Source organism: Frigoribacterium sp. AC512, assembly GCF_979258295.1.
This window is the reverse complement of record NZ_OZ409850.1, coordinates 1-57671: the sequence shown is the minus strand read 5'-3', so window position 1 is coordinate 57671 and position 57671 is coordinate 1. Positions and strand designations below refer to the sequence as shown.

The window sequence follows — 57671 nt, the reverse complement described above, 5'->3', positions numbered from 1 at the left end:
CGTGAGGGCGAGCCCGCCGACGAGGCCGGCGACGGCGAAGGTGCCGGCGGCGCCGCGCAGGCGGCGGAGGCGGCGCTCACGCCGGTGGGCGAGGCGGAGGCTGCGACGCGAGGCCGGGTCGACCGCAGCGACGGAGGCGAGGACGAGCCCCGGGGAGACGGTCACCGTGGAGGTGCCCGAGACCGAGGCGCCGGAGGTGCCGGTCGCGGAGGAGGTGCCGGTCACGTCCTCGGGAGCGCCGGCGGCGCCTCCTTCGCCCCGGCCCTCGCCCTTCAGCTCGCGGCGCAGCGAGCGGTCGGCCTGCGCGCCGAGCACGAGGAGCATCAGCGCGCTGCCCGTGACGAGCAGGTGGCCCCACTGGTGGCCGGCGGCCCAGACGAAGGGGGTGCCGATGTACGGCACGCGGAGGTAGCCGACGCCGACGACGGCGCTGCGGTCGATCGGGGTCGAGTCCGCGGTGGGGTTCGCGTCGCCCTTGGTGACGATCTGCGTGCCCTGGCCGTTGTCGTCGTAGCGGTGCAGACGGAGGTGGTCGGCGCGGTCGGGGTCCTGGAACAGGAGCACCTGGCCGCGGTGGATGGACGACTCCGCGACCGGGCGGCCGACGACGACGTCGCCGGGGTGGATGCGCGGCTCCATCGAGCCGGTCATGACGGTGGTGGGGGTCCAGCCGATCACGGCGGGGACGGCGGCCCAGAGCAGCAGGCCGACCAGGGTGCCGAGCACGGTGCGCGAGAGGATGCCGACGACGATGCGGAGCCAGCCGAGGCGGGCGCTGGCGGTGCCGCTGGTGCTGGTCTCGTGGCCGCGGGCGCCGACGGCCGCGACGGAGGCGGTGGCCGGGTGACGGGGGACGTCGTACGTGGTCATGGCGTCCTCCTGTCTGGTCGGTGCGGGTGCCGGCGCTGGTGGGGCGCTGGTGCGGTGCTGGCGGGGCTGGGCTGGGCTGGTGCTGGCGGGGCTGGTGGTGCGCTGCGCCCCAGGGGGCCGCGGGTCATCGGGCGACCCACGGACCCCTGCGTCGACGGTCCGGGCCGTCGTGGTGCGCGCCCGGCTGGTGACCGGGCAGGTGGCCCGCCGGCGGGTTCGGGAAGCCGGCGGAGCTGGCCCGTCGCCGCCCACGGGGGAGGAAGGCGGCGACGGGGTCGTGCCCCGTCGCCGCCCGGGGGGAGGGAGGCGACGGGAGTCGAGGCGGCTCTAGCTGTTCTGGGCTTCCCAGGTGAGGCCGAGCGAGGCGGTGCCGGACTGCGTCGTGTTGGGCGCAGCGTTCGAGACCGTGTACGAGACCTGGTAGACGCGGGTCTCCGAGGTCGTGGTCTGGGTGCCGGTGGTGCCCGTGGGGGCCCAGTTGCCGACGCCGTTGCTGAAGTTCGTGTAGCTCGTGCCGAAGCCGGCGAGCGTGCCGTTGTACAGCGACGAGCCGGCGGCGAGGGGGGTGAAGCCCGAGCAGGAGCCGAAGCCGCCGCCGGTGCCCTGCACGACGCTGAGCGTGATGTTCGAGGCGAGGTTGTTCGTCGTCGCGGCGGCGGTGCCGTAGAGCTTGACGGTCGAGGCGAGCGTGCCGGTCGAGGTGACGGCGATGCAGTTGGTGCCGGTCGAGCCGGGCTTGAGGTTGGTGGCCGTGAACAGCGCGGTGTTCGAGTCGTCGTCGGTGAGGGCGACGGAGCCGGCGGTCCAGTTGCTGGTCGGGTTGACCGTGGTCGACGAGAAGGCCGAGTACGAGGCCTGCGAGACGACGACGCCGCTGGCGACGAGGGCGGCGGGGATGGCGATCCAGGCGGCGAGGCGGGCGGCGCGGGGGGTGGGACGGGACATCGTGGGCTCCAGGGGGTGAGAAGTGGTGGTGAGGCAGTTCGGGTGGGGCGGCAGTTCTCGAGACAGTTCGTGGGGGCTGAGCATCTCGACTCCCGTGTCTCCCGGTGATCGAGAGGTTCGGTGTCCGTGTGGCTCGGTGCCCAAGTGGTACGACAATCAAGTTATTCGGGTGTCGAGTAGCTTGCAAGCCGAGGGATGCCCCCAGTGGTGGGGGGTACCTTTTCTGTCGTGTTGCTCGATGGCCGAGCTATAGTGGGGCACGACCTCCCCGCGCGGACTCACCACCCGCACGCGATCCCCCTCTCTTCCGCCGCACCTCCTCCCCCTCTGGAGCGCACGCATGACCGACATCTCTCCCCAGCCGGCCGCCGGCACCGCTCCTCCCCTCGGCGACGACGGCCTCGTCGACGTCGACGACGTCCTCGGCGCCTTCTCGACGCTCCTCGCGCAGAACGCCCGTGTCGAGCGGCTCGTCGCGACCCACTTCGGCATCGGGACGACCGACCTCACCTGCCTCGTCTTCGTCGCGAACAACCCCGAGAGCACCCCGAAGCTCGCCGCCGAGGCGCTCGAGCTGTCGACCGGGGCGACCACCAGCCTCATCGACCGGCTCGAGAAGGCCGGCTTCGTCTCCCGTCGTGCGCACCCCACCGACCGCCGCAGCGTCGTGCTCGAGCTGGCCCCCGAGGGCCAGGCCGCCGTCGCCGAGACGGGTGAGTTCTACCGCAGCGCCTTCCGCGACGCGATCGACCCGCGCCAGCTCGACTTCCTCGCGTCGGTGATGCGTGCGATCGGCGACTCCCTCACGCGCCGGGCAGTCGACGACGGCACGACGGGCGCGCAGGCCTCGAGCTGACGGGCAGGCCGTACGCGGCCCTCATCTGGGTCGCCTGCGCGTGCCCGGTCGTAGGGTGGCGCGATGACTCCCTCCGACGTGCTCATCGAGGCGTTCGACCGCCTCCCCGCCATCGCCTCCGCCGCCGTGGACGGCCTCTCGGTCGACGACCTGGCCTGGCGCCCGGACTCCGAGGCGAACACCATCGCCTGGCTGGTCTGGCACACCGCCCGCGGGCAGGACGTGCAGATCGCCGACCTCGCCGCCTCCGACCAGGTGTGGACCGCCGACGGCTGGGCCGACCGCTTCGCGCTCCCCTTCGACGACGCCGAGATGGGCTACGGCCAGTCGCCCTCGGAGGTGGGCGAGGTGCGTGCCGAGCCGCACCTCCTCGTCGCCTACCTCGAGGCCGTCACGCTGCGCACCCGCGGCTACCTCGAGGGGCTGGACGCTGCCTCCTACACGGACGTCGTCGACGACGCGTGGGACCCGCCCGTCACCGCCGGCTCGCGCCTCGTGAGCATCCTCGGCGACTGCACGCAGCACCTCGGCCAGGCGTCGTACGTGCGCGGGCTGCTCGACCGCCGCTAGCGCCAGGGGCGCGGGCTGGCCGCCGGCAGCCCTGCCGTACCTACGCGAAAGCGACGAACCTCCGTGGTGCACCACGGAGGTTCGTCGCTTTCACGGTGCCCAGCGCCCGTCAGGGCCCCGAAGGAGGTGCGGTGCGGCCTAGACGCCGGCCAGCTGGTCGACGAGGGCGTCGCCCGAGCGGGCGTCGATCATCTCGGCCTCGATCTCGGCGCGGTCGAGCAGCTCCTCCATGCGGCGGCGACGGGGACGCGTGATCAGCGTGACGACGGTGCCCTCCTTGCCGGCACGGCCGGTGCGGCCCGAGCGGTGCAGGTACGTCTTGTACTCGTCGGGCATGTCGGCCTGGACGACGAGCTCGATGTCGTCGACGTGGATGCCCCGCGCGGCGACGTCGGTCGCGACGAGCACGTTGACCTTGCCGCTGGTGAGCAGGCCGAGGTTGCGCGTGCGGCGGGCCTGGTTCAGGTCGCCGTGCAGGCTGGTGGCGCGGATGCCCGCGTCCTCGAGCTGGTCGGTGAGCTGCTCGGCGAACGCACGGGTGCGCGCGAAGACGAGCGTCTTGCCGGGGCCCGACGCGAGCTGCTCGATGACGGCCGTCTTGTCGCGCTGCTCGATGACGAGCACGCGGTGGTCGATCGTCGAGCTGGCCTGGTCCTCGCCGGCGACCTCGTGCACGGCGGGCTTCACGAGGAACTCGTCGACGAGCTTCGCCACGCCCTTGTCGAGGGTCGCGCTGAAGAGCAGCTTCTGGGCACGGTCGCCGTTGGGCTTGACCTGGGCGGTCTCGCGGATGATGCGCTGCACCGGCTCGAGGAACCCGAGGTCGCACATGTGGTCGGCCTCGTCGAGCACCGTGATGACGACCTCGCTGAGGTCGAGTCGGCCCTGGTCGATCAGGTCCTCGATGCGGCCGGGGGTGCCGATCACGATGTCGACGCCGCGGTTCAGCGCGCCGACCTGGCGGGCCTGGGGCACGCCTCCGTAGACCTGCGTGGTGAACAGGCCGACCGAGCGGGCGATGGGCTGCACGGTGCGGTCGATCTGCATCGCGAGCTCGCGCGTCGGGGCGAGGATGAGCGCGCGGGGCCGACGGCCCATCTTGCGGTTCTTCGCGCCGTTGTTCTCCATCAGCTTCTCGACGAGCGGCGCGCCGAAGGCGATGGTCTTGCCGGAGCCGGTGCGACCGCGGCCGAGGACGTCACGACCCGCGAGCACGTCGGGGATCGTCGCGGCCTGGATCGCGAACGGGGCGGCGGCGCCCATCGAGGCCAGCTGGCGCTCGATGTTGTCGCCGAGGCCCAGGTCGCCGAAGCTGACGCCCTCGACGTCCTGCGCCGTGAGCACCTCCGCCTGGAGCTTCTCGAGCTTGACGTCGTCCTCGGGCGAGTAGTGCGCGCCCTGGTCGCGCTTCGGGTAGAAGTCGCTGCGATCGTTGCGCTCGGCTGCGCCGGGGCCCCGGTCGCCGCGGTCGAAGCTGCGGGGCGCGCGATCGTCGCGGCCGCCACGGCTGTCGCGGCTGTCGCGGTCGAAGCTGCGGGGCGCGCGCTCGTCGCGGCCGCCACGGGCGTCGCGGTCGTACGAGCCGCCGGAGGCGCGTCCACCGCGCTCAGGACGGTCACCCCACGAACGGGCCGGCTGGTCCTCGCGGGGCGGGCGTCCGGCGGGCGTGTAGTTCTTGGGCGCACGGTCGTCGCGGCGAGCGGGACGCTCGGGACGGTCGTCGCGGCGGGGGGCTCGCTCGTCGCGGTCGTACGAGCGGGGCGCGCTGGGCCCCTGCTCGCCGGTTCCGGGGCGCCGCGAAGCGGCGTCACGGCCGTGCGAGTAGGGAGCGTCGCGTGCGGGACGATCGTTGCGGTCCCAGCTGCGCGGGGCGCGGTCATCGCGTGCGGGACGCGCGTCGCGGTCGTACGAACGACCGCCGCGCTCGTCGCGGCCGCCGCCGTCACGGGCCGGACGAGCGTCGCGCTCCCAGCTGCGGGCGGGGCGTCCGTCGCGTCCGGCGCGGGCCGCCTCCTTGCCGCCGTCACGGCCGAAACGGGGGGCACCTCCGTCGCGGCCTCGCTCGGCGTTGCGAGCGTCGTGGTCACGGGGGGCGAAGCGGCTGTTCGAGGTCTTCTCGCGCGGCTCCCAGTTGGGGCGGCTGCTGCCGCTGCGGGGGGCCTCGCCGCGGCGCTCGGCGCGGGCGTCGGAGTTCCATCGGTTCTTGCGCTCGGGGACGCCGGCCTCGTCGGGGCGGTGGCCGCGGTGCGAGGAGCTCTTGGAGCCCGGCTTGCGGTGCGGGTCGGTGCCTCGCGAGCGTGAAGGAGTCTTGTCGTAGGGGGGCATGGTGTTCTTTCCGGGCTTGTGCGATGACGCGAAGAAATACCCGGGCAGCCATTGACCAGGACCGTTCACATACGTGAATTCATCCCGACGAGATCCGTCGTGAATCCGGCCCACAAGACGTACAAACCCTCATGTGTCCCGCTCGTCGCCTCCGGTGGTTGTCCGGGGAGCGACGCCGCAGGACGTGCGCGCCACAGGCGCGCGGTCTTGAGCCGACCCACCAACGATACCCGACCCTCCCCCGGAACAGAACCCCCGCCTCGCAGCCCGCAACTGGAGAGCGATCCGCCCCGGCCGGGTCGGCGATCCCCACTGGCCCGTAATTTGAGAGTGATCAAGGGAGACAAGACCCGAGATCCCCGCGGGCAGGCCGCCGCCGACCCGATCTGTCTCGCTTTCAGCTGGCGAGGCACACCGCCCGGCTAGACGGGAGTACCCCGCGGCTGGATCCCGACGCGGAGACGACGAACCTCCGCGGTGTTCCGCCGAGGTTCGTCGCTCTCGAGTCGCTACGCCGAGGTGTCGGCCGACGCGTCGACCGGGCCTCCGGCCGAGCCCTCAGCCGAGGAGGCGTCCGAGACGCCTGCACGCCGGTCAGCCCGCCGCTCGCGCCACCCCTCGTAGATCGAGTACAGCACCGGCAGCACGACCAGCGTCAGCACGGTCGACGACACGAGCCCGCCGATGACGACGACGGCCAGCGGCTGCGAGATGAACCCGCCGTGGCCGGTGATGCCGAGCGCCATCGGGGTCAGGGCGAAGATCGTCGCGGTCGCCGTCATCAGGATGGGCCGCAGCCTGCGCGACGCTCCCTCCAGCAGCGCCTCGCGCACCCGCAGACCACGGGTCCGGTACTGGTTCACGAGGTCGATCAGCACGATCGCGTTGGTGACCACGATGCCGACGAGCATCAGCACGCCGATCAGCGACGCGACGCCGAGCGGGATGCCGGAGGCGAGCTGCAGCAGGATCGCGCCGGTCGCCGCGAACGGGATCGACACCAGCAGGAGGAGCGGCTGGGCCAGGCTGCGGAACGTCGCCACCATGACGATGTACACGATCAGGATCGCGATGAGCACCGCGAGGAACAGCTGCGAGAACGCGTTCGACTGGTCGGCGACGGCGCCGCCGACGACGGCGTCCGCCCCGGCGGGCAGGTCGAGCCCGGCGATCGCGTCGTCGACCTCGGTGCCGGCGCTCGACAGGTCGTCGCTCGAGGGGGTCACGGTGACGGTCGCGCTCCGGACGGCGTCGGTCGTGGTGACCGAGGTGGGGCCGTTCGTCTGCTCGACCGTGGCGATCGAGTCGAGGCGCACCGGCCCGGTCGCGCTCGGCAGCTCGAGGGCGCGGAGCTCGTCGAGGGTCGCGGGCGGCGTCGGGTCGACGGTGTAGATGTCGACCGAGCTGTTCTCGATCTCGAGCGAGCCCACGCGGAACGGCTGCACGGCCTGCGAGACGATGCCGCCGACGGCGACCTCGCTGAGGCCGATGTCGGCCGCCGCGTCGCGGTCGACGACGATGCCGATGACGGGCTGGGCGGCCTGCAGGTTCGACCCGGCCTCGGCCGTGCCCGGCAGGTCGCCGACGGCGGTGAGCACGGTCTCGGTCGCGGTCTGCAGGGTGTCGGGGTCGGGCGCGGTCACGTCGACGGTGATGTCGTTGCTCGTGCCGAAGCCGCTCGACGCGGTCAGCTCGATGTCGCCTGCGTCGGCGACGTCGTCGAGGCGCGAGCGCACCTCGGCCTGGAGGGCGTCCTGGTCGGCGTCCTCGTTCGTGGTGATCGAGTAGGTGACCGTGCTGTCGCCGGTGCCGCCGAAGAAACTGGCGATGGAGGTGCCGCTCGATCCGATCGTGAGCTGCACCGTCTCGATGCCGTCGACGCCGTCGAGCTCCGTCTCGACCTTCGAGGCGGCGTCCGAGAGCACCTGCAGGCTGGAGGCGGGCGCCAGGGTCTGCGTGACGGTGAACGTGTTCTGCCCGCTCGCCCCGAGGAAGTTCGTCTTCATCAGCGGGATGGCCGCAGCCGTGCCGCCGAGCACCAGCACGGCGACCAGCAGGGTCACGACGGGGTGGCGGAGCGTGCCGCGCAGCACCGGCACGTAGACGCGGCGCAGCCGGTCGAGCGGCGCCGGGTCGGTCGGGTCGGAGGCGGCCGTCGTCAGGCGCTCCTGCGCCTGCTCGCCCGCCGCCCCCGGCGCGTGCTTGTGCTTGTGCACCTTCGGTGCCCTGAGGAACCAGTACGCGAGCACCGGCACGATCGTCAACGAGACGAACAGCGACGCGAGCAGGGCGATGGTCACCGTCAGCGCGAAGGGCCGGAACAGCTCGCCGGTGATGTTGCCGACGAAGGCGAGCGGCAGGAACACGACGACGGTCGTGACGGTCGACGCCGTGACGGCGCCCGAGACCTCGCGGACGGCGGTGGTGATCGACGCGACGCGGCCGTCGCCTCCTGCGAGGTGCCTCTTGATGTTCTCGATGACGACGATCGAGTCGTCGACCACGCGCCCGATGGCGATGGTGAGCGCGCCCAGCGTGAGGATGTTGAGCGTGTAGCCCGCGGCCTGCAGGCCGATGAAGGTGATGAGCACGCTCGTCGGGATGCTGATCGCGGTGACGATCGTCGAGCGCACCGACAGCAGGAACACGAGGATGACGATCACGGCGAAGACGAGCCCCAGCAGCCCCTCCTCTGCCAGCGCGTCGATCGACTGCTGGATGAACGGCGCCTGGTCGAAGACGATCGACAGGTCGACGTCCGAGCCGAGGTCGGCGGCCAGCGACGGCAGGGCATCCTGCACCGTGGTCGACACGTCGACCGTGTTGGCGTCGAGCGTCTTGGTGACCGCGATCGTGAGGGCGTCCTGGCCGTCGACACGGCTGATCGAGGTGACGGGCGCGCCGCTGAGCGCCACGTCGGCGACGTCGTCGATCGTGACCGCCGAGGTGCCACCGAGCAGCGGGAGGGCCGCGACCTCGTCGGTGCTCGTGAGCCGCTGGCCGGCCTGGATCGAGAGCGTCTGGCCGTTCTCGGTCAGCGTGCCGCCGGGGATGAGGGTGCCGTTCGCGTCGAGCGCGTCCTGGAACGCCTGCGCGGTGAGGCCTGCCGCGGCGAGCGCCGTGCTGTCGGGCGTGATGACGACGCGCTGGCCGGCGTCGCCGTAGATCGAGGCCTCGCGCACGCCGTCGAGCTTCTGCAGGTCGGGCACGGTCGTGTTCGTGAGCCGGTCCACGAGCGCCTGGGTGTCGTCGGTCGAGTAGCCGGTGACCGCGATCTGGACGATGGGCAGGTCGTCGAGGCTGCCGGTGACCACCTGGGTGTCGACGCTGTCGGGCAGCGTCAGCCGGTTGATCGCCGACTGGATCTTCTGCTCGGCCGCGCCGAGGTCGGTGCCGTAGGTGAACTCGGCCGAGACGGTGCTCTGCGACGTGCTGGACGTCGCGGTGGTGCCCTCGAGCCCGGGGATGATCTGCACCGCCTGCTCGATCGGCGTCGAGACGTCGTCGTTGACCACCTCGGGCGTCGCGCCGGGGTACGAGCTGACGATCGCGATCTGCGGGAACTGCACGTTGGGCGCGAGCTCTTGCTTGAGCGACGTCAGCGCGATGCCGCCGAAGACGGCGACGACGATGGTGACGAGGGCGATCAGCGCGCGGTTGCGCAGGCTGAAGACGGACAGAAGATGCACGAGGCTCCGGTGGTGAGAGGGAGGAAGAACGGAGGAGGCGACGGTGACGACGTGCACCGCGCCTCCATTGTCACCAGCCTCTCTGGGAACTGGCGGCGCTTTCTTGCCCGCTGTGCAGAGGTGGTGCGGTCGACACGACCGTGGAGGAGCCGATAACCTGTTCGGCTGCCCACTCCGCGGTGGCACCCCGACAGAGAGACCTCCCATGGGCTACATCGACGTCAACCGCGTCTCCTACGCACTCGCCGACGGCAGGCCGCTGCTCGACGAGGTGTCGTTCCGCGTCGGCGAGGGCCAGAACGCGGTGCTGATCGGGCCGAACGGGGTCGGCAAGTCCACCCTGCTGCGGATGGTCCGGGGTGAGCTCAGGGCCGACGAGGGCGCGATCAGCATCGACGGCGGCCTGGGGGTGATGGACCAGTTCGTCGGGCACGTCCGCGACGACAGCACCGTCCACGACCTCCTCGTCGGCATCGCGCCCGCTGCTGTCCGCGACGCCGCGCGCGCCCTCGACGCGGCTGAGCTCGCCCTGGTCGAGGACGACGTCACCGAGACCCAGATGGCGTATGCCACGGCGCTCTCCGACTACGCGGACGCCGGGGGCTACGAGGCCGAGACCCTCTGGGACACCTGCACCACCGCCTCCCTCGGCGTGCCCTGGGAGCGCGCTCGCTGGCGGCAGGTGTCCACGCTCAGCGGCGGCGAGCAGAAGCGGCTCGTGCTCGAGGCGCTGCTTCGCGGGCCCGAGCAGGTGCTGCTGCTCGACGAGCCGGACAACTACCTCGACGTCCCCGGCAAGCGCTGGCTCGAGGAGGCGCTGGTCGCGACCCCCAAGACGGTCCTGCTGGTCAGCCACGACCGCGAGCTGCTCGGCCGGGTCGCCGACCGCGTCGTGACGATCGAGACCGGGGCGGCCGGCAACACCGCCTGGACCCACGGCGGCTCGTTCCGCACCTACCACCAGGCCCGGGCCGACCGGATGGACCGCCTCGACGAGCTCCGCCGCCGGTGGGACGAGCAGCACGAGAAGCTCCTGACCCTGGTGCGGAACCTCAAGGTCAAGGCGACCGCGATGGACAGCATGGCGTCGCGCTACCAGGCGGCCCTGACGCGTCTGCACAAGTTCGAGCTCGCCGGTCCTCCCCAGGAACGCCCGCCCGAGCAGGACCTGAAGATGCGCCTGACCGGATCGCGCACCGGCAAGCGGGTCGTGGTCTGCGAGCAGCTCGAGCTGACCGGGCTGATGGCGCCGTTCGACGCCGAGCTGTGGTTCGGCGAGCGCATCGCGGTGCTCGGCTCGAACGGGTCGGGCAAGTCGCACTTCCTGCGGCTGCTGGCGCGCGGCGGCACCGACCCCGACCCGCGCGACGGCCACGTGACGACCGTGGGCGGCACGCTCGCCCCCGTGCCGCACACCGGCCGGGCCGTCCTCGGCGCCCGCGTGGTGCCCGGCTGGTTCGCGCAGGCGCACGAGCACCCGGCGATGATCGGGCGCACCCTGCTCGAGATCGTGCACGAGGGCGACGACGAGCGACGGGGCCTCGGTCGCGAGGCCGCCAGCCGCGCCTTCGACCGCTACGGGCTGGTGGGGTCGGCCGAGCAGGTCTTCGAGTCGCTGAGCGGCGGGCAGCAGGCCCGACTGCAGATCCTGCTGCTCGAGCTGAGCGGTGCGACCCTGCTGCTGCTCGACGAGCCGACCGACAACCTCGACATCGTCTCGGCCGAGGCACTCGAGGAGGCGCTCGACCGGTTCGAGGGAACGGTCATGGCCGTCACCCACGACCGCTGGTTCGCCCGCTCGTTCGACCGGTTCCTCGTGTTCGGCAGCGACGGCGACGTCTACGAGGCGCCCGGCCCGGTCTGGGACGAGAAGCGGGTGCAGCGGGCCCGCTGAGCGCGCCGACTGGCCGAGCTGCACCCCTGAGACCGCACGACACCCGCTGATCCGGGGGTGCAGTGCGGGATCGGGGGTGTGACGCGCCGCCGCGCAGCCGTCGCGGCCGCCGCGCAGCCGCACCGCGACGGGCTAGACGACCTCGGCCATCAGCGCTCCGCGCGGCGCCTGCACCCCGTCGATCCCGTCCCAGGCCGCGGCGAGCGCCGCGAGCGCGCGGTCGGTCTCGTCGTCCGGGTACGAGAACGGCACCCGCAGGAACCGCTCGAACGCCCCGTCGACGCCGAACATCGGCCCGGCCGCGAGCAGCAGCCCGTGCCGGCGGGCGGCGAGCACGAGCTGCGAGCTGACCGGCGCGCCGAGGCCAACCCACGTGGTGAGGCCGCCGGCCGGCGACGGCACGCTCCAGCCGGGGAACGTGCTGCGGAGCCCGGCGACGAGCCGGTCGCGACCGTGCCTCAGCTGCCGGGAGCGCGCCTCCAGCACGCCGTCCATGTCGCCGAGCAGGTCGGCGACGATCAGCTGCTCGAGCACGGGGGTGCCGAGGTCGCCGGCCGAGCGCGCGCGCACGAGGCGCTCGACGAGGGGCCGCTCGGCCCGGATCCAGCCGATCCGCAGCCCGCCCCAGAGCGACTTGCCGACCGAGCCGATCGTGACGGCGGGCCCGAAGGCCGCCATCGGCAGCGGCCGAGCGGCAGCACCGGCACCAGCACCGGCGCCAGCACCGGCACCGGCAACGGCACCAGCGAAGGAGGCGCCCCGCGGCCCCCCGACGACGAGCTCGGCCATCGTCTCGTCGGCGATCACGATCGTCCCCTCGTCCGCGGCGGCCTCGAGCACGCGCACCCGCTGTGCCTCGGGCATCGTCGCCCCGGTCGGGTTGTGGAAGTCGGGCATCAGGTAGGCGACGGGCGGGCTCGTGCGCCGCAGCGTCTGCAGCAGCGCCGACTCGTCCCACCCGTCGTCGACGGTCACGCTGACGGGCGCGAGCCGGGCGCCCGCCGCCCGCAGCGCCTCGAACGCGTGCGGGTAGCCGGGGGTCTCGACCACGGCGCGGTCCCCCCGCCCGACGAGCACCCGTGCCAGCAGGGCGATGGCGTGCTGGGCGCCGAGGGTGACGACGATCTGGTCGGCGCTCGTCTCGAGGCCCCTGGCGCGGTAACGGGCGGCGATCGCCTCGCGCAGCACCGGACGGCCGACGGTGTCGTAGCCGGGCTCGGAGAGGTACGCGCCGAGGCGTCCCGCAGCCCGCTGCGCCGCCTCCGCGATGCCGTCGACGGCGGGCATGGCCGCCTTGGTGAAGTCGAGCACGTCGTCCTCGCCGGCGGAGCGGGCCACCCTCGCCGCCCTGGCCTGGTCGGGCAGCCGCACGACGCTGCCGCTCCCCCGCAGGCTCGTGACGTGGCCGGCGTCGCGCAGTGCGGCGTAGGCCGCGGCGACGGTCGTGCGGCTGACCCCGAGGTGCGTCGCGAGGTCGCGCTCGCTCGGCAGGCGCGTGCCCACGGAGAGCCGGCCGTCGAGCACGAGAAGGCGGATGCGGTCGGCGAGCGCGGCGTAGCCGGGCGACGAGGAGGCGCGCCACGAGTCGAGCAGCACCCCCAGCGCCCGTGACGACACGGCCGGTCCGCTCGTGACGATGCTCATGTGACGACAGCTCTCATGCGGCCACACTAGGCCGATTGGACTCTTGCTACCAGGCCGCTCGCCCGATTGGATCGGTCCATGCTCCTCACCCGCCGCCTCCTGCAGCTGTTCGTCGGCCTCTTCCTCTACGGCGTCGCCATCGCGTTGATGGTGCGCGCCGGCATCGGGGTCGCCCCGTGGGACGTGCTGACGCAGGGCATCGTGACGCAGACGGGCCTCGGCTTCGGCCTCGTCGTGTTCCTCACGAGCGTGCTCGTGCTGCTGCTCTGGATCCCCCTGCGCCAGAGGCCGCGCTTCGGCACGATCGCCAACGCACTGCTCGTCGGGCCCTTCGCCGACCTCGGCCTGCACGTGCTGCCGCAGCAGACCGTGTGGTGGGCGCAGGGCCTGACCTTCGCGCTCGGCCTGCTGCTGCTCGCCGCCGCGAGCGGCCTCTACATCGGCGCGGCGTTCGGGCCCGGTCCGCGCGACGGCCTGATGCTCGGCCTGCACCGCCGGTTCGGGGTCCGGGTCGGAGTGGCCCGCACCGCGATCGAGGTGACGGTGCTCGCGATCGGCTGGCTGCTGGGCGGCCAGGTCGGCGTCGGCACGGCGCTCGAGGCCGTCCTGATCGGGCCGATGGTGGCCTTCGCCCTGCCCCTCTTCGCGCCTCGTGCGACACGTGTCGCCGACCCCTCCCACCCGGCGACGGGTCCGGTCCCCACGGCCGCCTGACGAATCGGGAATGCCCGGTCCCCGCCGCGAGTTGACAGGCCCTCGGCGCGGAGTAGAGTCGCCGCTCGTGACTGACGACACCAGGTCGCCGAAGCGGTGGCTGATCGGTGAACCCCTCCCCTCGGAGAAGCTCGAGGGCCAGCTGCTCCCGAAGCACCTCGCCCTCCCGATCTTCGCCAGCGACCCGCTGAGCTCGGTGGCGTACGCGCCGCAGGAGCTCCTGATGATCCTGCTGATCGGCGGGCTCGGGTTCCTCACGCTCGCGCCGTGGGTCGCGGTCGCGGTCGTCGTGCTGCTGCTCGTCGTCGTGGCCTCGTACCGCCAGCTGATCAAGGCCTACCCCTCGGGTGGCGGCGACTACGAGGTCGCCCACCGCAACCTCGGCGAGAAGGCCGGCCTCGTCGTGGCCTCGGCCCTGCTGGTCGACTACGTGATGACGGTCGCCGTCTCGGTCGCCTCGGGCGTGGACAACATCATCTCGGCCGTGCCGGAGCTGGCCCCTGTGCGGGTCGAGCTGGCGATCTTCTTCGTCATCGCGCTGGCCGCGGTCAACCTGCGCGGCGTGCGCGAGTCGAGCAAGGCCTTCGCCGTGCCGACCTACCTCTTCGTGTCGAGCGTCTTCGTCATGATCGTCATCGCGCTCGTCCGTACCGCCCTCGGCGACCCGCCGGTGGCCGAGAGCGCCGGGTACACGGTCCAGGCGGACCAGCTGACGCAGGCCGCCTTCATCCTGTTGCTGCTGCGCGCCTTCTCGAGCGGCTGCTCGGCCCTGACGGGCGTCGAGGCCATCGCCAACGGCGTGCCCGCGTTCCGCCGGCCCAAGGTGCAGAACGCCCAGAAGACCCTCGTGCTGATGGGCAGCATCGCCATCGTGCTCTTCGCCGGCCTGGTCGCCGTGGCCCTGATCGCGAAGGTGCACTACGCCGAGGACGCCTGCGACCTCCAGGGCTTCGTCGACTGCGAGGGCACGCCTCAGCGCAGCCTGATCGCCCAGATCGCCAGCGCCGTGTTCGGCGGCTCGCTGTTCGGCATCCCCTTCTACCTGATCCAGGCGTGCACGGCGGCGGTGCTGCTGCTGGCCGCCAACACGGCGTTCAACGGGTTCCCGCTGCTCGGCTCGATCCTGGCCCGCGACCAGTACGCCCCGAAGGCGCTCAACACCCGCGGCGACCGCCTCATCTACTCGAACGGCGTCATCGTCCTGGCGCTCGTCGCCTGCGCGATCCTGCTCGTCTACCAGGCCAGCGTCACCGGGCTGATCCAGCTCTACATCATCGGCGTCTTCGTGTCGTTCACGCTGGGGCAGACCGGCATGGTCGTGCACTGGACCCGCATGCTGCGCGAGGGCTGCGCCGACCGCGGCGCCGTCTACCGCGCCCGGGGCATCAACGCCTTCGGGGCCCTGCTCACCGCCTCCGTGCTCATCGTCGTGACCGTGACCAAGTTCACGCACGGCGCGTGGCTCGTGTTCGTGATCATGCCGATCCTGTTCACGCTGATGCTCGGCGTGAACCGCTACTACCGCGACGTCCGGGTCGAGATCGAGCCCGACGCGACGACGCAGTTCGGCTCGCACGGCGACCACGCGATCGTGCTCGTCGGCACCATGCAGAAGCCGGTGCTCAAGGCGCTCGACTACGCCATCGCGGCACGGCACGAGTCGCTCGAGGCGATCCACGTCAGCATCGACGACGAGGCCACCGCGCTGCTGCGGCGGCAGTGGGCCGAGCAGGAGATCGAGGTGCCGCTGCGCATCGTCGCGTCGCCGTACCGCGACATCAGCATGCCGCTGATCAAGTACATCAAGGCGCACCGGGCCGAGCACGGCTCCGAGGTCGTGACGATCTACACGCCGATCTACATCGTCGGCCACTGGTGGGAGGCGGCCCTGCACAACCACAAGAGCCGCCGGATCCGCCAGAAGCTGATGCTCGTGCACGGCGTGACGATCTCGCTCGTGCCGTGGTTGCTCGACTCGTCCGAGATGCTCTACGGCCGCCGGTCGCGGCCGATCCCCGGCCAGGACCGTCGCGGGGAGCCCATCCGCCCCCTGCCCCGCCGCCCGCTCGAGCCGGCCGGGCCGGCCGGGTCGGCCGGGTCGGCCGGGTCGGTGCCCGCAGGAGGCGCGGGTCCGGCCGGCAGGTCCGGCGCGGCCGTCGAGGGCGGTGCCGTCCACCGCGGCCTCGTGGTCGACGCGGAGCGCGACGCCCCCGGTCCCGACTCGACCGCCGCCCCCTCGGGCGAGGCCCACGCCCCTGGTCCGAAGCAGACTCCGCGCGCCCCCGGCAAGGGCCAGAACGTGGGGAACGCCCGCCGTGGCGACGCGGCCCGGCGTGCCCGCTCGGCGGCCCGCAACGGTACGGGCCCCCGCCGCAAGAAGTAGCGCGCGGGGGCGCCGGCCCGTCGGCCCGGCCCGGCGGCGCCCGGCCCAGCCCGCCGGAGTGCAGCGAGAAGGGACGCCGTAGGCGTGGGCCCGCGCTCACGGCGTCCCTTCTCGCCTGACTGCTCGCCCACGACCAGGCCGCGGCCGCGGCTGCCGCTGGGGCCGAGCCTGGGCATCGCCTCGACATCGTCGACACGTCCTGGACTGATGTATCACCCGTGAGATATCGTCTGGTCGGCCCTCGGGAGACGAGGGCGAGCCCGCCCGCCCGGGCGGGCACCCGCCGACGCATCCCGGAGCACCACCATGGACGACCTCTCTGCCCTCGGACTGGGCCACGACGACGACGCGACCACCGCCTCCTCGTCCGGCGACGAGCGCGACGAACGCAACGAGCGTGACGAGCGCGACGATCGCCACGGCCGGCGAGGCCGCCGCAGGCCCCGCTCGCGTGCCGCCCTCGCCCTGATCGGGGTCGCCGTCGCACTCGTCGCCCTCCTCGTCGTCGCGGGCGTCGCGGCCGGCGGGTACGCGCTGCACCTGGCCTCGTCGTGGGACGACGAGACCACGACCCTCGACGACGCGTTCCCCGCCGACGACGGCCGCCCGGCGCCCGCGGACGACGGGTCGCTGAACGTGCTGCTGATGGGCTCCGACTCCCGGGGCGACGAGACGACGCTCGACGACGATTCGCCCTCCGACCAGCGCACCGACACGATGATGCTGCTGCACGTCGACGCCGACCGGCAGCACGCCTCGGTGATGTCGGTCATGCGCGACCTGTGGGTGCCGGTCCCCGGCCGCGGCGAGGGCAAGGTCAACTCCGCCTTCGCGCACGGCGGCAGCCCGCTCGCGGTGCAGACCGTCGAGCAGCTGCTCGGCGCGCGCGTCGACCACGTGGCGATCGTCGACTTCGAGGGGTTCGCCGACATGACGACCGCGCTGGGCGGAGTCGACGTGGTGAGCGAGAAGGCGTTCCGCAGCTCGTCGTCCGCCCCCAGGTCCGCCCACGAGTACGTGCAGGGCGTCAACCACCTCGAGGGCGACTCCGCGCTCGCCTTCGTCCGGGAGCGCTACGCGTTCTCCGACGCCGACTTCCAGAGGGTCAAGAACCAGCAGGCGTTCCTCGAGGGCGTCCTGCGCACCCTCGTCAGCCGGGCGACCCTCACCGACCCGACGCGCGTCACCGGCTTCCTCACCGCGACCGCGCCGCACGTCACGGTCGACGCCGACCTCGACGCCGGCACCCTCGTCGCGCTCGGCGCCGGCCTCCGTGGCCTGCGCCCCGACGACGTCGACTTCTTCACCGTCCCGACCGCCGGCACCGGAACCTCGGCCGACGGCCAGTCGATCGTCCTCCCCGACGACGTGGCGATCTCGGAGCTCCGCGAGGCCCTCCGCGACGACCAGGTGCGAGGGTTCCTCGACGCCCGTGGGGGCCGCCCGTGACAGGCCGTCGGGGCTGGGGGCACATGCTAAGATCGATGCAGTTTTGCAACGTCACCTGTCGGTAGTTCCCGGTTCGTCCGACACCGTTTCCGGGCCGAATTCACGAGGGGGTCACGCATGGGGCGCGGCCGTCAAAAAGCCAAGCACACCAAGGTCGCCAGAGAGCTGAAGTACTTCAGCCCTGACACCAACTACGGTGCGCTCGAAAAAGAGCTTGCGACCAAGAGCGATTCCGACGAGTACGTCGACCGGTGGGCCGACGACTTCGACGACGACTCCGACGTGGACACCGACCTCGACGAGGGCGCGGATGACCACCAGAGCAAGAGCGCCTAGGCGCGAGCATGACGCTCGAGTGGGAACAGGTCGTCGTCGACGCGCTCGACCCTGACTCGCTCGCCGCCTGGTGGCGCGAGGCACTCGGCTGGGTCGACATCAGCGAGCCGGGCGACGAGCCCGAGCTGCGGCCGACCCCCGATTCGCTCCCCGGGCTGCTGTTCGTGCGCGTGCCCGAGCCCAAGGTCGTCAAAGATCGGCTGCACCTCGACTTCCGTCCCGACGACCAGGCGGCCGAGGTCGCGCGGCTCGAGGCCCTCGGTGCCGTGCGCGTCGACGTCGGCCAGGCCGACGCCTCCTGGGTGGTGCTCGCCGACCCCGAGGGCAACGAGTTCTGCGTGCTCGGCTCGCGCCGCACCTCCTAGCGCCCGCCCCACGCGCCGTCCCTGCGCGGCGTGCCCGAGCCGGACGAGACGACACGAGCAGCGCGACGCGACGCGACGCGAGCAGCGCGACCAGCGCGACCAGCGCGACGCGACGCGAGCAGCGCGACGCGACGCGAGCAGCGCGACGCGACCGCGGCAGCGGCAGCGGCAGCGACGAACTACCGCGATCCGTCACGTCGGCTCGTCGCCGTCGCGTCGCCTGGTGAACTGCCGCGCAGCGCCGAGGAGGCGCCGGCCCGGTCCCCTAGCCGACGAGCTGCCCCAGCACGGGCATGAGGCCCATCGCGACGACGAGCACGAGCCCGCCCGCGGTGAGGAACGCCACGCGCTTGCCGCCGGTCACGGGCGAGACGCCTCGCCGGGGAGCCGGGGTGAGGGGCACGCGGGTGACGCGCGCGACCGGGAGGCCTGTGGGGGTGTGAGTGGTCATCTGGTCGACTCCTTCGTCGTCCGTGCCGACATCGTCGTCGGCTCCGCCCCGGAGGGCGTCTGCCGAGGATACGCCTCACGGGCCGACCGTCGCCTCCCCGTCCCCGGATCCGGGCAGGTCGAACGTGAAGTCGGGCACCTCGATGGTCGGCACCGCCGTCGGTGCGCGCGGGGGCTCCGAGCCGAAGTCGGGCAGCCTCCCCGGCCCCCGCTGCTCCTCGAGCCGCTCGCGCTCCTCCTGTTCCTGCCGCTCCCGGCGCAGGGCGTCGCGCGCCTCCGGCCCGCCCGGGGCCCCCACCCAGGTGAGCCCGCCCGGCCGCTCGGCCGCGCCTCCGGAGACCACCTCGACGACGGGCCCGCCGAGGCCCAGCAGCAGGGCGAGCACGACGGCCCCCGCCGAGAGGCGCCGGAGGCCCACCGGGCCCGCGTCGTGACGCACCGCGACCAGCAGCGCGCCGGCCAGCGGGGCCGCGAGCGACAGGCACACGGCGGCCGCGACGAGCGGGTTCGCGACGAGCCCCGCCGCCCACAGCACGCCGACGACGAGGACGAGCCCTGCCCTCACGGCCACCACCGCGACGTCTGCCGCCCCCGGGCGCTGGTCGACGTCGTCGGCGCCCTCGACCGACGACCGCCCGGCCGTCACCAGGCGCGCGGTCACCACGGCGCCGCCGACGGCCGAGGCGACGGACGCGAGGAGGACCAGGGCCACGCCCGGCAGCCCCTCGCCGTCACCCGTGCCGAGCGCCAGGATCCCGGCGGCCGCGGCCGGAGGCGCCACGACGTCGGCGACCGTCTGCAGCCGACCTCCGCGGTCGGACCAGAGCACCCGCCTCACGAACGACCGCGGCACCTCGGCCAGCACCGTGCGCAGCACGCGCAGGGCACCCCACACCAGGAAGACCAGCGGCGCGAGCAAGCCCACGATGCCGGGGGTGACGGGCAGCCACACGGCTCCCAGCAGGGCCACGGTCGACACCGTCGGCGCGACGACGGCCGGCCGGTGGACGGCCCGGCGCACCGCCGCCTCCAGCCGCAGGCGCGTGTCGTCGTCGAGCGGGCTCAGCGCGGCGGCGGACCGCAACAGCCCGACGGCGGCGCCCTCCTCCGTGGTCGAGAGGCCGGCGAGCAGGATGAGGGCGTCCGGCTCGTGCGGGTCGAGGGCGAGGGCCCGACGCAGGTGGGTCTCCGCGTTCGCCGGGTCGTCGACCCTGTCGAGCACGCCGGCGACCACGTGCGCGAGGGGCAGGTCGGGCGCGAGCCGGAGCGCCTCCTCCGCCGACGGCCGCGCCCGGTCGCGGTCCGCTCGTGTGGCCGTCGCGTCGTACCCGGCCGCCAGCCCCACGATGAGGTGCGCCCGGGTGGAGTCCGGATCGAGGCGCAGGGCCGCCCGGGCCGTCTCGGCCGCCCGCCGGATGCCGTCCCCGGGCATCTTCAGCTGCACGCGGGCGAGGGCCAGCAGCGGCTCCGCCGACTCCGGCAGCACGGCCAGTGCCTCACGGGCCGTCGCCTGCGCCTCCTCGAGCGACCCGTCCGCCGCGAGCGCGTCGGTCAGGGCCAGCAGGAGGCGCGGGTCGCCGGGCGCCCCGGCGAGCGCCGCACGCAGCAGGCCCACCGCGCGCCCCGGTCCGCTCGTCACCGTCGCGACCTGCGCCTCGCGCACGGCCTTCTCGACGGGGTCGACGCCCTCGGGGCCGCTCACCGTGCGGCCTCCTGCCCGTCGGAGCTGCCGGACGGCCCCGCGGCAGGCTCGAGCGTCGGCAACTCGAGCGTGGGCAGCGGGCGAGGCACGAACTCACCGGGGCGAGGGCTGTCGCCGTCGTCGACGGAGTACTCGGGCAGCAGCGCCGTGAGCGTCTCACCGCCCGGCACCGAAGCGAGCCACGGCGGCGCGAAGCCCCGTTCCGAGATCTCGGCTGCCGACGACCCGAACGGCACCAGCAGGCTCGCGACCACCACGGCGACGGAGGCCGCGAGGGCCAGCCGGGGAGCGACGGCGGCGCGGCGCGGTCCACGCGGGCCCGCGGTGAAGGGAGCCCGGCGGAGCTGACGGAGGCGCGCCACGGGGAACGGCAGGAAGGCCAGCGCCGAGAGCAGGGCCGTATATCCGAGGGCGTTGCCGCTGACGAGCCCGCTCCCTGTCCAGGCGAGCACCAGCCCGACGAGCCAGAGCGCGGCGGACCCGAGGGCGACCGGCAGCGCGCGCCGCCAGGGGCCCGCCCACTGGGTCTCCTCCAGCCGCACCTTCAACGCGCGCGGGACGGGGCCGGCCTCGTCGCGCTCGACTGTCCCCCGGCGTGCGGCACCGCTGAGGAGCACCGCCACCGCGAGCACGAAGACGCCGGGGCTCAGCACGCCCTCCGCCGCGACGACCAGGACGAGGCCGAGCGCGGCGACGACCGGTGCGGCGAGGTTCAGCAGCGTGATGCGGCGCTGCAGGCCGGGGGCGAGGACCACCCGACGCGTGAAGCTCGACGGCACGTCCTTGCCGGCCTCGCGGGCGAGCAGCGCCAGCCGGAGCACCGCCGCGGCCAGGGCGACGAGCCCGAGCACGGCGACGAGGCTCATCGGGAGCACGACGCCGACGGCCGTCGCCGACACGCTCGCGACGACGGCGAGCAGGCCCAGGCGGTGCACGCCGTCGTGCACGACCGAGGTGAGCACCTTGGTCGCCTTCGGGTGGCCGGGGTCGGCGGCCAGCACCGACCGCGCGAGCGACACACGGCGGGCCGGGGACGTCGTGCGGAGCGACGCGAGGAACAACACCGCCGTGGGGTCGTCGGGCCTCACGGCCAGGGCGCGCCGCAGCCAGCGCTCGGCGGCCGCGGGGTCGGCCTCCATCTCGATCCACCCCGACGAGTGCAGGGCGGCGAACGACAGGGGGTCGAGCTCGACCGCCCGTCGGACGTGCTCCCTGGCCTGCTCGAGCCCTCCACCGGGCTCCTCGGCCCCCAGCACCGAGGCCTCCGCGGCGACGACGTGGGCGTCGATGGCCGCGGGGCCGGTGGGGTCGTCCGCGAGGACACGGTCGGCCGCCCGGGCGACCTCGTCCCACCGCCGGAGGACGAACAGCACCCGCGCCAGCTCGATCAGGGAGGCGGCCGAGTCGTCGAGCGCCAGGGCCCGTCGGGCGACGCCCTCGGCGGCCGCCGACCGCCCGCTCAGGCGGAGCACGACGGACAACGTCCTCAGCATCCCCGGGTCGTCGGGGGCCGAGCGCAGGCCGTCGCGGACGGCGCGCTCGGCGTCCGCCCAGCGCCGGGTCGCGACGAGCCGGGCCGCCTCGGCGAGCACGAGCTCGCGCGGCGCGGCCTGGGTCACAGCATCTTCCGCGAGCGGAGGTACTCCTTCAGGTCGTCGTAGCGACCGCTCTCGTTGGCGAACTCGACCACGTTGCGCGACGACTCGAGCCACGGCGTGGTCGACGACTTGACGCCCCTCATCGCCTCCACCACGTGGGGCATGCCGATCGGCGCGACCTGGCCGCTGCGGATCGACTCGTTCATGGCGATCTCGGCGGCGGTGTCGCAGATGAAGGCGAGGTCCGCCCCGCTGAAGCCCTCTGTCCGGTCGACCACCCAGCCGAGGTCGATCCCGGCGATCGGCCGCTTCGAGAGGTGGTGCCGCAGGATCGCGTCCCGGGCCGGCTCGTCCGGGGGCAGCACGAGCAGCGTGCGGTCGAACCGGCCGGGCCGGAGGAACGCCTCGTCGACGTCCCAGGGGTGGTTGGTCGCGGCGAGCACGAAGAGGCCCTCGTTCTGCGTCGAGACCCCGTCGAACTCGAGCAGCAGCTGGTTCACGACCGACTTGAGCCAGGCGGCGCCGCCCAGGTTCGACCGCTTGCCGGCGACGGCGTCGAGCTCGTCGATGAAGAGCACCGTCGGCGAGAGCTCGCGGGCCTTCGTGAAGACGGCCCGGACGTTCTTCTCGCTCTCGCCCATGAACGACGAGAGGATGTCGGCCATGCTCACGGTGAGGAACCGCGCGCCGAGCTCGCCCGCGACGGCGCGGGCGATGAAGGTCTTGCCGCAGCCGGGAGGGCCGTAGAGCAGCAGTCCCCCTCGCAGGCTCTTGCCGAACGCGGCGGCGATCTCCGGGTGCTTCATCGGCTCGAGGAAGCTGTCGTTCAGCCGCTTCTTGACCTCGTCGAGGCCGCCCACGTCGGCGAGGGTCACCCGCGTGCCGCCCGGGTTGAGGATGGCGACGTCCTCCTCGGCCGTCGTGTAGACGACGCCGTCCTCGGTCGTGACGAAGGGCGCGGGCACGACGCCGCCGATCTGCTCCTCGAAGAGCGACCAGTCGACGCCGTCGTCGTCCTCGTCGTCGTCACCGTCGGCACCGTCGACGTCGGGCCCGAGAGCGCCGGTGGCGCCCTGCGGGTCGGCCGCGTGCCGCGGAGCGGCCGGTGCCCCCGACGACGACGCGGACGGGACCTGCCCGGCGGTCGTGGCGGGCGCCTCCGTGACGGGGGCCGCCCCGAGGGACGAGGTCGCCTGCGTGATCAGGGCGAGCGCGGCCGGGTGGCCGGGCACCTGCTCGAGCACCTTGCCCAGGTGGCCGAACGACTCGGCTCCCCTGCCGGTGGCGATGAGCGCGCCGGCCAGCGCCAGGCGCGGCCCCACTGCCCCCGGATCGGCCTGCACCTCGGCCTCGTACTGCGCGATGACGTCGTCAGCCACGGTGTCCCCCCTCGTCGTGTGACCCCAGCGTAGGGCGCGGGTCAGCGGCGGGCCACTACGCCCGGAAGCTGCCGACCAGGCGGACGGCCCCGCCGTCGACGCCCTTCGCGCCCTGCTCGAACCCGGTCAGGTCGCGGGCCGCGGTCGAGACCGTGCCGACCTGCCACGTGGCGATGCCGTCGGCGACGAGGGCCGCCGTCACGGCGCCGGCCGAGGCGGCGTCGACGACGGCGATCATGCCGATGCCGAGGTTCCAGGTGCCCTCGCTCGACTCGAGCGTCGAGCCCGCGAGGTCGCTCAGCACCCGGAAGACGGGGTCGGGCGACCAGGTGCCCCGGTCGACCTCGGTCGACGAGCCGAGCGGGAGGACGCGGGCGAGGTTCGCCGCGATGCCGCCGCCGGTGACGTGGCTGAGCGAGTGGACGGCCCCGGCGAGCGCCGGGTCGTCGAGCACGCGCAGCAGCGGCGACGTGTAGAGACGGGTCGGCTCGAGCAGGGCCTCGCCGATCGTGCCCGACAGCTCGGGGAGAGTGTCGTCGTAGCCGAGGTCGGCCGACCGCAGGACGTGGCGGACGAGCGAGAAGCCGTTCGAGTGGAGCCCGGACGACGCCAGGGCGAGCACGACGTCGCCGTCGCGCACGAGGTGCGAGCCGAGCTGCTGGCCGGCCTCGACCGCGCCGACCGCGGCGCCGGCGACGTCGTAGTCGTCCGGGCCGAGCAGGCCGGGGTGCTCCGCCGTCTCGCCGCCGACCAGGGCCGTGCCGGTGGCGCTGCAGGCGCGGGCGATGCCCTCGACGATGGAGGCGATGCGTGCCGGGACGACCCGGCCGCACGCGATGTAGTCGGTCATCATCAGCGGACGCGCCCCGACGACGACGATGTCGTCGACGACCATGCCGACCAGGTCCTGCCCGATGGTGTCGTGCTTGTCGAGGGCCTGCGCGATGGCGACCTTGGTGCCGACCCCGTCGGTCGAGGTGGCCAGCAGCGGGCGCTCGAACGACTTGAGGAACGACACGTCGAACATGCCCGCGAAGCCGCCGAAGCCGCCGACCACACCGGGCCCGTGGGTGGCGCTGACCGCCGCCTTCATCAGCTCGACCGCGCGGTCGCCCGCAGCGGTGTCGACCCCCGCCGCGGCGTAGGAGGCGCTGGTCGAGGGGGCAGCGGGAGTCGCCATTCGTTCATCCGTTCGGTGTCGCTCTAGACTGACGCGGTAACCCCAACTCTACGGTCTGGAGCCAGATCCGCATGTGCGGCATCGTCGGTCTCGTCGCGCACGAGCCAGCTAATCAACTCGTCTACGACTCCCTCCTCCTGCTGCAGCACCGCGGCCAGGACTCGACCGGCATCGCGACCGCCGAGCGCGGCATCTTCCACGTGCACAAGACCAAGGGCCAGGTCCGCGAGGGCTTCCGCACCCGCGACATGCGCGGCCTCCTCGGCACGATGGGCCTCGGCCACGTGCGCTACGCCACCAAGGGCGCGGCGACCAACGAGCAAGAGGCCCAGCCGTTCTACGTGAACGCGCCCTACGGCATCGTGCTCGTGCACAACGGCAACCTGACGAACACGCGCGAGCTCACGAGCGAGCTGTTCCACGTCGACCGTCGTCACCTCAACACGAACAGCGACACCGAGCTGCTCGTCAACGTGCTGGCGCACGAGCTGCAAGAACAGGTGAACGGCACTGACCTCGACCCCGAGCAGATCTTCGCCGCCGTCGCCCGCGTGCACGAGCGCGTCGAGGGCTCGTACGCGGCCATCGCGATGATCGCCGGCCACGGCCTGCTCGCGTTCCGCGACCCGTTCGGCATCCGTCCGCTCGTGCTCGGCCGCCGCAAGGCCGCCGACGGGCAGCGCGACGAGTGGATCGTCGCGAGCGAGTCGCTCGTGCTCGAGTCCGGCGGCTACGAGATCGTCCGCGACGTCGCGCCCGGCGAGGCCGTCTTCGTCTCGCTCGACGGCGAGATGGTGTCGAAGCAGTGCCACGCACGGCCGCGGCTGATCCCCTGCTCGTTCGAGTACGTCTACCTCGCGCGCCCCGACTCGGTCATGAACGGCATCTCGGTCTACGACGCGCGCCTCCGCCTCGGCGACCGCCTGGCCGACACCATCGCGCGGTACGCGCCGACCGGCGACATCGACGTCGTCATGCCGATCCCCGACTCGTCGCGCCCCGCGGCCATGCAGGTGGCGCAGAAGCTCGGCATCGAGTACCGCGAGGGCTTCTACAAGAACCGCTACGTCGGCCGCACCTTCATCATGCCGGGCCAGGCCGAGCGCAAGAGGTCGGTGCGCCAGAAGCTCAACGCCATGTCGAGCGAGTTCAAGGGCAAGAACATCCTGATCGTCGACGACTCGATCGTCCGCGGCACCACCTCGCGCGAGATCGTCGAGATGGCGCGCGCCGCCGGGGCGAACGAGGTCACGTTCACCTCCGCCGCGCCTCCGGTGCGCTACCCGCACGTGTACGGCATCAACATGCCGTCGCGGCACGAGCTGGTCGCCCACGACCGCAAGATCCCCGAGATCGCCCGCGAGCTCGGCGCCGACCACCTGATCTACCAGGAGGTGGCGGACATGCAGGCCGCCATCATCGAGGGCAGCGACGTCACCGACCTCGAGATGAGCTGCTTCACGGGCGACTACGTGACGGGCACGGTCAGCCCCGAGTACCTCGCCTGGGTCGAGGCCAACCAGCTCAGCTGACCCGGTCGGCCTCCTCCCCTCACCCACCGGTCATCCGAGCGGCGGTGGTCGCCGTCGGCGGGGGTCAATAGGCTCGTGGGCATGAGCGACGACAGCTCCCCCGCCGACCACCCGGCCGCCTCCGCCCCGCAGCAGCCCGCCGCGCCGATCCCCGACGTGCTCGCGCCCGCCGACCCCGCGCCGTCGGGGCCGGGCGCGGTCCCCGCCCTCCGCATCACGGGCCTGCGCAAGCGCTTCGGCCAGAAGGTCGCCGTCGACGGCGTCGACCTCGAGGTGCCGGCCGGCTCCTTCTACGGGCTGGTCGGGCCGAACGGCGCCGGCAAGACGACGACCCTGTCGATGGCGACGGGCCTGCTGCGACCAGACGCGGGCAGCATCGAGGTGCTCGGGCACGACGTCTGGCGCGACCCGACGCACGCGAAGTCGCTGGTCGGGGTGCTGAGCGACGGCATCGCCCTCTTCGACCGGCTCACCGGCGAGCAGCTGATCACGTACCACGGCCTCCTCAACGGCATCGACCGCGAGACCGTCGCCTCCCGAGTGGCAGACCTGCTCGACCTGCTCGACCTCCGCGAGGCCGGCGGCACGCTCGTCGTCGACTACAGCGCGGGCATGACCAAGAAGGCGGCTCTCGCCTGCGCCCTGGTGCACGCGCCGCGCCTCCTCGTGCTCGACGAGCCGTTCGAGTCGGTCGACCCGATCTCGGCGGCGAACATCCGCGACATCCTGCAGGGCTACGTGCGGGGCGGCGGCACGGTGATCGTGTCGAGCCACTCGATGGACCTGGTGCAGCGCATGTGCGACCACGTCGCCGTCGTCGCGGCCGGCCGGGTGCTCGCCGCCGGCACCACCGACGACGTGCGTGCAGGCTCCACCCTCGAAGACCGGTTCGTCGAGCTCGTCGGCGGCCGCCAGCACAACGAGGGGCCGTCGTGGTTGCGCACCTCCTGAGCCTCCGCTGGCGGGTGATGGGCAACGGCCTCAAGCGCAGCGTCTGGCAGGTCGTCGCGCTCGTGATCGGCGGGCTGTACGGGGTCGGCATCCTCGCCGCGCTGGTCGCCGGGCTCGTCGCCCTGTCGTTCGCCCCCGAGCGCTGGGCGTGGACCGCCGCCGTGCTCGTCGGCTCGGTCGCGGTGCTGGGCTGGGCGGTCGTCCCGCTGCTGGCCCGCGGGGTCGACCAGACCCTCAGCGTCGAGAAGCTGAGATCGTTCCCGATCCCGGCCGACCGCCTCCTCGTGGCCCTGCTGGTGTGCGGGGTGCTCGGCATCCCCGGCATCGTCACCACGATCGCCGCCCTCGCGACGTCCCTGAGCTGGCTGCAGCACCCGCTCTCGGCGGTGATCGCCCCGATCAGCGGGCTCGTGGGGGTGCTCACCTGCGTCGCCGCGTCACGAGTGCTCGAGTCGCTGACGAGCGCCCTGGCCTCGCGTCGGCGCTACCGCGAGGTGATGGGCGTCGTCGTGTTCGTGCCGGTCATCCTCGCCGGCCCGATCATCGGCTTCGCCGGCCAGGGCATCGGCTCGGCCGTCGACCAGCTGCCGCGCATCGCGGCCGTCGCCGCGTGGACTCCGCTCGGCGCCGCCTGGGCCGTGCCCGGCGAGCTCGCGCTCGGACGACCGCTGGAGGCGCTGGCCAAGGCCGCGATCGCACTCGCGACGCTCGCCCTGTTGCTGCTCGCGTGGCGTCGGGCCCTCGCGTCCGCCCTGATCGCGCCTCCCGTCGAGGAGCGTGCGGCGACCTCGAAGGGGCTCGGGCCGTTCCGCTGGTTCCCCGGCACGCCCACGGGTGCTGTCGCGGCCCGCGCCGCCGTCTACTGGCTGCGCGACCCGCGCTACGGCGGCTCGCTCGTCGTCGTCCCGCTGCTGCCCGTGCTCGCCGTGTTCCTCGCGTGGAGCGGAGGCAACACGTGGCTGCTCTACGCGATCGGGCCGGGCATCGCGGCCCTGCTCGCCGTGACCCTGTGCGCCGACGTCTCGTACGACGGCACCGCGTTCGCGGCGCACCTGTCGACGGGGGTCTCCGGCCGGGCCGACCGAGCGGGACGCGTGCTCACGCTGTCGCTCTTCGCCGTGCCGATCGTGCTGCTCGCGACCATCCTGCCGCTCGCGGTGCTCGACGCCTGGCAGGTGCTGCCCGCCCTGCTCGGCATGGGGCTCGGCGTGATGCTGACGGGCTTCGGCGCGTCGAGCGTGGCGTCCGCGAAGTTCCTCATGCCCGTGCCGGCGGCCGGCGAGAGCCCGTTCAAGTCGCCTCCCGGGGCGTCGGTCACGTCGACGCTCGGCATGTACGCGACGTGGCTCGTCTCGTTCGGCCTGGCGGTGCCCGAGCTCGCGCTCGGCATCGCGTCGCTCGTCACGGGGAGCCTGCTGCTCGGGGTGCTCGCCCTCGTCGTCGGCGTCGTGCTCGGGACGGTGCTGCTCGTGGTCGGCGTCGACCGGGGCGGCAAGCTGCTCGACGCCCGCGGGCCGGAGCTGCTCACGAGGCTGCGCGCGGCACGCGGGGCCTAGCGCGGGGCTCGGGCTGGGCGCGGATCGTGCCGCACCACGCGCGCCGCGCCCGACGCTCTACTCGAGCTCGCCCTCGACCGCAGGGGGCTCGGGGGCGTCCACGCGACGGCGCTCGGCCCGCAGGGTCTTCGCGCGGCGGAGCGACACGCGGTCGACCACGATGGCGACGACGGCCCCCACGGCGGCGCCGAACGTGAGCCCCCAGAGCGAGAAGTAGCCGTAGGTCGAGGCCGGGCTGGTGCCCGGGTCGAACGGGAACAGCGACGTGAGGATCAGCGAGGCGAGCACGCCCAGCGCCCCGCCCATCAGGAGGAACGCGAACACCTTGGGGGCCCGGCGCACGGTGACCTCGTCGTCCGACGCGATCTCCTCGGGCTCGACCGTGCCCGCCGCGGCGGCGTGCTCGGACCGCTCGGGCTCGACGACCGGCTGCTCCGGGGCCTCCGGGGAGACGGCCTCGTCGGGCTGCTGCGGTTCGTCGGGTGCGTGGGTCACGCCCCCATTGTCCCAGAGTGCGTCCCCGAGCTCCGCCGCATGCCTCGACGTCGGAGCACCCGCCGTGCCGCTCAGGCCCGCGGCAGCCGCACGGGCACGTACCCGCGCAGGTCGGCGCGGCTGCCCGACGCCGACACGACGGCACCGGCGACGGCCTCGTCCCAGCTCAGGGCGCCCGTCGCGAGCCGGATGAACGTGGCCGGGTCGGTCTCGACGACGTTGGGCGGGGTGCCGCGCGTGTGGCTCAGCCCCTCACGGAACTGGACCGCGCCGAACGGCGGCACCCGCACCTCCACGGTGGCCCCCGGCTCGCCGTCGGCGAGCACCTGGAGCAGCCAGCGCACCGCGGTGGCGGTGACCGTCCGCGGTGCCGAGCCGCCCTCGGCGAGCGCGACCACCGCCTCCTGCACGGCCGCCGCGCCCGCCGCGTCGTCGATCCTCGCCCTGGCCATGCCGTCACGCTACCCGCGCACGGACCGTCCCCGCCGACTGCCGGGAGGCGCGGCTCGGTAGGATCCATCGGGTGCGCATACTCGTCCTCGGTTCCGGTGCTCGCGAGCACGCCATCATCACCGCGCTGCTGCGCGAAGACGCGGGGCACGAGATCGTCGCCGCCCCCGGCAACGCCGGCATCGCGGCGCAGGTCGAGGTCGTGCACCTCGACCCGTCGAACGGCTCCGTGGTGGCCGAGTACGCGCTCGAGAACGACGTCGAGCTGGTCGTGATCGGGCCCGAGGCCCCCCTCGTGGCCGGAGTCGCCGACGCACTGCGCACCCGCGGCGTGCCCGTCTTCGGCCCCGGCCGCAAGGCCGCGGCGCTCGAGGGCAGCAAGACCTTCGCGAAGCGGATCATGGAGGAGGCGGGCGTCCCGACGGGACGCGCCACCCGCGTCGGGACCCTCGACGAGGCCGTCGCCGTGCTCGACGAGTTCGGTGCGCCCTACGTCATCAAGGCCGACGGCCTCGCCGCGGGCAAGGGCGTGCTCGTCACCGAGAGCCGCGACGCCGCCGTCGAGCACACCACCTACTGGCTGCAGCACGGGCCGGTGCTCGTCGAGGAGTTCCTCGACGGGCCCGAGGTCTCCCTGTTCTTCCTCAGCGACGGGCACACGGTCGTGCCGCTGTCGCCCGCCCAGGACTACAAGCGCCTCCTCGACGGCGACGCCGGCCCGAACACCGGCGGCATGGGCGCCTACTCGCCGCTGCCGTGGCTCGCCGACCGCTTCGGCAGCGAGAAGGACTTCGTCGACGAGGTGCTCGACACGATCGCGACCCCGACGGTGCGCCAGCTCGAGTCGGAGGGCACGCCGTTCATCGGGCTGCTCTACGCCGGGCTGATCCTCACCGCGCAGGGCGTCCGCGTGATCGAGTTCAACGCCCGCTTCGGCGACCCCGAGACGCAGGTCGTGCTGCCGCGCCTCATCACTCCGCTGAGCGGCCTGCTGCTCGCCGCCGCGACCGGCTCGCTCGGCAACCACGAGGCGCCGCGCTTCGTGCCGACGCCCGCGGTCACGGTCGTGCTCGCGAGCGAGGGCTACCCCGAGGGCGCCGTCAGCGGCCGCCCCCTGACCGGCCTCGACGAGGCCACCGCCGTCGCCGGCGTGCACGTCGCCCACGCCGCGACCGCCCGGCTCGACGACCGCCTCATCGCCACCGGCGGCCGCGTGCTGAGCGTCGTCGCCGAGGGCGCCGACTTCGCCGAGGCCCGGGGACGCGCCTACGACGCGATGCTCCGCATCCGGCTCGAGGGCGGCCAGTACCGCCGCGACATCGCCGAGCGGGTCGTCCGATGACCGCCGAGGCGCCCGAGCTCGCCGGCTGGGTGCACGCCTACTCGGGCAAGGTCCGCGACCTGTACGTGCCGTCCCCCGGCGCGGGCTCGGTCGACGACGACGCCACGCTCTCCGCTGAGCCCGTCCTGGACACCGCCGAGCACCTGCTCGTCGTCGCCAGCGACCGCGTCAGCGCCTACGACGTCGTGCTCGAGCCCGGCATCCCGGGCAAGGGCGCCCTGCTCACGCAGCTCAGCACGTGGTGGTTCGACCAGCTCGACGGGGTGCCGAACCACCTCGTCGACCCGACCACCGCCTCCGTGTCGGTGCCTTCCGCCGTGCGCGACCGCGCGATGCTCGTGAAGCCGCTCGACATGTACCCGGTCGAGTGCGTCGTGCGCGGCTACCTCGTGGGCAGCGGCTGGGCCGAGTATCGCGAGAACGGCCGGGTGTGCGGCATCGAGCTGCCGGCCGGCCTGCACGACGGCGACCGCCTGCCCGAGCCGATCTACACCCCCGCCTACAAGGCGCCGCTCGGCGAGCACGATGAGAACATCTCGTTCGAGCGCACCGTCGAGCTCGTCGGCGCCGACGTCGCGGCGGCGCTGCGCGACACGTCGCTCGAGATCTACCGCCGGGCCTCCGGCGTCGCGGAGGCGCGGGGCGTCGTCCTCGCCGACACCAAGTTCGAGTTCGGGGCCGACCGCTCCACCGGCGAGCTGACCCTCGGGGACGAGGTGCTCACCAGCGACAGCAGCCGCTTCTGGGACGCGGAGGCCGCCGGGGCCGCGGGGGCCGGCTCGGGCTCGGGCAGCCGCACGGACAGCTTCGACAAGCAGATCGTGCGCAACTGGCTCAGCGACAACTGGGACAGGACGGGCACCCCGCCCTCCCTGCCGCCCGAGATCGTCGAGCGCACGGCGGCGCGCTACCGCGAGCTGATCGAGCGCCTCACCGCTCACTGACCTGCGGCCAGCGGCCAGCGGCTCGCGTGCAGCCCACGTGCCCGCGCCACGATGAACCGCGTTCCGAACCATGAACCCCGTTTTATCGCGGTTCATGGTTCGGAACGCGGTTCATGCTGATCGAGACAGGGCGGCGCCTGCGGAATGCTCGGGCACCCGAGCCGGTTCGAGTCGGTGACACGTCATCGATCGGCGTGACACGAGACGCACGACGAACCGAGGGACCGGATGACCGACAGCAGCAGCACCGACGCGACCAGCTCCTCCTCGGCTGACGGCAACCCGGCGGGCCGACCCTCGGCTGACCTGAACGCGGCTGACCGGAACGCCGCAGACCGGAACGCCGCTGGCCGACTCGCGACTGACCTGCTCGCCGCCGACACGGGCATGGGCGCGGTCACGCTCCGCGTCGCCGACCTCGACGCGATGACCGCGTACTACCGCGACGCCGTCACGCTCGCCGTGCTGAGCCACGACGCGGAGGCGGGCCGCAGCGTCCTCGGCCGCGGGGCGACGCCGATCGTGGTGCTCGAGCACGCGCCGGAGCTGCGGCACGCCGGCCCCCGCGAGGCAGGCCTGTTCCACACCGCGATCCTGTTCGAGACCGAGGCCGACCTCGCCGCGTCCGTGTACGGCGTCGCGAGCCGCCACCCCGGCAGCTTCACCGGCAGCGCCGACCACCTCGTCAGCAAGGCCTTCTACTTCACCGACCCCGAGGGCAACGGCGTCGAGCTCTACTGGGACCGCGACCGCACCGCCTGGTCGTGGACCCACGGCCACGTCGACATGGCCACCCTCGCCCTCGACCCGAACGCGTTCCTGCAGGAGAACGTCACCGAGGAGGCGCTGGTCGCCACCGCCTCCCGCCCCGCCTCGGTCGGCCACGTGCACCTCAGCGTGGGAGACGTCGACAGCGCCCACCGGTTCTACGTCGAGCAGCTCGGCTTCGAGACGACGACGCGCTTCGGGCCGCAGGCGCTCTTCGTCAGCGCCGGCGGCTACCACCACCACATGGCGATGAACACGTGGCAGAGCGCCGGAGCAGGGAGGCGGCAGGTGGCCCTCGGCCTCGGACTCGTGCGCATCGAGGTGCCGGGCCTCGACGACCTGGGCGCCCTCGGCGAGCGCCTCGCGCACCACGGCGTCGCCACCCGTGACGACGGCCGCGTGCTCGCCTTCGACGACCCGTGGCTGAACCAGATCGAGGTCACGGCACGCGCCGTGGTCGCTTGACCCGCGCGCACGCGCGACTGCGCGACTGCGCGACTGCGCGACTGCGCATCTGACACTCCGCGCACCGCGCCTCTGGCGCCTCGAGTTGCCGCTCCGTGGTGCCTCGCGTCGCGCAGAGCCGCGCGGATCGGCAACTCGCTGCCCGCGGAGCGTTCACGCCTGACACGCTCTCCCCGATTCAGGAACGGCGCGACCCGTTCGCCTGAGCCGTGCACGACTCAGGACCAGCAGTCCTGCGCAACGCAGACTCAGGACTCACGTTCCTGAACGGGGAGACGAGAGGCGATAGCGTCGCAGGCATGTCCGACGCCGCACAGCACGCCTCCCCCCAACCCGACGCAGCACCCGTCTGGAGCACCGTCGCCGAGGGCGACCTCACGCTCGACGACCACGAGGCCCTCGCGGCGATGCTGGCCCGCACCTTCGACGCCTACGACCACTGGTACGCCGGGGCGCGCAGCTGGGCCGGCATGCAGCCCGAGCTCCGCGTCGTCGCCCGCGACGGGGACGTCGTCGTCGCGCACGCCGGGCTCCGCCGCCAGTTCGTCACGGTCGGCGAGACCGACCTGCTGGTCACCGCGGTCGGCATGGTGGCCGTCAGCCCGACCGCGCAGGGCACCGGCCTCGGCGGCGCGCTGCTGCGCCACGTCGACGCCGCGCTCGAGCGCCTCGGCAGCCGCTTCGGCCTGCTCGAGACCGGCGAGGCCGTGCAGGGCTTCTACCGAGGTGCGGGCTGGCTGCCGCTCGGCGACACGAGCGGGAACGCGGTGACCGGTCATTACACCGCCTTCTCGGCCGACGGGGCGGGCGTGCTCGTCAGCCAGGACGAGGGCTGGCTGATCCGCGAGGTCAGCGCGACCGCCGCCGAGTGGCCAGACGGCGACATCCGCTGGAACGGCCAGATGGTCTGACCGGGCCCGGCGCACTCAAAGCGAGAGTGATCCGCCTGTCAGGACCCGCGCCTCCTGGGCTCACCGACCCCTGATGTCCCGATCACTCTCAAATTACGGGCACGCAGACCGGGCACGCGCAGACCGAGCGCAGGGCACAGGGCACAGGGCACAGGGCGCCACCGCACCAACGCAGGAGGCGCGGTGCCCGACGAACGGGCACCGCGCCTCCTGCGATGCGGAGCCGACCAGCAATGCTGGTCAGCGGATCCCGACGACTACGCGGGCACGCCCACGGTCGCCGGGTCCTCGTTCGAGCCGGGCGCCTCGGGCGAGACGCCGGCACGCACGCGCGAGCCGAGGATCGGGTCGACCGAGTTCCAGTACTGGAACACGCGCTCGAGCAGGTCGGGACGGGTGACCTTCGACACGTGGCCGACGATGTTGGCGACGAGGCGGTCGCGCTGCTCGTCGTCCATCACGTCGCGGACGAGCGCGCCGGCCTGGCCGAAGTCGTCGTCCTCCGGGTGCAGCGTCGCGGCCGAGCGGACGAGCTCGCCGTCGCTCTCCCAGCCGGGGGTCTCGCCCGCGGCCTGCGGGGAGCCCGCGGGGCCGCCGACCGAGTTCGGCGCGTAGACCGGCACGGTGGCGTCGCTGAAGCTGTAGCGCGCGGCGCCGTCCTTCGAGTACGAGTGCACCTCGTTCCTCGGCGCGTTGACGGGCAGCTGCTGGTGGTTGACGCCCACGCGGTAGCGGTGCGCGTCGGCGTAGCTGAAGATGCGCGCGAGCAGCATCTTGTCGGGGCTGGTCGCGATGCCGGGCACGAAGTTCGAGGGCGCGAACGCGGCCTGCTCGATCTGCGCGAAGTAGTTCTCCGGGTTGCGGTTCAGCGTCATCTTGCCGACCTCGATGAGCGGGTAGTCGCTGTGCGGCCAGACCTTCGTCAGGTCGAAGGGGTTGAAGCGGTAGCTCGCGGCGTCGGCGTAGGGCATGACCTGCACGGACATCGTCCAGGTCGGGAACTCCTCGCGCTCGATCGCGGCGGACAGGTCGCGGATGTGGAAGTCCGCGTCCTCGCCGGCGATGCGGTCGGCGTCGGCCTGCGTGAGGATCTCGTTGCCCTGGTCGGACTTGAAGTGGTACTTGACCCACGAGCGCTCGCCCGCCGCGTTGATCCACTGGTAGGTGTGCGAGCCGAAGCCGTCCATCATGCGCCACGACGCGGGCAGGCCGCGGTCGCCCATCAGCCAGGTCACCTGGTGGGCCGACTCGGGCGAGAGGGTCCAGAAGTCCCACTGCATGTCGTGGTCGCGCAGGTGCGAGCCGGGCAGGCGCTTCTGCGAGTGGATGAAGTCGGGGAACTTGATGCCGTCGCGGATGAAGAAGACGGGCGTGTTGTTGCCGACGAGGTCGTAGTTGCCCTCGCTCGTGTAGAACTTCAGCGCGAAGCCGCGGGGGTCGCGCCAGGTGTCGGGGCTGCCCTGCTCGCCGGCGACGGTCGAGAAGCGGGCGAGCATCTCGGTCTCGACGCCGGGCTGGAACAGCGCGGCGCGGGTGTACTGCGAGACGTCGCCGGTGGTGACGAACGTGCCGAAGGCGCCGCCGCCCTTGGCGTGCACGATGCGCTCCGGCACCTTCTCGCGGTTGAAGTTGGCGAGCTTCTCGACCAGTGCGTGGTCGTGCAGCACGATGGGGCCGTCGGCCCCGACGGTCTGCGAGTGCTCGTCGCTGGCGATCGGTGCGCCGTTGTCGGTGGTCGTGATCGGTGTCGTGTCGGTCATGACTCCTCTTTCCGTTCGGTGTTCAGTCGCGGGTTGCGTGAGACCCGGCGCGCGGCCGGGAAGGAGGGGAGGGCTGTGCCCTGCGCAGGAGGTGCGGTGCAGCTCAGGAGGCGCGCCCCGCGCCGGCGAGGCCGGTCGCGTCGAGGCCGGTCGCGTCCAGGCCGGTCGCGTCCAGCACCGGCACGCCTGCACCGGCCGTGCCGGTGACGACCTCGCCGTCGAGCGGCGCGTCCTCCGCGGCACGGCAGGCCGGGCAGAGTCCCCAGAAGGTCACCTCGGCGGTCTGCACGGTGAAGCCGGAGTCGTTCGAGGGGGTCAGGCACGGCGCGTGGCCGACGACGCAGTCGACGTCGGCGATGCTGCCGCAGACGCTGCAGACCACGTGGTGGTGGTTGTCGCCGGTGCGCAGCTCGTAGAGCGCGGCAGAGCCGGCTGGCTCGATGCGACGGACCAGCCCGGCGCCCGTGAGGGCCGCGAGCACGCCGTAGACCGCCTGCAGGGAGGTGCCCGGCAGCCCCAGCGCGACGCGGGCGAAGACGACGTCGGCCGGGGCGTGCGGCAGCCCGTCGAGGGCGTCGAGCACGGCGAGGCGCGGCGCGGTCACCCGCAGGCCGGCAGCCCGGAGGCGCTCGGTGCTCTCGCTCGTCGTCGTCATGTCCCCATCTAAGCACGCTTCCCTTGAGTTGTTCAAAACAGGCCGGGAACGGGCGTGTCCGCCCCGAGCGGGCCGCCGCAGCAGCCCGGTGGCGACGGACCCGCCCGCCGCGACGGCCGCACCGCGCACCGGCCCGTTCTGGGGGATGTCGCACCGGGGTCGCCCCGCCTAGCGTGGGGCGCGGGATGGCACCCAGACGACACCCGAGGAGCACCACGTGACCAGGACGGTCGACCACGACAGCACCGGCACGCCCGGCGCCCGCCCGAGCACGGGCAGCGCCGTCGCCGGCGTGCACCAGCACGGCTACGAGCGGCTCCGCCCCGTGATGAAGCTCTGGTACCTCTGGTGGCTCTCCCGGTCGCGCCACGTCCTCTCGCCCCGCGACGAGCCCACCTCGCGCACCTCGGCCCGCGACGCCGACACGGTCCTCATCGTCGGCAACGGCCCCGCGCACGGCTGGGGAGTCTCCACCCACGACCAGGCGCTCGTCGGCCAGCTGTCCCGCGCCTCCTCGGAGGCCACCGGCCGCCCCTGCTCCGTCGACTACGTCGGCGACGAGATGATGAGCATCGAGTCGACCCGCGCCTGGATCCGCGACACCGACCTCGGCCTCTACGACACCGTCGTGGTGCTGGTCGGGCTGAACGACGCCGTGCGCCTGACGCCCCTCGACGTCTGGGAGCGCGAGCTGCGCCTCCTCGTCTCGACCATCGCCCGCCGCAGCCACCCGACCGCGCGCACCGTGCTCGTCGGAGTGCCGCCGGTCCGCTCGGCGAAGGCCTTCGACAACCTGCTGGGCTCGGTCGCCGAGCAGCACGGCGAGCGCATGAACGCCCTCACCGAGCTGGTCGCCTCCGAGGCGGGCCTCGAGTACTTCCGCCTGCCGGCCGGCCTCCGGCGCCCCGACTCCCCGCACGGCTGCGCCGAGGGCTACCGCCGCTGGGCGCAGACCATCGCGCACCGAATCGCGCCGACCCTCGACCGCGTGCACCAGGGACAGCTCGACGAGCGCCTGCCGCGGCACCTGCCGCAGCGCAGCTTCGAGTGGAGCGGCGGCGAGCGCCTGGTCCAGCAAGCCGCGACCGGCGGCTCCGACGCGCTCAAGGACCTGGCGAAGGAGGCGGAGGCCGAGTTCGGCGTCGACGTCGCGGTCGTCAGCATGCTCGACGGCAGCAAGCTCTGGTACGCCATGAACACCGAGCTGCTGCCGGTGTCGATCCCCCGCGAGCTGACCTTCTGCGACGTCACCGTCGCCGCAGACGACGTGGTCGTCGTCGAGGACGCTCGCAAGGACGAGCGCTTCGCCGACAACCCGTACCTCGATCTCAACCACGGGTACTTCTACGCGGGGCACCCGATCCACTCGTCGACCGGCGAGACGATCGGCACGTTCTGCCTGCACAACACGCGGCCCCGCAAGGCGTCGTCGGTCTCGCCGGAGAAGCTGCGCGAGTTCGCGCTGCGCGCCGAGGCGGAGCTGCAGAGCTACGAGCCGGCGCCCGCCGCGCCTCAGCCGCTGACGCGCCGCGCCCGCCGCGAGGCCGAGGAGCGTGCCGCGGCCGCGGCTGGCACCCCGGCCGCCACCTTCGGCTTCCCCGTCTAGCGCGCGGCCGCCGTCGAGCCGACCTCCCGGCGCTCAGTCGCCGCGCCGCACCTGCTTCACATAGCGGTAGACCGTGGGCTCGGACACGTGCAGCGCGTCGGCCACCTGCGCCACCGCGCCCTTGAGCAGGAACACCCCCGCCCGCTCGAGCTCGCGCACGGCGGCGACCTTCTCGTCGGGCGTCATGCGGTGCGGCTCGACGCCCTGCGCCGCGACGATCCGGGCCACGCCGTCGAGCGCGAGCTCGTCCACGTTCGTGCTGAGCCGCTCGACGACGCCGGCCGACGAGGCAGAACGGGCACCGTCGCCGGTGCCGCCCGCGCCGCCCGCACCCTCCAGCCCTGCACCGGCGCCCCCCGCGCCTGCCGCCTGCGCGCCCTTGACGAGGCCGGTCGTCGCGGTGATCGCCGCGAGCAGGTCGCGGGCCCGGGTCAGCGGCTCGTCGTCGATGTTGAGGCAGAGCATCCCCACGACGTCGCCGCCCCCGTCGCGGATGAAGAAGGTCGACGAGCGGAACGTGCCGCCGGTGCGCGACTCCGCCAGGTAGTTCGCGAGGTAGTCGCGGTCGTCGTGCTCGTGGTTCTGCAGCACCTTGAGCACGAGGTCGGTCGCGGGGCCGCCGACGCTGCGGCCGCTGACGTGCCCGTTCGTGAGGGCGACGATCGAGCGGCTGAGGTCGCTCGTGTCGTGCAGCACGATCTCGGTGCGCGGGCCGAGCAGCTCGGCGAGGAAGTCCATCAGCGGCAGGTACGGCCCGAACTCGGTCCGGAGCACGCGGCTGCGGTCGACCACGGTGGCGCTGCTGGCTGTCGTCATGGGCCCCAGGTTACCGGTGTGTAACAGATTCGTCGCATTGTGATAATTTTCTCTCATCGTGCCGAGAGATCGGCTAGCTTCCGATGACCGACGACGCTCACGAAAGGCTCGACCATGACCCGATCGACCACCACCAGGCCCCGCCTCCGCCCTGCCCTCTGGGGCTCCGTCGCGACGGGCGCCGTCCTGGCCCTCACGCTCACCGCGTGCGGCGGCCCGAGCGCCCCGCAGCCCGGCGGCGCGACGGGCGACGCCTCGTCGTCGGCGTCCTCGACGATCCCCGACACGAGCGCGCTGCTCGACGCCGTCGAGGTCGACGACGCGCTCGCCTCGCAGCTCCCCTCCGACATCGCCGACGCCGGCACCCTCTCGGTCGGATCGAACGTGCAGTCCGCGCCGAACAACTTCTACGCGGCCGACGGCTCGACCGTCATCGGCTCCGACCACGACCTGATCACGGCGATCGGCAAGAAGCTCGGCCTCGAGGTCGAGTACCAGAACCAGGACTTCGGCTCGCTGATCACGAGCCTCCAGTCCGGCCGCGTCGACGTCACCATCGCCGCGATGAACGACACCGCCGAGCGCCAGCAGGCCATCGACTTCGTCGACTACCTCACCTCGGGCATCACCCTGATGGTGCAGAAGGGCAACCCGGCCGACATCACCGGCCCCGACACCCTCTGCGGCAAGACCATCGCTGTCGTCACGGGCACCAGCCAGCAGGAGTTCGCCGAGGCGACGAGCACCCAGTGCGAGTCGGACGGCGAGGAGCCGCTCGAGATCACCGTCACCGACAGCGACGCCCAGAACCAGACCCAGCTGCGCACCGGCCGCATCGACGCCATCGTCAACGACCTGCCGAGCGCCGTCTACATCTCGAAGACCGCCCAGGACGGCCAGGCCTTCGAGGTCGTGCCCGGCGACGTCATCGACGGCGCGCCCTACGGCATCGGCGTCAACAAGGACGACCCTGAGCTGCGCGACGCCATCGCCGCGGCGCTCGACTCGCTGATCGAGGACGGCACCTACGGCGAGGTCCTCGACGCCTGGGGCATCACCTCCGGCAGCGTCACCGAGGCGACCGTCAACGGGGGCAAGTAGCCGTGACGGAGCCCGCATCGCGGGCCGGGGCCGACACGGTCGACCCGGCCCGCGCCTCCTCGGCGGGGCGCGAGCTGCTGCCGCAGGTGCGCCTCAAGCACTGGGGCCGCTGGGTGAGCGCGGCGGTCATCGTCGTGGTGCTCGTCGCGCTCGCCTACGGGGCGTCGCAGGGCGACATCGCGTACGGCGACATCCCGTACTACCTGATCTCGCCGATCATCCTGCAGGGCCTCGTCGGCACCCTCGTGCTCGCGGTCGTCGCGCAGGTCAGCGCCGTCGTGATCGGCGTCGTGATCGCCCTGATGCGCATCTCGAAGAACCCCGTGGCGCAGGCCTTCGCGGCCGGCTACACCTGGCTGTTCCGCGGCCTGCCCGTGCTGCTGCAGATCCTGCTCTGGTACAACCTGGCGCTGATCTTCCCGCGGCTGACCGTCGGGGTCCCGTTCACCGACGTGGTGTTCCTCGACGTCAGCACGAACGACGTCATGACGACCTTCGTCGCCGCGTTCCTCGGGCTGGCCCTCAACGAGAGCGCCTACATGGCCGAGATCGTGCGGGCGGGGCTGAAGAGCGTCGACCGCGGCCAGATCGAGGCGGCGCAGTCGATCGGGCAGACCCCGATGCAGCGCATGGCCCGCATCGTGCTGCCCCAGGCGATGCGCATCATCATCCCGCCGACCGGCAACGACTTCATCAACATGCTCAAGGGGACGGCGATGGCGTCGGTCATCGGCTACCTCGAGCTCATCAAGGCCGCGAACAACATCTCGTCGTTCAACCTCCAGGTGATGGAGACGCTGATCGCCGCCGCGATCTGGTACATGGTCATCGTCAGCGTCGCGAGCGTCGGCCAGTTCTACCTCGAGCGCAGCTTCGACCGGCAGGACCGCCGCCCCGGCGGCCCGCCGAACGCCCGCGCGCTGCGCCGCAAGGTCGCTGCCGACCTCGGCCGCGCCCCCCTCGTGAGGAGCACCCCGTGACCGCGACGCCCACCCCGACCGCAGGAGGCGCGGCGCCCGCCGCCGACGCCGCTCCCGTCCTCGAGGCCCTCGGCATCGGCAAGTCGTACGGCAGCCACGAGGTGCTGCGCGACGTCTCGATGACGGTGCGCAGCGGCGAGGTCGTCTGCATCATCGGCCCGTCCGGCGCGGGCAAGTCGACGTTCCTCCGCACGCTCAACCGCCTCGAGGAGCCCGACGCCGGCGAGGTCTGGGTCGGCGGCGAGCCGATGGGCTTCGAGCTGCGCGACGGCGTGCTGCACGAGCTGAGCGAGCGCAGGCTGTCCGCGCAGCGGGCACGCACCGCGATGGTGTTCCAGCACTTCAACCTGTTCCCGCACCTGACCGTGCTCGGCAACGTGCTCGAGGGACCGGTGCGCGTGCAGCGTCGATCCGCGAAGGAGGCGCGGGCCGAGGCCGTCGCGATCCTCGAGCGGGTGGGCCTCGGCGACAAGGTCGACGCCTACCCCGGCCAGCTCTCGGGCGGGCAGCGGCAGCGGGTCGCGATCGCGCGGGCCGTCGCGATGAAGCCGCTGTTCCTGCTCTTCGACGAGCCGACGTCGGCGCTGGACCCCGAGCTCGTCGGCGAGGTGCTCAAGGTGATGGGCGACCTGGCCCGCGACGGCATGACCATGCTCGTCGTGACGCACGAGATCCAGTTCGCCCGCGAGGTCGCCGACCGCGTCGTCTTCATGGCCGACGGCGGCATCGTCGAGCAGGGGCCGGTCGAGCAGGTGCTCGGCGCCCCGCGCGAGGCGCGCACGCGGCAGTTCCTCCAGCGGGTGCTGAAGTGACCTCGGACCTTCCTGGGACCCCGGGTGCCCTCGACACCTACCTGTCGTCGTTCGCGGAGCCGGTCGGCTACCTCAACTTCGGCAGCTACGGACCGCCCTCCCGCGACGTCGTCGAGACGATCGGGCGGCTCGCGGCCGCGGCGAGCGCCGGGGTCCCGTCGTCCGGCCTGCACGCCGAGGACGAGCGTGCCCTCGCCGCGGTCTCGCGCCTCACGGGCGTCGACCGAGCCGGCGTCGCCCTCGCGGGGAGCACCTCCCTCGGGCTGATGCAGGTCGCGTTCGGCCTGCCGCGCGGCGAGGTCGTCGTGAGCCAGGCCGAGTTCCCGTCGAACCTGTACGCCTGGTGGCGCTCGGAGGAGGCGGGACTCACCACGGTGCGGCACCTGCCCCCGGTGCCGGGGCAGCCGCTCGCGCCCGTGACGCCCGAGCGCGTCGCCGAGGCCGTCGGCTCGTACACGGTCGCCGTCGCGGTGAGCGCGGTCGACTTCCGCACCGGCACGGTCGCCGACCTCGCGGGCCTCCGGGAGGCCGCCGGCGACCGCCTCCTCGTGGTCGACGGCATCCAGGGCTTCGGCGTCCTCGACGCCGACTGGTCGCTCGCCGACGCCCTCGTCGTCGGCGGCCAGAAGTGGCTCCGGGCGGGCTGGGGCACGGGCTTCGTCGCCCTGTCCCCGCGGGCGCTCGACCGCCTCCGGCCGGTGCTCGGCGGCTGGACCGGCGTCGAGGGGCCGTCGCGCTACGACGGCGTGCCGCACGCCGCCCTCTCCGGGGCCCAGCGCTTCTCGGTCACGAACGGCTCGCCGTTCGCCTCGGGCGCTCTCGCCACCGCCCTCGAGCAGCTCGAGCGGGTCGGCGTCGACGTCGTCGCGTCCCGGGTCGCCGACACGGCGGGCGACCTGGTCGCGCGCCTCGACGCCGCCGGGGTGCCCGTGCTCTCCCCCGTCGAGCGACAGCGCCGGGCCGGCATCGTCGTCGCCGGCGTGCCTGCGGGCGAGGCCGCGCCCGTCGGCGCCCGGCTCGACGCAGCCGGGGTCACGGCGACCGTGCACGGCGACGACCGCGTGCGCCTCAGCGTGCACGCCACCACCACCCCGGCCGCGCTCGACGCGGCCCTGACCGTCCTGGGAGGACGCACATGACCACTGCAGACGACACCCGCACCGACGCCCGCACCGACGTCCGCACCGACGCCCGGCCCGGCTCCCCGCTCCGCGCCGTGCACACCGACGCCGCCCCCGCCGCCGTGGGCGCCTACTCGCAGGCCGTCGTCGTCGGCGACCTCGTCTTCGTCTCCGGCCAGCTGCCGATCGACCCGGCGACGGGCGAGTTCGCGGGACCGGGGGTGCGCGAGGAGGCGGCCCAGTCGCTCCGCAACGGCGCCGCCGTGCTCGAGGCGGCCGGCTCGGGCATCGCGCACGTCGTCAAGACGACGGTGCTGCTCGCCGACATCGGCGACTTCGCCGTCGTGAACGAGGTCTACGCCGAGGTCTTCTCCGCGGGCGGCGGCGTGCTGCCGGCGCGTGCCGCGTACCAGGTCGGCGCGCTGCCGAAGGGCGCGCGGGTCGAGATCGAGTTCGTGGGGGCCGTCGTCCGCTGACCGGCGGCCGCGGCGGCCGCGGCTACGGCAGGGGAAAAGGGGCGGCGGCGTGGGCCGACCCCTGCGACGTCCCTTCTCCCCCACATCCGTGTCGACCACCGAGCCCCCGACCCGGCCGCGCCGGCGAGTCACCGGGTCCTCCCCGAGGAGGAATTCACCGACCGGTCTCCCCACCCGGTCCCGGTCCTCGCTACGGTGCGGAGATGAGCACGTCGACGGAGCGCCACCTGCACGGCCAGGTCCGCACCTCGGGTGCCGCACCGAGCAGCACCGACGCGTCGGGCGCCTCCCCGGCTCCGCCCGCCGACGCCCTGGCGGGCCGCGACCTCGTCGTCGACCTCGCCCGCGTCGTCTGCGTGCTGCTCGTGGTCGTCATCCACGTGCTGATGGTCGGCGTCGGCCGCGACCCCGACGGCGCGGTCGTCGCGTCGCAGCCCCTGCAGCAGCAGCCGTGGTTCGCGTTCTCGACCTGGGTCGGCCAGATCATGCCGCTCTTCTTCGTCGTCGGCGGCTTCGCGAGCGCGACCGCCTGGGCGAGCACGCAGCGACGAGGAGGCGACGGTGCGGACTTCGTGCGCGGTCGCCTCCTGCGCCTCGCCCGTCCCGCCGCCGCGCTCTTCGTGGTGCTCGCCGTCGCCCTGGCGGTCGCCACGCTGCTCGGGGTCGACCCGGCCCTGCTCGACACGGCCGTCACCGGCATCGGCACCCCGCTCTGGTTCCTCGCCGCGTACGGCATCACGCAGGTGGCCGTGCCCGTGATGGCCCGGCTGCACGCCACGCGACCCGCGGCGACCTTCGTCGGGCTCGCGACGGCGGCCCTGCTCGTCGACTCGGTCCGGTACACGACGCTCGTGACCGACGTCGGCCTGCTCAACCTCGTGTTCGTGTGGCTGTTCGTGCAGCAGCTGGGGTTCGCGTACGCGAGCGGGTGGTTCGGGCGTGCCCCGCGCCTCCTGCTGGCGGGCATCGCGCTCGCCTGCGCCGCGTCGTTGCCGGTGCTGACGACCGTGGGCCCGTGGTCCGACGACATGCTGACGAACCTGAACCCGCCGGCCGTGCCGCTGATGGTGCTCGGCGTCGGGCAGATCTGCGTGCTGACGCTGCTGCACCCCGCACTCGCACGGCTGATGACGACCCGAGCCGCGCGCACCGTCGTCTTCGCGGTCGGCAGCCGGGGCATGACGATCTACCTCTGGCACCTGCCGCTGCTGATCGCCGTCACCGGCCTGGTCCTGGCGACGGGCGGGCCGTTGCCCGAGCCGGCGTCGGCGTCCTGGTGGTGGACGCGGATCCCCGTCGTGCTGCTCGTGCTCGGCCTCGCGTGCGCGCTGTCGCTCGTCGTCGGACGCCTCGAGGGGGCACCGCGGCCCGTGCCCTCGGGGCACCGCCGCCCGAGCACGCTCGTCGTCGCGGTGTCGGGCGTGCTCGTCGTCGCGCCGCCGTTCGCGGTGATGCTCGACGGCCTCGACCTGCGGAACGCGATCGCCGGTGCCGTGGCGCTCCCGGCGGCGCTCTGGCTGCTCGGCCGCACGCGACCCCGGCCGTCGTAGGGGCCCGCGGGGGAGAGAAGGGTGACGCCCGGCCGACGGGGGGATCGGCCGGGCGTCCTACGGTGTCGGGCGGATCAGGAACCCTCGACCGGAGCGGCAGGGGACCCGATCACGAGGCCCTGTTCCTGCTGCTGAGATCAATGGTGCGTCCCGATCCGATGACGACGCTGGGAGCCGCCTACCGATCTGCTGATCACCGTCGACACCGGCCGGGCCGGCAGGTGGCCCCGCGCGAGGACGGCATCCGACGCCCGGCCGGGCAGCACCGTCCCGATAGACTCGCGGAGTCCACCCGCTGCCAGCCCGCAGGAGTTGAAACGTGCCCACAATCGTCGTCGAGGTCATGCCCAAGGCTGAACTGCTCGATCCCCAGGGCAAGGCCGTGGTCGGTGCCCTCTCCCGTCTCGGCCTGAACGATCCCGACAAGACCGCGCAGTTCACCGACGTCCGCATCGGCAAGCGCTTCGAGCTGACCGTCGAGGGCGAGGTGACGGAGGCGGTCCTCGCCGACGTGCGCACCCTCGCCGACGACGTGTTGTCGAACTCGGTCATCGAAGACGTGGTGAGCATCACCGTGCTCGACGCCGCTCCCGCCGTCTGATGCGCGTCGGCGTCGTCACCTTCCCCGGCTCGCTCGACGACCGCGACGCCCAGCGCGCGGTCCGCCTCGCGGGCGGCGAGCCCGTCGCCCTCTGGCACGGCGACCACGACCTGCAGGGCGTCGAGGCGATCATCCTGCCCGGCGGGTTCAGCTACGGCGACTACCTGCGCGCCGGTGCCATCGCCTCCTTGTCGCCGATCATGACCGAGGTCGTCGACGCGGCGAACGCGGGCATGCCCGTGCTCGGCATCTGCAACGGCTTCCAGATGCTGGCGGAGGCGCGGCTCATCCCCGGCGCCCACACCCGCAACGCGCACCAGCAGTTCATCCGCCGCGACCAGGTCCTCCGCGTCGAGAACGCGTCGACCGACTGGACGAACGGCTTCGCCGAGGGGCAGGAGATCACGATCCCCCTCAAGAACGCCGACGGCCGGTTCATCGCGGACGACGAGACGATCAAGCGGATCGAGGGCGAGGGGCAGGTCGCCTTCCGCTACGTCGGCGTCAACCCCAACGGCTCGATGGACGACATCGCCGGCGTCTCGAACGCCCGCGGCAACGTCGTCGGCCTGATGCCCCACCCCGAGCACGCCACCGAGCCCGGCTTCGGCCCCGACATGCCCGACGCGATGTCGAGCGGCGTCGACGGCCTCACGTTCTTCACGTCCGTCATCGAGAGGGCCCTGTCCAAGTGAGCACCGAGAACGACCGCGCCGAGCTGATCGACGTCCGCCCCGAGGGTCCGAAGCCCGACACCACCGCCGACGCGGCCGCGACGCCCGACAAGCACCAGCCCTACGAGGCGCTCGGCCTCAAGGCCGACGAGTACGCGCAGATCCGCGAGATCCTCGGCCGCCGCCCCACGAGCGGCGAGCTGGCGATGTACTCGGTGATGTGGAGCGAGCACTGCTCCTACAAGTCGAGCAAGATCTACCTCCGCCAGTTCGGCCAGAAGGTCTCGCCGGCGATGACGAAGGACCTGATGGTCGGCATGGGCGAGAACGCCGGCGTCGTCGACGTGGGAGGCGGCTGGGCGGTGACCTTCAAGGTCGAGTCCCACAACCACCCCAGCTACATCGAGCCGTTCCAGGGCGCCGCGACCGGCGTCGGCGGCATCGTCCGCGACATCATCTCCATGGGCGCCCGTCCGGTCGCGGTGATGGACCAGCTGCGGTTCGGCGCGATCGACGCCCCCGACACGCAGCGCGTCGTCGACGGCGTCGTGCAGGGCATCAGCTTCTACGCGAACTGCCTCGGCCTGCCGAACATCGGCGGCGAGACCTACTTCGACGCCGTCTACCAGGGCAACCCGCTGGTCAACGCGCTCGCGGTCGGCGTCCTCCGCCACGAGGACCTGCACCTCGCCAACGCCAAGGGCGTGGGCAACAAGGTCGTGCTCTTCGGGGCGCGCACCGGCGGCGACGGCATCGGCGGCGCCTCCATCCTCGCCTCCGACACGTTCTCGTCGGGCGGCCCGACGAAGCGCCCCTCGGTGCAGGTGGGCGACCCGTTCGCCGAGAAGGTGCTCATCGAGTGCTGTCTCGAGCTGTTCCGCGGCGAGCTCGTCGAGGGCATCCAGGACCTCGGAGCGGCCGGCATCAGCTGCGCCACCTCCGAGCTGGCCTCGAACGGCGACGGCGGCATGTTCATCGAGCTCGACGACGTGCTGCTCCGCGACCCCTCGCTCACCGCTGAGGAGATCCTGATGAGCGAGAGCCAGGAGCGGATGATGGCAGTCGTCAGCCCCGACAAGCTCGACGCGTTCCTCGCGGTCACCGCGAAGTGGGACGTCGAGACGAGCGTGCTCGGCGAGGTCACCGACACCGGCCGGCTGGTCATCAACTGGCACGGGGAAGAGATCGTCAACGTCGACCCGCGCACCGTCGCGGTCGACGGCCCGGTCTACGAGCGTCCCGTCGCCTACCCGTCCTGGATCGACGCCCTGCAGGCGGACACGGCGGCGACCCTGCCGCGTCCGACCGACCCCGAGGAGGTGCGGGCCCAGTTCCTGCAGCTGCTCGGCTCCCCCAACCTGGCCGACAAGAGCTGGGTCACGAACCAGTACGACACCTATGTGCTCGGCAACACGGCCCTGAGCTTCCCCGACGACGGCGGCATGGTCCGGGTCGACGAGGAATCGGGGCTCGGCTTCGCCATCGCGACCGACGCCAACGGCCGTTGGTGCCAGCTCGACCCGAAGCAGGGCGCCCGTCTGGCCCTCGCCGAGGCGTACCGGAACGTCGCCGTCACGGGTGCCGTGCCGGCCGCCGTCACCGACTGCCTCAACTTCGGCAGCCCGGAGGACCCGGAGGTCATGTGGCAGTTCTCGCAGGCCGTCGAGGGCCTGTCCGACGCCTGCCTCGAGCTCGAGATCCCCGTCACGGGCGGCAACGTGTCGTTCTACAACCAGACCGGCACGAAGCCCATCTTCCCGACCCCCGTGGTCGGCGTCCTCGGCGTGATCCAGGACGTCGCGAAGCGCGTGCCCTCCGGCTGGCAGGACGACGGCGACAACATCTACCTGCTCGGCACCTCCTCCTTGGAGCTCGACGGCTCCGCCTGGGCCGGCACCGTGCACGACCACCTCGGCGGACGCCCGCCGGCCGTCGACCTCGGGGCTGAGAAGCAGCTCGCGGGGCTGCTCGCCGCCGGTGCCGACCAGTCGCTCATCGCGTCGGCGCACGACCTCAGCGACGGCGGCCTCGCGCAGGCCCTGGCCGAGGCGGTGCTGCGCTTCGGCGTCGGCGCCCGCGTCTACCTGGGCGAGCTGCTCGAGCGCGACGGCCTCGACGTGGCGGCGACGCTCTTCACGGAGTCGACCGGACGCGTGGTCGTGTCGGTGCCCCGTGAGGACGACGTCAAGTTCCGCGGCCTGTGCGAGGGCCGGGGCTACCCGGTCGCCCGCATCGGCGTGACGGACGCGTCCTCGCAGTCGCTCGAGATCCAGGACGTCTTCACGGTCTCGCTCGACGAGCTCCGCAGCACGCACCGCGGCACCCTCCCGGCCCGCTTCGGAGCCACCATCCCGCAGTAGGCGCCGCCCGTACCGCCCGAAGGCCCCTGCCGACCGGCAGGGGCCTTCGTGCATCCCCACCCCGCGTCGGCGCACGAAGCGCCGCCGCCCCCACCCACGTCGCCGAAGGAGGCGCGCGAAGCGCCGCCGCCCCCGCTGCTGCTGCTGCTGCTGCTGCTGGGAACGCTGCACCGGCGTTCGTGCACTGCACCCGGTCTAGTCCCGGTGCAGTGCACGAAACCCGGTGCGCTCCTCCTGCCCGAGTCCCCGCGCCCGATCACTCTCAGATTTGAGAGTGATCGGGCACACCCGAGCCACACTCACGGGGCTCACGCCGCCGTGGATGCAGATCTGTCTCGCTCTGGGCCCCACGGCCGAAGGAGGCGCGCGAAGCGCCGCCGCCCCCACCCACGTCGCCGAAGGAGGCGCGCGAAGCGCCGCCGCCCCCACCCACGTCGCCGAAGGAGGCGCGCGAAGCGCCGCCGCCCCCACCCACGTCGCCGAAGGAGGCGCGCGAAGCGCCGCCGCTCTGCCCCTGTCGCCGAAGGAGGCGCGCGAAGCGCCGCCGCCCGAAGGCCCGCCGGGCGCAGCCCGGCAGCCGCCGGCAGGCGGCCAGACGAGCACGAACAGCAAATCCCCCGGTCCGACGAGGACACAGGGGATGAATTTGCTGGGGTACCTGGACTCGAACCAAGAACAACTGAACCAGAATCAGTCGTGTTGCCAATTACACCATACCCCAATGACGTCGACCGCCAGGTCTACATCACTGCGGCCCATCAGATGAGCCAGCGTCTACTGTACACGATCTCCGAGCTCGTCGAGGCCACCGATCAGGTCGCGGTTGATCACCGCGGCGACTCGCGCCCCGGAGCCGGCCGCGACGATGAGCTGCTGCGGCCCAGGTGCCGTGGACTCGCCGGCGGCGTAGAGCCCCGGCACCGAGGTACGCCCGTGGTCGTCGACGACCAGCAGGCCGTCCTCGTCGAGGTCGGCACCGAGAGGCGCGACGTACTCGAGCTTGCCGGCCCAGGCGGGGCGGACGAATCCGCCCTCGCGCGGCACGACCTCGCCGCCCTCGAGCTCGACTCCGGTGAGCCCCTCGCGGCCGCCCTGCAGCGACGCGATGGGACGGCGGTCGACGCGGATCCCGCGGGAGGCGAGCTGCGCCTCCTCGGCCTCGGTCACCGCGTCGGCGGAGCCGTGGGTGAAGACGACCAGGTCGTCGCTCCACTGCGACAGCAGCAGCGCACGCTCGGCCAGGTCGGGGTGCTCCCCGATGACGGCGAGTGCCTGGTCGCGCTTGCCGTAGCCGTCGCACTCGATGCAGCTGTGCACGAAGGTGCCGTAGAAGGCCCGCAGCCCGTCGATCGCCGGCAGGGTCTCCTGCAGCCCGGTGGCGACCAGCACCACGTCGGCGACGGCCCGGCTCTGCTGCCCCCGGAACTCGCAGTCGACGACGAACCCGTCGTCACCGCGGCTGATGCTCGTGGCCATCGTCTGCCAGTGCTCGCCCTCCTCGTACGACAACAACTCCTCACGGCCGAGCTTGCGCAGCTCGAGGGGAGAGATGCCGTCGCGGGTGAGGTACCCGTGCGACCGCAGGGTCGCCGAGTTCCGCGGGCGGTTGCTGTCGACCAGCAGCACGCGACGCCGGGCGCGGACGAGGTTCAGCGCGGCGCTGAGACCCGCCGGCCCTCCCCCGACGACGACGACGTCCCAGCGCGGGTCCGCTGGGGGCACGTCGACACCGACCTCGGTCATGATCGCTCGAGGAGGCGCCGGATGCGCGCCTGCGTCGACTCCCGACCCAGGATCTCCATCGACTCGAACAGCGGCGGGCTCACCCGCCGCCCCGAGAGCGCGACGCGCAGCGGGCCGTAGGCGACCCGCGGCTTCAGGCCGAGGTCGTCGACGAGCGCCGCCTTCAACGCGTCCTGGATCGCGGCATGGGTCCATTCCTGCACCCCGTCGAGGGCAGCCGAGGAGGCGCGCAGCACGTCGGCGGACGACTCCGGCAGCGAGGCCGTCGCGTCGGCGTCGTACTCGAGCTCGTCGTCGGCCGTGAAGAGGAACGACAGCATCCCGCGCGCCTCGCCGAGCAGCGTCATGCGCTCCTGGACGAGCGGTGCGGCCTGGGCGAGCACTGCGGCCTCGGCTTCGGTCGGCGGGTCGCTGACGACGCCGTCGAGGTAGGGCAGCAGGCGCTGCGTGAAGTCGCCGACCTCGAGGAGGCGGATGTGATCGCCGTTGATCGACTCCGCCTTCTTGAGGTCGAAGCGAGCCGGATTGGGGTTCACGTCCGTCACGTCGAAGGCCGCGACCATCTCGTCGAGGCTGAACACGTCACGGTCGTGCGACAGCGACCAGCCGAGCAACGACAGGTAGTTGACCAGGCCCTCGGGGACGAAGCCGCGGTCGCGGTGGTGGAACAGGTTCGAGGCAGGGTCGCGCTTCGACAGCTTCTTGTTGCCCTCGCCCATCACGTAGGGCAGGTGGCCGAAGCGCGGCACGAACTCCGTGACGCCGAGCTCGACCAACGCCTCGTACAGGGCGATCTGGCGAGGCGTCGACGAGAGCAGGTCCTCGCCGCGCAGCACGTGGGTGATGCCCATCAGAGCATCGTCGACGGGGTTGACGAACGTGTAGAGCGGGACGCCGTTCGGACGGACCACGACGAAGTCGGAGAACGAGCCGGCGGGGAACGTGATCTCGCCACGCACCAGGTCGTCGAAGCTGAGGTCGCGGTCGGGCACACGCAGACGGAGCGCCGGCTGACGCCCCTCCTCCTTGTAGGACGCACGCTGCTCGTCCGTGAGGTCGCGCTCGAAGTTGTCGTAGCCCTGCTTGGGGTCTCGACCGGCAGCGATGTTGCGCGCCTCGATCTCCTCACCCGTCGCGTAGCTCTCGTAGAGCAGGCCGCGCTCGAGGAGCCTGTCGATGATGTCGCGGTAGATGTCGTGGCGCAGCGACTGCCGGTACGGCGCATGCGGCCCGCCGACGTCGACGCCCTCGTCCCAGTCGAGCTTGAGCCAGCGCAGGCCGTCGAGGATCTGCTCGTAGCTCTCCTCGCTGTCGCGACTGGCGTCGGTGTCCTCGATGCGGAACACGAGCGTGCCGCCGTGGTGCCTCGCGTACGCCCAGTTGAACAGGGCAGTGCGGATGAGACCCACGTGAGGAGTCCCGGTGGGAGAGGGGCAGAACCGCACGCGCACATCGGCGCCGGAGGCGGTGGAGAAGGGAGCAGACATCGGTCACGATCCTACCGGCGCAGCCCCGCTTCTCGGGGCCCGCTCTCAGCGACCTGCCCCTGCTGGCTGTCCGTCGTCGGCTGACCACTACCGGGTTAACAAGAAGAGCCCCTCCAGTGGAGGGGCTCTTCTGTAAAAGGAGTCCGGCGGTGTCCTACTCTCCCACAAGGTCCCCCTTGCAGTACCATCGGCGCTGAGAGTCTTAGCTTCCGGGTTCGGAATGGGACCGGGCGTTTCCCTCTCGCTATGGCCGCCGAAACATTTACCACACAACCCCCGAAGCATGAGCCCCGGGTGAGGGTGAAGTCTGTTCCAGACCATGCCCACCAACTACAGTCGGTAGGACTTGTCTGTTCTGTTGTCCCCGCACCACAGGACCTGTGGTGTCAGGGCGTTCCGTAAAGCTCAGTCGTTGCCGACCGTCTTTCGGGAACCACATAGTGGACGCTAAGCAATCTTTCTTCCTCCTCTACAGGGGAAGAGTGTTGTCAAGTTATCGGCTTATTAGTACCGGTCAGCTCCATGGGTCGTTAGTCCCCACTTCCACATCCGGCCTATCAACCCAGTAGTCTAGCTGGGAGCCTCTCACCCCGAAGGGTATGGAAATCTCATCTCGAAGCCGGCTTCCCGCTTAGATGCTTTCAGCGGTTATCCGTTCCGAACGTAGCTAATCAGCGGTGCTCTTGGCAGAACAACTGACACACCAGAGGTTCGTCCATCCCGGTCCTCTCGTACTAGGGATAGATCTTCTCAAATTTCCTACGCGCGCAGCGGATAGGGACCGAACTGTCTCACGACGTTCTAAACCCAGCTCGCGTACCGCTTTAATGGGCGAACAGCCCAACCCTTGGGACCTACTCCAGCCCCAGGATGCGACGAGCCGACATCGAGGTGCCAAACCATGCCGTCGATATGGACTCTTGGGCAAGATCAGCCTGTTATCCCCGAGGTACCTTTTATCCGTTGAGCGACAGCGCTTCCACAAGCCACTGCCGGATCACTAGTCCCGACTTTCGTCCCTGCTCGACTTGTCAGTCTTACAGTCAAGCTCCCTTGTGCACTTACACTCGACACCTGATTGCCAACCAGGTTGAGGGAACCTTTGGGCGCCTCCGTTACTCTTTAGGAGGCAACCGCCCCAGTTAAACTACCCACCAGGCACTGTCCCAGAACCGGATCACGGTTCGTAGTTAGATATCCAAAGTGACCAGAGTGGTATTTCAACAATGACTCCACCTGAACTAGCGTCCAAGCTTCACAGTCTCCCACCTATCCTACACAAGCCACTCCGAACACCAATACCAAGCTGTAGTAAAGGTCACGGGGTCTTTCCGTCCTGCTGCGCGTAACGAGCATCTTTACTCGTAGTGCAATTTCGCCGAGTTCGCGGTTGAGACAGCTGGGAAGTCGTTACGCCATTCGTGCAGGTCGGAACTTACCCGACAAGGAATTTCGCTACCTTAGGATGGTTATAGTTACCACCGCCGTTTACTGGGGCTTAAATTCTCAGCTTCGCTTGCGCTAACCGTTCCTCTTAACCTTCCAGCACCGGGCAGGCGTCAGTCCGTATACATCGTCTTGCGACTTGGCACGGACCTGTGTTTTTAGTAAACAGTCGCTTCCCACTGGTCTCTGCGGCCTTTCCCGCTCCGGGAGTAAATCCCATCACGGTTCCGGCCCCCCTTCTCCCGAAGTTACGGGGGCATTTTGCCGAGTTCCTTAACCACGATTCTCTCGATCTCCTTGGTATTCTCTACCTGACCACCTGAGTCGGTTTGGGGTACGGGCGGCTTGAACCTCGCGTCGATGCTTTTCTCGGCAGCATAGGATCACTGATTTCCCCCAATCGGGGTACGCATCGGATCTCAGGCGCATTGACGACGGATTTGCCTATCGTCAGCCCTACATCCTTACACCAGGTTCACCTTACGGATACCATCGCCTGGCTCAGCTACCTTCCTGCGTCACACCTGTTAATACGCTAAACGCACCAGCATGGGGTCGAGCGTTAGACCGGCCGGCATCACCCCGAAGGGATCCACTCAGCCGGGTTAGGACTCTTAGCACCACTGGATTATCTTGGGCGGTTCTTCGCCGGTACGGGAATATCAACCCGTTGTCCATCGACTACGCCTGTCGGCCTCGCCTTAGGTCCCGACTTACCCAGGGCGGATTAACCTGGCCCTGGAACCCTTGGTCTTTCGGAGGACGGGTTTCTCACCCGTCTTTCGCTACTCATGCCTGCATTCTCACTCGTGTGGCCTCCACGGCTGGTTTACACCGCCGCTTCACTGGCCACACGACGCTCTCCTACCACTCCGTACGACTGAACCACGAAGGCTTGTCTATAATACGAAATCTACAGCTTCGGTGGTGTGCTTGAGCCCCGTTACATTGTCGGCGCGGAATCACTTGACCAGTGAGCTATTACGCACTCTTTCAAGGGTGGCTGCTTCTAAGCCAACCTCCTGGTTGTCTCTGCAACTCCACATCCTTTCCCACTTAGCACACGCTTAGGGACCTTAGCTGGTAGTCTGGGTTGTTTCCCTCTCGACAATGAAGCTTATCCCCCACTGTCTCACTGCTGCGCTCTCACTTACCGGCATTCGGAGTTTGGCTGACGTCAGTAAGCTTTTGGGCCCCATCGGCCATCCAGTAGCTCTACCTCCGGCAAGAAACACGCAACGCTGCACCTAAATGCATTTCGGAGAGAACCAGCTATCACGAAGTTTGATTGGCCTTTCACCCCTATCCACAGCTCATCCCCTCCATTTTCAACTGAAGTGGGTTCGGTCCTCCACGACGTCTTACCGTCGCTTCAACCTGGCCATGGATAGATCACTTCGCTTCGGGTCTAGGACATGCGACTGTATCGCCCTCTTAAGACTCGCTTTCGCTACGGCTACCCCACACGGGTTAACCTCGCCACATATCGCTAACTCGCAGGCTCATTCTTCAAAAGGCACGCTGTCACCCCTACAAGGAGGCTCCAACGGTTTGTAAGCAAACGGTTTCAGGTACTATTTCACTCCCCTCCCGGGGTACTTTTCACCTTTCCCTCACGGTACTTGTCCGCTATCGGTCATCTGGGAGTATTTAGGCTTATCAGGTGGTCCTGACAGATTCACACGGGATTTCTCGGGCCCCGAGCTACTTGGGATCCCCATTCAGCCAGCGCCAGCATTTCGGCTACGGGGTTCGCACCCTCTATGACCAGCCATTCAAAGCTGTTCGCCTATACTGCGCTGTAACTGCTCCTGTCCGGCAGAACAGGACAACGGGTCCCACAACCCCGACCATGCAACGACCGCCGTCTATCACACATGACCGGTTTAGCCTCTTCCGATTTCGCTCGCCACTACTGACGGAATCACTGTTGTTTTCTCTTCCTGTGGGTACTGAGATGTTTCACTTCCCCACGTTCCCTCTACCCGCCCTATATATTCAGGCGGGAGTCACCAGGTCAAAACGCCTGGCGGGGTTTCCCCATTCGGACATCCTCGGATCAGGGCTCGATTATCAGCTCCCCGAGGCTTATCGCAGATTTCTACGTCCTTCTTCGGCTCCAGATGCCAAGGCATCCACCGTTTGCTCTTAGAAACTTGACCACAAAGTTGCCGCCAGCCAAAGACTGGCAGCTCAGTGTTATCTCATTCGCCAACCACACCAAAAGGCGGGTTGGTCTAAGAAATTGCACTTAGTATCACAACCACTCACCAACCCGAAGGCCGGCAACTGCTTGCGACTAAGATGCTCGCGTCCACTGTGTAGTTCTCAAAATACGGGCGGCACCAGAATCACCCTGCGATTGATGCAGGACTTTCCTGGCCCAGAGGAGTTCAACCCGTTGACCTTCCGATCAACCGGTTTGGTCCCTCAGGACCCAACAGCGTGCACACCCCCCAGCTCCCCAGCCCTCCCGTTCCAGACACCTAAAAGGTGACGTACTAAAGCTGACCGGCTCACCGGAAAGTCATTGTCAATGTTCCACCCATGAGCGCCAGCCGAAGACATTCGCTTCGGAACTGACTTGACCAGATGAATCCCTGTGTATACCGCAGGGCTGGTACATGCTCCTTAGAAAGGAGGTGATCCAGCCGCACCTTCCGGTACGGCTACCTTGTTACGACTTAGTCCTAATCACCGATCCCACCTTCGACAGCTCCATCCCACAAGGGGTTAGGCCACTGGCTTCGGGTGTTACCGACTTTCATGACTTGACGGGCGGTGTGTACAAGGCCCGGGAACGTATTCACCGCAGCGTTGCTGATCTGCGATTACTAGCGACTCCGACTTCATGAGGTCGAGTTGCAGACCTCAATCCGAACTGAGACCGGCTTTTTGGGATTCGCTCCACCTTACGGTATCGCAGCCCTTTGTACCGGCCATTGTAGCATGCGTGAAGCCCAAGACATAAGGGGCATGATGATTTGACGTCATCCCCACCTTCCTCCGAGTTGACCCCGGCAGTCTCCTATGAGTTCCCACCATAACGTGCTGGCAACATAGAACGAGGGTTGCGCTCGTTGCGGGACTTAACCCAACATCTCACGACACGAGCTGACGACAACCATGCACCACCTGTATACCGACCTTGCGGGGCGACCATCTCTGGCCGTTTCCGGTATATGTCAAGCCTTGGTAAGGTTCTTCGCGTTGCATCGAATTAATCCGCATGCTCCGCCGCTTGTGCGGGCCCCCGTCAATTCCTTTGAGTTTTAGCCTTGCGGCCGTACTCCCCAGGCGGGGAACTTAATGCGTTAGCTGCGACACGGAGACCGTGGAATGGTCCCCACATCTAGTTCCCAACGTTTACGGCATGGACTACCAGGGTATCTAATCCTGTTCGCTCCCCATGCTTTCGCTCCTCAGCGTCAGTTACGGCCCAGAGATCTGCCTTCGCCATCGGTGTTCCTCCTGATATCTGCGCATTCCACCGCTACACCAGGAATTCCAATCTCCCCTACCGCACTCTAGTCTGCCCGTACCCACTGCAGGCTGGGGGTTGAGCCCCCAGATTTCACAGCAGACGCGACAAACCGCCTACGAGCTCTTTACGCCCAATAATTCCGGACAACGCTTGCACCCTACGTATTACCGCGGCTGCTGGCACGTAGTTAGCCGGTGCTTTTTCTGCAGGTACCGTCACTTTCGCTTCTTCCCTACTAAAAGAGGTTTACAACCCGAAGGCCGTCGTCCCTCACGCGGCGTTGCTGCATCAGGCTTTCGCCCATTGTGCAATATTCCCCACTGCTGCCTCCCGTAGGAGTCTGGGCCGTGTCTCAGTCCCAGTGTGGCCGGTCACCCTCTCAGGCCGGCTACCCGTCGTCGCCTTGGTGAGCCATTACCTCACCAACTAGCTGATAGGCCGCGAGTCCATCCTTGACCAAAATTCTTTCCAACTCCTAGCCATGCGGCTGAAGCTCGTATCCGGTATTAGACGCCGTTTCCAGCGCTTATCCCAGAGTCAAGGGCAGGTTACTCACGTGTTACTCACCCGTTCGCCACTAATCCCCCCAGCAAGCTGGAGTTCATCGTTCGACTTGCATGTGTTAAGCACGCCGCCAGCGTTCGTCCTGAGCCAGGATCAAACTCTCCGTAAAAGAAAAAACAGAACCACCGGAAAAAGGTGATAACTGCTGAATTTGATGCTGACTGAAAGAACAAAACAATCTGACGATTGTTGATTGTCCGTCAATCTCAAAGAAACCTAAACACCATCAGCAACCGAAGCCGCCGACAATGCCAGGGTATAATTTGGCATTTGACAATGTGCACGCTGTTGAGTTCTCAAGGACCAAACGCATCAGAGACCCGATCTCATATGAGACCATCGCCCGGAGCGGCTGTGAAACCTTAGCACCGATCTTCCTGATGCAAGACCATCGCTCTTCGACTCCTGAGAGCCGGTGTCGTTCTCACGACGAGCCATGACGCTACACCATCTGGATCAGTGTTCGCAACCCACTTGGTCCGAGGCCAGCTAGCAGAACCAGCAGCAACTCGAGGACTTGGAGGTCGATGTCATCAGGTGGCCGGTGAAGCTTCGCTCCGCCGCACCTCCGTGGTGACAAGAGGAAACATTACAGGCACACCAGCCACATCGTCCAAACCCTGCCGCATCCCGGGCGTGTCGCAACGTCTAACCCCGGAAAATCAAGGGTCT

General features: G+C 71.0%; 42 protein-coding genes, 1 tRNA gene and 3 rRNA genes (1 of these 46 running past the window's edge). 25 read left to right on the top strand and 21 right to left on the bottom strand.

The window, feature by feature from the left end; genetic code table 11:
• On the bottom strand, positions 1–870 hold the 5' portion of the coding sequence (locus tag ACZZ97_RS00230) for a signal peptidase I (RefSeq protein WP_463471839.1). It extends 771 nt beyond the left edge of the window; 870 of the gene's 1641 nt are visible here — the first part of the coding sequence; the start codon lies at positions 868–870; its stop codon lies beyond the left edge, outside the window.
• 327 nt (positions 871–1197) lie between these two features.
• Entirely contained in the window at positions 1198–1815 is a 618-nt protein-coding gene (locus ACZZ97_RS00225; RefSeq protein ID WP_123548784.1) for a M73 family metallopeptidase, read from the bottom strand.
• Positions 1816–2155: 340 nt separating this feature from the next.
• On the opposite strand from ACZZ97_RS00225, the gene ACZZ97_RS00220 reads away from it, so the two are divergent.
• Positions 2156–2671, top strand: a complete 516-nt coding sequence (locus ACZZ97_RS00220; protein WP_314100684.1) for a MarR family winged helix-turn-helix transcriptional regulator — start codon at positions 2156–2158, stop codon at positions 2669–2671.
• A 63-nt stretch (positions 2672–2734) separates the two neighbouring features.
• Entirely contained in the window at positions 2735–3241 is a 507-nt protein-coding gene (locus ACZZ97_RS00215; protein WP_463471838.1) for a mycothiol transferase, read from the top strand.
• 138 nt (positions 3242–3379) lie between these two features.
• Here ACZZ97_RS00215 and ACZZ97_RS00210 read toward each other — a convergent pair whose 3' ends face one another.
• Positions 3380–5566 carry a DEAD/DEAH box helicase gene (locus tag ACZZ97_RS00210; RefSeq protein ID WP_463471837.1) on the bottom strand — a complete coding sequence of 729 codons (2187 nt, stop codon included), beginning with the start codon at positions 5564–5566 and terminating at the stop codon, positions 3380–3382.
• Between the two features lie 509 nt (positions 5567–6075).
• Positions 6076–9255 carry an efflux RND transporter permease subunit gene (locus ACZZ97_RS00205; protein ID WP_463471836.1) on the bottom strand — a complete coding sequence of 1060 codons (3180 nt, stop codon included), beginning with the start codon at positions 9253–9255 and terminating at the stop codon, positions 6076–6078.
• A 205-nt stretch (positions 9256–9460) separates the two neighbouring features.
• Here ACZZ97_RS00205 and ACZZ97_RS00200 point away from each other — a divergent pair, with 205 nt between their 5' ends.
• On the top strand, positions 9461–11149 hold the full coding sequence (locus tag ACZZ97_RS00200; protein ID WP_463471835.1) for an ABC-F family ATP-binding cassette domain-containing protein: 1689 nt from the start codon (positions 9461–9463) through the stop codon (positions 11147–11149).
• Positions 11150–11281: 132 nt separating this feature from the next.
• On the opposite strand, the gene yczR is transcribed toward ACZZ97_RS00200, so the two are convergent.
• Positions 11282–12793 carry a MocR-like transcription factor YczR gene (gene yczR / locus ACZZ97_RS00195; protein WP_463471834.1) on the bottom strand — a complete coding sequence of 504 codons (1512 nt, stop codon included), beginning with the start codon at positions 12791–12793 and terminating at the stop codon, positions 11282–11284.
• 78 nt (positions 12794–12871) lie between these two features.
• On the opposite strand from yczR, the gene yczE reads away from it, so the two are divergent.
• The 5 genes from yczE (at position 12872) to ACZZ97_RS00170 (ending at position 18040) form a co-directional block, all read left to right on the top strand.
• A complete protein-coding gene (yczE, locus tag ACZZ97_RS00190) occupies positions 12872–13507 on the top strand; it encodes a membrane protein YczE (protein WP_463471833.1) in 636 nt (211 codons plus the stop codon).
• 100 nt (positions 13508–13607) lie between these two features.
• Positions 13608–15890 carry an APC family permease gene (locus ACZZ97_RS00185; RefSeq protein ID WP_463473737.1) on the top strand — a complete coding sequence of 761 codons (2283 nt, stop codon included), beginning with the start codon at positions 13608–13610 and terminating at the stop codon, positions 15888–15890.
• Positions 15891–16196: 306 nt separating this feature from the next.
• Positions 16197–17339: an LCP family protein gene (locus tag ACZZ97_RS00180; RefSeq protein WP_463471832.1), complete on the top strand. Its 1143-nt coding sequence runs from the start codon at positions 16197–16199 to the stop codon at positions 17337–17339.
• 117 nt (positions 17340–17456) lie between these two features.
• Positions 17457–17675, top strand: a complete 219-nt coding sequence (locus tag ACZZ97_RS00175; protein WP_314104579.1) for a DUF3073 domain-containing protein — start codon at positions 17457–17459, stop codon at positions 17673–17675.
• 8 nt (positions 17676–17683) lie between these two features.
• Positions 17684–18040, top strand: a complete 357-nt coding sequence (locus ACZZ97_RS00170; RefSeq protein ID WP_463471831.1) for a VOC family protein — start codon at positions 17684–17686, stop codon at positions 18038–18040.
• A gap of 265 nt (positions 18041–18305) precedes the next feature.
• Here ACZZ97_RS00170 and ACZZ97_RS00165 read toward each other — a convergent pair whose 3' ends face one another.
• The 5 genes from ACZZ97_RS00165 to purM form a co-directional block, all read right to left on the bottom strand.
• A complete protein-coding gene (locus ACZZ97_RS00165; RefSeq protein WP_314104583.1) occupies positions 18306–18491 on the bottom strand; it encodes a hypothetical protein in 186 nt (61 codons plus the stop codon).
• A gap of 75 nt (positions 18492–18566) precedes the next feature.
• A complete protein-coding gene (locus tag ACZZ97_RS00160) occupies positions 18567–20192 on the bottom strand; it encodes a hypothetical protein (protein ID WP_463471830.1) in 1626 nt (541 codons plus the stop codon).
• Positions 20189–21811 (bottom strand): hypothetical protein, encoded by a 1623-nt coding sequence (locus ACZZ97_RS00155; protein ID WP_463471829.1) that lies wholly within the window; start codon positions 21809–21811, stop codon positions 20189–20191. The genes ACZZ97_RS00160 and ACZZ97_RS00155 overlap by 4 nt, the downstream gene beginning before the upstream one ends.
• Complete coding sequence (locus tag ACZZ97_RS00150; protein ID WP_463471828.1) at positions 21808–23169, bottom strand: ATP-binding protein; 1362 nt, start codon at positions 23167–23169, stop codon at positions 21808–21810. Before ACZZ97_RS00150 ends, ACZZ97_RS00155 begins: the two co-directional genes overlap by 4 nt.
• Before the next feature lie 55 nt (positions 23170–23224).
• Entirely contained in the window at positions 23225–24349 is a 1125-nt protein-coding gene (purM, locus tag ACZZ97_RS00145; RefSeq protein ID WP_463471827.1) for a phosphoribosylformylglycinamidine cyclo-ligase, read from the bottom strand.
• A gap of 71 nt (positions 24350–24420) precedes the next feature.
• Here purM and purF point away from each other — a divergent pair, with 71 nt between their 5' ends.
• The 3 genes from purF (at position 24421) to ACZZ97_RS00130 (ending at position 28388) form a co-directional block, all read left to right on the top strand.
• Positions 24421–25881, top strand: coding sequence for an amidophosphoribosyltransferase (gene purF / locus ACZZ97_RS00140; RefSeq protein ID WP_133739264.1), 1461 nt, complete (start codon positions 24421–24423; stop codon positions 25879–25881).
• A gap of 81 nt (positions 25882–25962) precedes the next feature.
• Positions 25963–26832 carry an ABC transporter ATP-binding protein gene (locus ACZZ97_RS00135; RefSeq protein ID WP_314102053.1) on the top strand — a complete coding sequence of 290 codons (870 nt, stop codon included), beginning with the start codon at positions 25963–25965 and terminating at the stop codon, positions 26830–26832.
• Positions 26814–28388, top strand: coding sequence for a transporter (locus ACZZ97_RS00130; RefSeq protein WP_463471826.1), 1575 nt, complete (start codon positions 26814–26816; stop codon positions 28386–28388). The genes ACZZ97_RS00135 and ACZZ97_RS00130 overlap by 19 nt, the downstream gene beginning before the upstream one ends.
• Before the next feature lie 57 nt (positions 28389–28445).
• Here ACZZ97_RS00130 and ACZZ97_RS00125 read toward each other — a convergent pair whose 3' ends face one another.
• Both ACZZ97_RS00125 and ACZZ97_RS00120 read right to left on the bottom strand, forming a co-directional pair.
• On the bottom strand, positions 28446–28883 hold the full coding sequence (locus tag ACZZ97_RS00125) for a hypothetical protein (RefSeq protein ID WP_463471825.1): 438 nt from the start codon (positions 28881–28883) through the stop codon (positions 28446–28448).
• Positions 28884–28954: 71 nt separating this feature from the next.
• Positions 28955–29335, bottom strand: a complete 381-nt coding sequence (locus ACZZ97_RS00120; protein WP_314102050.1) for a sterol carrier family protein — start codon at positions 29333–29335, stop codon at positions 28955–28957.
• A gap of 71 nt (positions 29336–29406) precedes the next feature.
• Between ACZZ97_RS00120 and purD the strand changes: the two genes are divergently transcribed.
• From purD to ACZZ97_RS00100, 4 genes are all read left to right on the top strand, one after another.
• Entirely contained in the window at positions 29407–30675 is a 1269-nt protein-coding gene (gene purD / locus ACZZ97_RS00115) for a phosphoribosylamine--glycine ligase (RefSeq protein ID WP_314102049.1), read from the top strand.
• A complete protein-coding gene (locus ACZZ97_RS00110; protein WP_314102048.1) occupies positions 30672–31619 on the top strand; it encodes a phosphoribosylaminoimidazolesuccinocarboxamide synthase in 948 nt (315 codons plus the stop codon). Before purD ends, ACZZ97_RS00110 begins: the two co-directional genes overlap by 4 nt.
• 387 nt (positions 31620–32006) lie before the next feature.
• Positions 32007–32852 (top strand): VOC family protein, encoded by an 846-nt coding sequence (locus ACZZ97_RS00105; RefSeq protein WP_463473736.1) that lies wholly within the window; start codon positions 32007–32009, stop codon positions 32850–32852.
• 299 nt (positions 32853–33151) lie between these two features.
• Positions 33152–33763: a GNAT family N-acetyltransferase gene (locus ACZZ97_RS00100; protein ID WP_463471824.1), complete on the top strand. Its 612-nt coding sequence runs from the start codon at positions 33152–33154 to the stop codon at positions 33761–33763.
• Between the two features lie 257 nt (positions 33764–34020).
• On the opposite strand, the gene ACZZ97_RS00095 is transcribed toward ACZZ97_RS00100, so the two are convergent.
• Both ACZZ97_RS00095 and ACZZ97_RS00090 read right to left on the bottom strand, forming a co-directional pair.
• Positions 34021–35523 (bottom strand): catalase, encoded by a 1503-nt coding sequence (locus tag ACZZ97_RS00095; protein WP_314102046.1) that lies wholly within the window; start codon positions 35521–35523, stop codon positions 34021–34023.
• Positions 35524–35626: 103 nt separating this feature from the next.
• The gene (locus ACZZ97_RS00090; RefSeq protein WP_463471823.1) at positions 35627–36178 is read right to left on the bottom strand and encodes a Fur family transcriptional regulator; all 552 of its coding nucleotides are present in this window, start codon (positions 36176–36178) and stop codon (positions 35627–35629) included.
• A gap of 217 nt (positions 36179–36395) precedes the next feature.
• On the opposite strand from ACZZ97_RS00090, the gene ACZZ97_RS00085 reads away from it, so the two are divergent.
• A complete protein-coding gene (locus tag ACZZ97_RS00085; protein ID WP_463471822.1) occupies positions 36396–37784 on the top strand; it encodes a GAF domain-containing protein in 1389 nt (462 codons plus the stop codon).
• Positions 37785–37817: 33 nt separating this feature from the next.
• On the opposite strand, the gene ACZZ97_RS00080 is transcribed toward ACZZ97_RS00085, so the two are convergent.
• On the bottom strand, positions 37818–38600 hold the full coding sequence (locus ACZZ97_RS00080; protein WP_463471821.1) for a helix-turn-helix transcriptional regulator: 783 nt from the start codon (positions 38598–38600) through the stop codon (positions 37818–37820).
• A 114-nt stretch (positions 38601–38714) separates the two neighbouring features.
• Here ACZZ97_RS00080 and ACZZ97_RS00075 point away from each other — a divergent pair, with 114 nt between their 5' ends.
• The 9 genes from ACZZ97_RS00075 to purL all read left to right on the top strand — a co-directional run bounded on the left by ACZZ97_RS00075 (position 38715) and on the right by purL (position 48275).
• Positions 38715–39701: an ABC transporter substrate-binding protein gene (locus tag ACZZ97_RS00075; RefSeq protein ID WP_463471820.1), complete on the top strand. Its 987-nt coding sequence runs from the start codon at positions 38715–38717 to the stop codon at positions 39699–39701.
• Positions 39702–39703: 2 nt separating this feature from the next.
• Entirely contained in the window at positions 39704–40681 is a 978-nt protein-coding gene (locus tag ACZZ97_RS00070; RefSeq protein ID WP_314104081.1) for an amino acid ABC transporter permease, read from the top strand.
• Positions 40678–41493, top strand: coding sequence for an amino acid ABC transporter ATP-binding protein (locus ACZZ97_RS00065; protein WP_463471819.1), 816 nt, complete (start codon positions 40678–40680; stop codon positions 41491–41493). The genes ACZZ97_RS00070 and ACZZ97_RS00065 overlap by 4 nt, the downstream gene beginning before the upstream one ends.
• Entirely contained in the window at positions 41490–42632 is a 1143-nt protein-coding gene (locus ACZZ97_RS00060) for an aminotransferase class V-fold PLP-dependent enzyme (RefSeq protein ID WP_463471818.1), read from the top strand. Before ACZZ97_RS00065 ends, ACZZ97_RS00060 begins: the two co-directional genes overlap by 4 nt.
• Complete coding sequence (locus ACZZ97_RS00055) at positions 42629–43090, top strand: Rid family detoxifying hydrolase (RefSeq protein WP_463471817.1); 462 nt, start codon at positions 42629–42631, stop codon at positions 43088–43090. Before ACZZ97_RS00060 ends, ACZZ97_RS00055 begins: the two co-directional genes overlap by 4 nt.
• Positions 43091–43293: 203 nt before the next feature.
• Positions 43294–44640: an acyltransferase family protein gene (locus tag ACZZ97_RS00050; RefSeq protein WP_463471816.1), complete on the top strand. Its 1347-nt coding sequence runs from the start codon at positions 43294–43296 to the stop codon at positions 44638–44640.
• 319 nt (positions 44641–44959) lie between these two features.
• Positions 44960–45241, top strand: coding sequence for a phosphoribosylformylglycinamidine synthase subunit PurS (gene purS, locus ACZZ97_RS00045; protein ID WP_463471815.1), 282 nt, complete (start codon positions 44960–44962; stop codon positions 45239–45241).
• Positions 45241–45936, top strand: coding sequence for a phosphoribosylformylglycinamidine synthase subunit PurQ (gene purQ / locus ACZZ97_RS00040; RefSeq protein ID WP_314102961.1), 696 nt, complete (start codon positions 45241–45243; stop codon positions 45934–45936). The genes purS and purQ overlap by 1 nt, the downstream gene beginning before the upstream one ends.
• A gap of 26 nt (positions 45937–45962) precedes the next feature.
• A complete protein-coding gene (gene purL, locus ACZZ97_RS00035; RefSeq protein WP_463473735.1) occupies positions 45963–48275 on the top strand; it encodes a phosphoribosylformylglycinamidine synthase subunit PurL in 2313 nt (770 codons plus the stop codon).
• A gap of 649 nt (positions 48276–48924) precedes the next feature.
• Here purL and ACZZ97_RS00030 read toward each other — a convergent pair.
• The 6 genes from ACZZ97_RS00030 to ACZZ97_RS00005 all read right to left on the bottom strand — a co-directional run bounded on the left by ACZZ97_RS00030 (position 48925) and on the right by ACZZ97_RS00005 (position 57108).
• Positions 48925–48996 (bottom strand) — tRNA-Gln (locus ACZZ97_RS00030).
• A gap of 53 nt (positions 48997–49049) precedes the next feature.
• Positions 49050–50018, bottom strand: a complete 969-nt coding sequence (locus ACZZ97_RS00025; RefSeq protein ID WP_463471814.1) for an NAD(P)/FAD-dependent oxidoreductase — start codon at positions 50016–50018, stop codon at positions 49050–49052.
• On the bottom strand, positions 50015–51505 hold the full coding sequence (gene gltX / locus ACZZ97_RS00020) for a glutamate--tRNA ligase (RefSeq protein WP_463471813.1): 1491 nt from the start codon (positions 51503–51505) through the stop codon (positions 50015–50017). Before gltX ends, ACZZ97_RS00025 begins: the two co-directional genes overlap by 4 nt.
• Positions 51506–51646: 141 nt before the next feature.
• Positions 51647–51763: ribosomal RNA gene (gene rrf / locus ACZZ97_RS00015) — 5S ribosomal RNA — on the bottom strand.
• Between the two features lie 226 nt (positions 51764–51989).
• Positions 51990–55113, bottom strand: a 23S ribosomal RNA gene (locus ACZZ97_RS00010).
• Positions 55114–55586: 473 nt separating this feature from the next.
• A 16S ribosomal RNA gene (locus tag ACZZ97_RS00005) occupies positions 55587–57108 on the bottom strand.
• Together the 16S, 23S and 5S rRNA genes form the textbook arrangement of a ribosomal RNA operon.
• Positions 57109–57671 lie beyond the last annotated feature (563 nt).

Bases quoted from the DNA above. Each gene is read 5' to 3' on its own strand.
- ACZZ97_RS00075 (WP_463471820.1), top strand. From the start codon at position 38,715: ATGACCCGATCGACCACCACCAGGCCCCGCCTCCGCCCTGCCCTCTGG.
- ACZZ97_RS00165 (WP_314104583.1), bottom strand. From the start codon at position 18,491: ATGACCACTCACACCCCCACAGGCCTCCCGGTCGCGCGCGTCACCCGC.
- ACZZ97_RS00215 (WP_463471838.1), top strand. From the start codon at position 2,735: ATGACTCCCTCCGACGTGCTCATCGAGGCGTTCGACCGCCTCCCCGCC.
- gltX (WP_463471813.1), bottom strand. From the start codon at position 51,505: ATGTCTGCTCCCTTCTCCACCGCCTCCGGCGCCGATGTGCGCGTGCGG.
- ACZZ97_RS00080 (WP_463471821.1), bottom strand. From the start codon at position 38,600: ATGACGACAGCCAGCAGCGCCACCGTGGTCGACCGCAGCCGCGTGCTC.
- purM (WP_463471827.1), bottom strand. From the start codon at position 24,349: ATGGCGACTCCCGCTGCCCCCTCGACCAGCGCCTCCTACGCCGCGGCG.
- ACZZ97_RS00225 (WP_123548784.1), bottom strand. From the start codon at position 1,815: ATGTCCCGTCCCACCCCCCGCGCCGCCCGCCTCGCCGCCTGGATCGCC.
- ACZZ97_RS00135 (WP_314102053.1), top strand. From the start codon at position 25,963: ATGAGCGACGACAGCTCCCCCGCCGACCACCCGGCCGCCTCCGCCCCG.
- ACZZ97_RS00170 (WP_463471831.1), top strand. From the start codon at position 17,684: ATGACGCTCGAGTGGGAACAGGTCGTCGTCGACGCGCTCGACCCTGAC.
- ACZZ97_RS00200 (WP_463471835.1), top strand. From the start codon at position 9,461: ATGGGCTACATCGACGTCAACCGCGTCTCCTACGCACTCGCCGACGGC.
- ACZZ97_RS00095 (WP_314102046.1), bottom strand. From the start codon at position 35,523: ATGACCGACACGACACCGATCACGACCACCGACAACGGCGCACCGATC.
- ACZZ97_RS00025 (WP_463471814.1), bottom strand. From the start codon at position 50,018: ATGACCGAGGTCGGTGTCGACGTGCCCCCAGCGGACCCGCGCTGGGAC.
- ACZZ97_RS00110 (WP_314102048.1), top strand. From the start codon at position 30,672: ATGACCGCCGAGGCGCCCGAGCTCGCCGGCTGGGTGCACGCCTACTCG.
- purF (WP_133739264.1), top strand. From the start codon at position 24,421: ATGTGCGGCATCGTCGGTCTCGTCGCGCACGAGCCAGCTAATCAACTC.
- ACZZ97_RS00090 (WP_463471823.1), bottom strand. From the start codon at position 36,178: ATGACGACGACGAGCGAGAGCACCGAGCGCCTCCGGGCTGCCGGCCTG.
- ACZZ97_RS00175 (WP_314104579.1), top strand. From the start codon at position 17,457: ATGGGGCGCGGCCGTCAAAAAGCCAAGCACACCAAGGTCGCCAGAGAG.
- ACZZ97_RS00180 (WP_463471832.1), top strand. From the start codon at position 16,197: ATGGACGACCTCTCTGCCCTCGGACTGGGCCACGACGACGACGCGACC.
- ACZZ97_RS00210 (WP_463471837.1), bottom strand. From the start codon at position 5,566: ATGCCCCCCTACGACAAGACTCCTTCACGCTCGCGAGGCACCGACCCG.
- yczR (WP_463471834.1), bottom strand. From the start codon at position 12,793: ATGAGCATCGTCACGAGCGGACCGGCCGTGTCGTCACGGGCGCTGGGG.
- ACZZ97_RS00050 (WP_463471816.1), top strand. From the start codon at position 43,294: ATGAGCACGTCGACGGAGCGCCACCTGCACGGCCAGGTCCGCACCTCG.
- yczE (WP_463471833.1), top strand. From the start codon at position 12,872: ATGCTCCTCACCCGCCGCCTCCTGCAGCTGTTCGTCGGCCTCTTCCTC.
- ACZZ97_RS00055 (WP_463471817.1), top strand. From the start codon at position 42,629: ATGACCACTGCAGACGACACCCGCACCGACGCCCGCACCGACGTCCGC.
- ACZZ97_RS00220 (WP_314100684.1), top strand. From the start codon at position 2,156: ATGACCGACATCTCTCCCCAGCCGGCCGCCGGCACCGCTCCTCCCCTC.
- ACZZ97_RS00105 (WP_463473736.1), top strand. From the start codon at position 32,007: ATGGGCGCGGTCACGCTCCGCGTCGCCGACCTCGACGCGATGACCGCG.
- ACZZ97_RS00100 (WP_463471824.1), top strand. From the start codon at position 33,152: ATGTCCGACGCCGCACAGCACGCCTCCCCCCAACCCGACGCAGCACCC.
- purQ (WP_314102961.1), top strand. From the start codon at position 45,241: ATGCGCGTCGGCGTCGTCACCTTCCCCGGCTCGCTCGACGACCGCGAC.
- ACZZ97_RS00120 (WP_314102050.1), bottom strand. From the start codon at position 29,335: ATGGCCAGGGCGAGGATCGACGACGCGGCGGGCGCGGCGGCCGTGCAG.